The organism is Acinetobacter tianfuensis, from assembly GCF_003611465.1.
GTDB classification, from domain to species: domain Bacteria; phylum Pseudomonadota; class Gammaproteobacteria; order Pseudomonadales; family Moraxellaceae; genus Acinetobacter; species Acinetobacter tianfuensis.
Map to the genome: position 1 here is coordinate 1 of NZ_RAXV01000027.1, position 54834 is coordinate 54834.

The 54834-nt window shown below is 42.0% G+C and carries 47 protein-coding genes, 1 other RNA gene and 1 pseudogene; 31 read left to right on the forward strand and 18 right to left on the reverse strand.

Annotation, left to right across the window (positions count from 1 at the left end; translation table 11 throughout):
* The first annotated feature begins 233 nt into the window (after nucleotides 1-233).
* Nucleotides 234-1115, forward strand: coding sequence for a metal-dependent hydrolase (locus D7V32_RS12005; protein WP_120403097.1), 882 nt, complete (start codon nucleotides 234-236; stop codon nucleotides 1113-1115).
* A gap of 113 nt (nucleotides 1116-1228) precedes the next feature.
* Nucleotides 1229-1687, forward strand: coding sequence for a ribosomal protein S18-alanine N-acetyltransferase (gene rimI / locus D7V32_RS12010; protein ID WP_120403098.1), 459 nt, complete (start codon nucleotides 1229-1231; stop codon nucleotides 1685-1687).
* Between the two features lie 13 nt (nucleotides 1688-1700).
* Here the strand turns inward: rimI and D7V32_RS12015 are convergent, their stop codons facing one another.
* The 3 genes from D7V32_RS12015 to trxB form a co-directional block, all read right to left on the reverse strand.
* Nucleotides 1701-2516, reverse strand: coding sequence for an arginyltransferase (locus D7V32_RS12015; RefSeq protein ID WP_120403099.1), 816 nt, complete (start codon nucleotides 2514-2516; stop codon nucleotides 1701-1703).
* Nucleotides 2517-2548: 32 nt separating this feature from the next.
* Nucleotides 2549-3286, reverse strand: a complete 738-nt coding sequence (gene aat, locus D7V32_RS12020; RefSeq protein WP_120403100.1) for a leucyl/phenylalanyl-tRNA--protein transferase — start codon at nucleotides 3284-3286, stop codon at nucleotides 2549-2551.
* A 123-nt stretch (nucleotides 3287-3409) separates the two neighbouring features.
* Nucleotides 3410-4360 carry a thioredoxin-disulfide reductase gene (gene trxB, locus D7V32_RS12025; protein ID WP_120403101.1) on the reverse strand — a complete coding sequence of 317 codons (951 nt, stop codon included), beginning with the start codon at nucleotides 4358-4360 and terminating at the stop codon, nucleotides 3410-3412.
* 252 nt (nucleotides 4361-4612) lie between these two features.
* Between trxB and D7V32_RS12030 the strand changes: the two genes are divergently transcribed.
* Both D7V32_RS12030 and D7V32_RS12035 read left to right on the forward strand, forming a co-directional pair.
* Nucleotides 4613-7783 (forward strand): DNA translocase FtsK, encoded by a 3171-nt coding sequence (locus D7V32_RS12030; protein ID WP_120403142.1) that lies wholly within the window; start codon nucleotides 4613-4615, stop codon nucleotides 7781-7783.
* Between the two features lie 84 nt (nucleotides 7784-7867).
* Nucleotides 7868-8770 carry an AEC family transporter gene (locus tag D7V32_RS12035; RefSeq protein WP_120403102.1) on the forward strand — a complete coding sequence of 301 codons (903 nt, stop codon included), beginning with the start codon at nucleotides 7868-7870 and terminating at the stop codon, nucleotides 8768-8770.
* A 59-nt stretch (nucleotides 8771-8829) separates the two neighbouring features.
* On the opposite strand, the gene D7V32_RS12040 is transcribed toward D7V32_RS12035, so the two are convergent.
* The 6 genes from D7V32_RS12040 to D7V32_RS12065 form a co-directional block, all read right to left on the reverse strand.
* Entirely contained in the window at nucleotides 8830-9117 is a 288-nt protein-coding gene (locus D7V32_RS12040) for a PA4642 family protein (protein ID WP_120403103.1), read from the reverse strand.
* 344 nt (nucleotides 9118-9461) lie between these two features.
* Entirely contained in the window at nucleotides 9462-9734 is a 273-nt protein-coding gene (minE, locus tag D7V32_RS12045; RefSeq protein ID WP_120403104.1) for a cell division topological specificity factor MinE, read from the reverse strand.
* A 1-nt stretch (nucleotide 9735) separates the two neighbouring features.
* On the reverse strand, nucleotides 9736-10548 hold the full coding sequence (gene minD, locus D7V32_RS12050) for a septum site-determining protein MinD (protein WP_120403105.1): 813 nt from the start codon (nucleotides 10546-10548) through the stop codon (nucleotides 9736-9738).
* Between the two features lie 66 nt (nucleotides 10549-10614).
* On the reverse strand, nucleotides 10615-11340 hold the full coding sequence (gene minC, locus D7V32_RS12055) for a septum site-determining protein MinC (RefSeq protein ID WP_120403106.1): 726 nt from the start codon (nucleotides 11338-11340) through the stop codon (nucleotides 10615-10617).
* A 133-nt stretch (nucleotides 11341-11473) separates the two neighbouring features.
* Nucleotides 11474-12526, reverse strand: coding sequence for a preprotein translocase subunit SecA (locus D7V32_RS12060; RefSeq protein ID WP_120403107.1), 1053 nt, complete (start codon nucleotides 12524-12526; stop codon nucleotides 11474-11476).
* Nucleotides 12527-12540: 14 nt separating this feature from the next.
* Nucleotides 12541-13467: an acyltransferase gene (locus D7V32_RS12065; protein ID WP_120403108.1), complete on the reverse strand. Its 927-nt coding sequence runs from the start codon at nucleotides 13465-13467 to the stop codon at nucleotides 12541-12543.
* A 247-nt stretch (nucleotides 13468-13714) separates the two neighbouring features.
* On the opposite strand from D7V32_RS12065, the gene D7V32_RS12070 reads away from it, so the two are divergent.
* From D7V32_RS12070 to D7V32_RS12120, 10 genes are all read left to right on the forward strand, one after another.
* Nucleotides 13715-14347 carry an OmpA family protein gene (locus D7V32_RS12070; RefSeq protein ID WP_120403109.1) on the forward strand — a complete coding sequence of 211 codons (633 nt, stop codon included), beginning with the start codon at nucleotides 13715-13717 and terminating at the stop codon, nucleotides 14345-14347.
* 128 nt (nucleotides 14348-14475) lie between these two features.
* A complete protein-coding gene (locus tag D7V32_RS12075) occupies nucleotides 14476-16515 on the forward strand; it encodes a UvrD-helicase domain-containing protein (RefSeq protein WP_120403110.1) in 2040 nt (679 codons plus the stop codon).
* 41 nt (nucleotides 16516-16556) lie between these two features.
* Nucleotides 16557-17009 (forward strand): dUTP diphosphatase, encoded by a 453-nt coding sequence (gene dut / locus D7V32_RS12080; RefSeq protein WP_120403111.1) that lies wholly within the window; start codon nucleotides 16557-16559, stop codon nucleotides 17007-17009.
* Nucleotides 17010-17723: 714 nt separating this feature from the next.
* Entirely contained in the window at nucleotides 17724-19145 is a 1422-nt protein-coding gene (locus D7V32_RS12085) for a phosphomannomutase/phosphoglucomutase (protein WP_120403112.1), read from the forward strand.
* A gap of 10 nt (nucleotides 19146-19155) precedes the next feature.
* Nucleotides 19156-20064, forward strand: coding sequence for an acetylglutamate kinase (argB, locus tag D7V32_RS12090; protein ID WP_120403113.1), 909 nt, complete (start codon nucleotides 19156-19158; stop codon nucleotides 20062-20064).
* A gap of 157 nt (nucleotides 20065-20221) precedes the next feature.
* The gene (locus D7V32_RS12095) at nucleotides 20222-21007 is read left to right on the forward strand and encodes a GNAT family N-acetyltransferase (RefSeq protein WP_120403114.1); all 786 of its coding nucleotides are present in this window, start codon (nucleotides 20222-20224) and stop codon (nucleotides 21005-21007) included.
* 94 nt (nucleotides 21008-21101) lie between these two features.
* Nucleotides 21102-21950 (forward strand): class II glutamine amidotransferase, encoded by an 849-nt coding sequence (locus D7V32_RS12100; RefSeq protein WP_120403143.1) that lies wholly within the window; start codon nucleotides 21102-21104, stop codon nucleotides 21948-21950.
* Nucleotides 21951-22228: 278 nt separating this feature from the next.
* On the forward strand, nucleotides 22229-22684 hold the full coding sequence (locus tag D7V32_RS12105) for a bacteriohemerythrin (RefSeq protein ID WP_120403115.1): 456 nt from the start codon (nucleotides 22229-22231) through the stop codon (nucleotides 22682-22684).
* Between the two features lie 139 nt (nucleotides 22685-22823).
* Complete coding sequence (locus D7V32_RS17330) at nucleotides 22824-23906, forward strand: hypothetical protein (protein WP_171407653.1); 1083 nt, start codon at nucleotides 22824-22826, stop codon at nucleotides 23904-23906.
* Complete coding sequence (locus D7V32_RS12120) at nucleotides 23906-24229, forward strand: RnfH family protein (protein WP_120403116.1); 324 nt, start codon at nucleotides 23906-23908, stop codon at nucleotides 24227-24229. The genes D7V32_RS17330 and D7V32_RS12120 overlap by 1 nt, the downstream gene beginning before the upstream one ends.
* A gap of 42 nt (nucleotides 24230-24271) precedes the next feature.
* On the opposite strand, the gene D7V32_RS12125 is transcribed toward D7V32_RS12120, so the two are convergent.
* Nucleotides 24272-24670 (reverse strand): outer membrane protein assembly factor BamE, encoded by a 399-nt coding sequence (locus D7V32_RS12125; protein WP_120403117.1) that lies wholly within the window; start codon nucleotides 24668-24670, stop codon nucleotides 24272-24274.
* 112 nt (nucleotides 24671-24782) lie between these two features.
* Between D7V32_RS12125 and fur the strand changes: the two genes are divergently transcribed.
* Complete coding sequence (gene fur, locus D7V32_RS12130; RefSeq protein ID WP_120403118.1) at nucleotides 24783-25220, forward strand: ferric iron uptake transcriptional regulator; 438 nt, start codon at nucleotides 24783-24785, stop codon at nucleotides 25218-25220.
* 129 nt (nucleotides 25221-25349) lie between these two features.
* Here the strand turns inward: fur and D7V32_RS12135 are convergent, their stop codons facing one another.
* Together D7V32_RS12135 and D7V32_RS12140 are read right to left on the reverse strand one after the other, a co-directional pair.
* A complete protein-coding gene (locus D7V32_RS12135; RefSeq protein WP_120403119.1) occupies nucleotides 25350-26471 on the reverse strand; it encodes a PilT/PilU family type 4a pilus ATPase in 1122 nt (373 codons plus the stop codon).
* A 31-nt stretch (nucleotides 26472-26502) separates the two neighbouring features.
* The gene (locus D7V32_RS12140; RefSeq protein WP_120403120.1) at nucleotides 26503-27540 is read right to left on the reverse strand and encodes a type IV pilus twitching motility protein PilT; all 1038 of its coding nucleotides are present in this window, start codon (nucleotides 27538-27540) and stop codon (nucleotides 26503-26505) included.
* 123 nt (nucleotides 27541-27663) lie between these two features.
* Here D7V32_RS12140 and D7V32_RS12145 point away from each other — a divergent pair, with 123 nt between their 5' ends.
* On the forward strand, nucleotides 27664-28350 hold the full coding sequence (locus D7V32_RS12145; RefSeq protein ID WP_120403121.1) for a YggS family pyridoxal phosphate-dependent enzyme: 687 nt from the start codon (nucleotides 27664-27666) through the stop codon (nucleotides 28348-28350).
* Between the two features lie 194 nt (nucleotides 28351-28544).
* Nucleotides 28545-29345, forward strand: coding sequence for a thioesterase family protein (locus tag D7V32_RS12150; RefSeq protein WP_120403122.1), 801 nt, complete (start codon nucleotides 28545-28547; stop codon nucleotides 29343-29345).
* A 52-nt stretch (nucleotides 29346-29397) separates the two neighbouring features.
* Here the strand turns inward: D7V32_RS12150 and D7V32_RS12155 are convergent, their stop codons facing one another.
* The 3 genes from D7V32_RS12155 to D7V32_RS12165 all read right to left on the reverse strand — a co-directional run bounded on the left by D7V32_RS12155 (nucleotide 29398) and on the right by D7V32_RS12165 (nucleotide 34771).
* Nucleotides 29398-32994 (reverse strand): AAA family ATPase, encoded by a 3597-nt coding sequence (locus D7V32_RS12155; RefSeq protein WP_120403123.1) that lies wholly within the window; start codon nucleotides 32992-32994, stop codon nucleotides 29398-29400.
* 9 nt (nucleotides 32995-33003) lie between these two features.
* A complete protein-coding gene (locus D7V32_RS12160) occupies nucleotides 33004-34257 on the reverse strand; it encodes an exonuclease SbcCD subunit D C-terminal domain-containing protein (RefSeq protein ID WP_120403124.1) in 1254 nt (417 codons plus the stop codon).
* 136 nt (nucleotides 34258-34393) lie between these two features.
* Nucleotides 34394-34771 (reverse strand): VOC family protein, encoded by a 378-nt coding sequence (locus D7V32_RS12165; RefSeq protein WP_120403125.1) that lies wholly within the window; start codon nucleotides 34769-34771, stop codon nucleotides 34394-34396.
* Nucleotides 34772-35216: 445 nt separating this feature from the next.
* Here D7V32_RS12165 and D7V32_RS12170 point away from each other — a divergent pair, with 445 nt between their 5' ends.
* Complete coding sequence (locus D7V32_RS12170; RefSeq protein ID WP_120403126.1) at nucleotides 35217-35666, forward strand: ABZJ_00895 family protein; 450 nt, start codon at nucleotides 35217-35219, stop codon at nucleotides 35664-35666.
* A 64-nt stretch (nucleotides 35667-35730) separates the two neighbouring features.
* A complete protein-coding gene (locus tag D7V32_RS12175) occupies nucleotides 35731-36630 on the forward strand; it encodes a TIGR01777 family oxidoreductase (RefSeq protein WP_120403127.1) in 900 nt (299 codons plus the stop codon).
* A gap of 111 nt (nucleotides 36631-36741) precedes the next feature.
* Here the strand turns inward: D7V32_RS12175 and D7V32_RS12180 are convergent, their stop codons facing one another.
* Together D7V32_RS12180 and hemB are read right to left on the reverse strand one after the other, a co-directional pair.
* Complete coding sequence (locus tag D7V32_RS12180) at nucleotides 36742-37863, reverse strand: NAD(P)/FAD-dependent oxidoreductase (RefSeq protein WP_120403128.1); 1122 nt, start codon at nucleotides 37861-37863, stop codon at nucleotides 36742-36744.
* A gap of 89 nt (nucleotides 37864-37952) precedes the next feature.
* Nucleotides 37953-38966 (reverse strand): porphobilinogen synthase, encoded by a 1014-nt coding sequence (gene hemB / locus D7V32_RS12185; RefSeq protein ID WP_120403129.1) that lies wholly within the window; start codon nucleotides 38964-38966, stop codon nucleotides 37953-37955.
* A 100-nt stretch (nucleotides 38967-39066) separates the two neighbouring features.
* On the opposite strand from hemB, the gene D7V32_RS12190 reads away from it, so the two are divergent.
* The 3 genes from D7V32_RS12190 (at nucleotide 39067) to D7V32_RS12200 (ending at nucleotide 42493) form a co-directional block, all read left to right on the forward strand.
* On the forward strand, nucleotides 39067-39567 hold the full coding sequence (locus tag D7V32_RS12190) for a thioesterase family protein (RefSeq protein WP_120403130.1): 501 nt from the start codon (nucleotides 39067-39069) through the stop codon (nucleotides 39565-39567).
* 244 nt (nucleotides 39568-39811) lie between these two features.
* On the forward strand, nucleotides 39812-40960 hold the full coding sequence (locus tag D7V32_RS12195) for an HlyD family secretion protein (protein ID WP_120403131.1): 1149 nt from the start codon (nucleotides 39812-39814) through the stop codon (nucleotides 40958-40960).
* A gap of 6 nt (nucleotides 40961-40966) precedes the next feature.
* The gene (locus D7V32_RS12200; RefSeq protein WP_120403132.1) at nucleotides 40967-42493 is read left to right on the forward strand and encodes a DHA2 family efflux MFS transporter permease subunit; all 1527 of its coding nucleotides are present in this window, start codon (nucleotides 40967-40969) and stop codon (nucleotides 42491-42493) included.
* A 60-nt stretch (nucleotides 42494-42553) separates the two neighbouring features.
* On the opposite strand, the gene glpK is transcribed toward D7V32_RS12200, so the two are convergent.
* Entirely contained in the window at nucleotides 42554-44038 is a 1485-nt protein-coding gene (gene glpK, locus D7V32_RS12205; RefSeq protein ID WP_120403133.1) for a glycerol kinase GlpK, read from the reverse strand.
* 130 nt (nucleotides 44039-44168) lie between these two features.
* Between glpK and ssrA the strand changes: the two genes are divergently transcribed.
* The 9 genes and pseudogenes from ssrA to D7V32_RS17800 form a co-directional block, all read left to right on the forward strand.
* Nucleotides 44169-44527, forward strand: a transfer-messenger RNA (tmRNA) gene (ssrA, locus tag D7V32_RS12210).
* A 175-nt stretch (nucleotides 44528-44702) separates the two neighbouring features.
* Nucleotides 44703-45932: a tyrosine-type recombinase/integrase gene (locus D7V32_RS12215; protein WP_120403134.1), complete on the forward strand. Its 1230-nt coding sequence runs from the start codon at nucleotides 44703-44705 to the stop codon at nucleotides 45930-45932.
* 2 nt (nucleotides 45933-45934) lie between these two features.
* Nucleotides 45935-46726 (forward strand): hypothetical protein, encoded by a 792-nt coding sequence (locus D7V32_RS12220; RefSeq protein WP_147394224.1) that lies wholly within the window; start codon nucleotides 45935-45937, stop codon nucleotides 46724-46726.
* Between the two features lie 298 nt (nucleotides 46727-47024).
* A complete protein-coding gene (locus tag D7V32_RS12230; protein ID WP_120403137.1) occupies nucleotides 47025-47243 on the forward strand; it encodes a hypothetical protein in 219 nt (72 codons plus the stop codon).
* Between the two features lie 14 nt (nucleotides 47244-47257).
* Nucleotides 47258-47578, forward strand: coding sequence for a hypothetical protein (locus D7V32_RS12235; RefSeq protein WP_120403138.1), 321 nt, complete (start codon nucleotides 47258-47260; stop codon nucleotides 47576-47578).
* 63 nt (nucleotides 47579-47641) lie between these two features.
* Entirely contained in the window at nucleotides 47642-48799 is a 1158-nt protein-coding gene (locus tag D7V32_RS12240; protein WP_120403139.1) for a hypothetical protein, read from the forward strand.
* A gap of 451 nt (nucleotides 48800-49250) precedes the next feature.
* On the forward strand, nucleotides 49251-51026 hold the full coding sequence (locus D7V32_RS12245) for a site-specific DNA-methyltransferase (RefSeq protein WP_120403140.1): 1776 nt from the start codon (nucleotides 49251-49253) through the stop codon (nucleotides 51024-51026).
* A gap of 22 nt (nucleotides 51027-51048) precedes the next feature.
* Entirely contained in the window at nucleotides 51049-53736 is a 2688-nt protein-coding gene (locus tag D7V32_RS12250; protein WP_120403141.1) for a DEAD/DEAH box helicase, read from the forward strand.
* Between the two features lie 315 nt (nucleotides 53737-54051).
* A pseudogene (locus tag D7V32_RS17800) lies at nucleotides 54052-54781 on the forward strand (restriction endonuclease subunit S); the annotation flags it as partial.
* Nucleotides 54782-54834: the final 53 nt, after the last annotated feature.

Below are 54834 nucleotides of genomic sequence, written 5' to 3' on the forward strand. Positions count from 1 at the left end.
CATCTGATTGTGTAAAAAAGCGCTCCATTGGAGCGCTTTTTTTATGTGTAACTTTTTGGAACATTAAATTCATAACAAGAAATTGTCTGACAATATTTTAAAAAGCTGTCCTTAACTGATAATCGCTTGACCTTAACTGCGCTTAACGGATCTGACTAAATCTTTAATATAAAACTATGAAAATATAAAGATAAGGATTGATTAGCCCTTGGCTGATCGGAAGGAGAGTTACCATGAACGCTAAAGTAAATATCACCAACCGTGCAGGCGCAAGTTTTCCAGTTCGCCGTATGAACTTTGATTTTAATACCGTTCCAGAGTATTGGATGAGCGGCTCGGCTGGATTAACGCATTTTATGACAGCATTATCTGCATTATTTCCGGCGGGTGAAATGTTCTTTATTGATAGCGTGCGTGCTGTGCGTCAGCATCCAGCGATCAAGGATAATGCTGAACTGCAAAAAGAGATCTCGGCATTTATTGGTCAAGAAGCAATGCATACACAAGAGCATGTTGGTTTTAATGCCTCTGCTCAAAAATATGGCCATGATATAGACACATTAGACCGCTATACAGGAAAGGTATTAAAATTTTCGAGTAAGTTTTTAGCAGCAGTGGGTAAACCATTTGGCTTCAATAAAGAAATGGTCGATTTGACGATAACAACAGCGCTTGAACACTTTACTGCAACAATCGCAACTCAATTGCTCAGTAATCCGTATTTACAAGAGTTAATGACAGATGAAACCATGAAAACGATGTGGCTGTGGCATGCGATTGAAGAAAATGAACATAAAGCAGTTGCTTATGATGTATATGAAGGTGTTTTTGGTAAAGGCGTAAAATCTTATACGGTGCGTACTGCAGCTTTAGTTGCAGCGATGGTGACTTTATTTTGTGTACAAAGTTATTTTTTACTCAGATTGCTTAAGCAAGACAATAAGCTGAGTCTAAATGAATTAAAGATCGTTTATGAATATGGATATAGTTTGGAAAAAGGGGTAATTACAGGCATGAGTAAAGAAATGCTGGAATATTTTAAACCAGGCTTTCACCCAAATGATTTGGATACGCATAGTCTGCTGGCAAAATGGAAAGAAAAACTGGGCTTTTAATGCTTTGTTAAACTAAAACAGAAAGAGCGGTATAAACCGTTCTTTTTTTGATTCGATTTTTTGTATAAAGCTCTATAATCCAATTTCCTGTTTTTAGAAAAGATAGAACGAAGATGATTCGTTTGATGCAAAAAGCGGATGCGCAAGATGTATTCCGTATTGAGCAAATGGTGCAAAGCCACCCGTGGTCATTGAAGCAGTTTGAAGAGGCTGCTGAAAGTTATGTCAGTACTGTCATTGAATATGCAGGCAAAGCAGCGGGCTTTTGTATTTTGCAGCCCGTTTTAGATGAGGCAAATTTATTGCTGATGGCAATCGATCCCGCATATCAAGGGCAAGGTTTGGGCTATCAGCTTTTAGAGGCATCTATTGCGATGCTGCCGAATAATCCAGTGCAAATCTTTTTAGAAGTGCGCGAGAGCAATATAGCCGCTATTCGTTTATATGAAAAAGCTGAGTTTCATCAAATAGATTTGCGTAAAAACTATTATCCTGCCGCCGATGGCGGCCGAGAACATGCAGTGATTATGGTGCGTACATGCAGTGATGACTTTGCATCGTTATTTAAATAACCCATGCATCTGTTTATTTAATAATTGAATTGTTCCAGCCAGATGGCAGTGTCGTCATCAGCGAGCTGCCCAGCTGTTCTATTTCATCTGCAGTCAGCGGGCGGTTCAGGCGGCGCCATTGACCATCCAGCAGCAGCTCTAGCGGGATGTATTCAGACTTGTAATTCATCTTGCCTGAATGCGGTACCCAATAGCCTAAATAGATAAACTGCAGTCCCAGTGTTTTGGCATATTCAATTTGTTTTAAAATTGCAAATACCCCTAGTGAGCGGCGGCTTTGCTCTGGGTCAAAAAACGTATATACCGCAGAAAGTCCGTCATCTAATGAGTCACAGGTTGAAACACTGATCAGCTGATTATCTTTCCATAATTCGAGGAAAAAGCTGTCTGTGCAGCTGTGAATCAGAAATTTTTCAAATTGGTCACGGCTTGGCGGGTACATATCGCCGTCAGCATGACGCTCAATGATGTAGCGCTCATACAGCGCATAATGAATATCGCCTGCATCTTCAGGGCGAGTGATTTTCAGCTTTAAGTCCTGATTGCGGTTCCATGCCTTTTTCTGTTTGCTGTTCATGATAAATTCATGTATCGGCACACGTGAAGACAGGCATTGGCGGCAAAGATGGCATTCGGGGCGGTATACAAAGTCGCCGCTGCGGCGGAAACCCATGCGTGACAGTTCAGATAGCGTCACGACATCAATGCGGTGTACAGGGTCTAAAAATACCATACGTGCAGATTTGTTATCTAAATAGCTGCAGTCGTGAGGCGGCGTAATGTAATACTGCAATTCATTGAGCAGGGATTTTGGCTGATAAGAGTTCATTGCAAATATCCCTCTATTTTATGCGCATGTACTCATGCTGATTTAATTAATTGCGCATTTAGCGCTATTGTTTTACTTGAAAATACACCCTCTTGATACTTTTTCCAATCAATAGAGGGCTGTTTTATCACATCTTGTAACGAATTTAGGTACGCTTGGCGAGAAAGTGTACAAGCGCCAAGGCTAAGCAAATGATCATTCACCAGCTGGCAGTCTATCCACGGCAGCTGATTTTCCAGTCCAATCAGCATAAGGGTGTAAAAAGCCATTTTTGAACCATCTGTTCGGGTGCTGAACATAGACTCGCCAAAGCAGCCTTGACCAATATTGATCCCATAGAGGCCGCCTACAACTTGATTTTGCTCCCAAACTTCAATGCTGTAGCCATAGCCTGCTTCAAACATGCCGATATAGGCTTGAATAATATCTTCGCTGATCCATGTTTCATTTGCATAGCTGCGCGGCAAAGAGCAGGAGCGGATGACCTGTTCGAAAGCGTGATTGACCGTAATTTTATAGTCCATTTTTTTCATGCTGCGCACTAAGCTTTTGCTTGGGCGGTAATTTTGCGGATGAATAATGCAGCGCGGTTCTGGACTCCACCAGCAAATGGGGTCACCTTCGGAAAACCATGGAAATAGCCCATGTGAGTAAGCTTCGAATAACGTAGAAGGGGAGAGGTCTGCGCCAATGCAAATTAAGCCTTGGCCATCTGGGTCAGCTTCAATGGGGTTTGGGAAAATAAATTCGGAAGCTGGCAAGCGCTGCATAATGGTGATTCAAATCAAGAGAACTGTTTTGATCATAGCGAAATTCAGCGAAATGCCCAATGAGATCAATAAAAATAAAAAACCGCCATGACGGCGGTTTTTTATACTGAAATGGCTTTGGAATTAAAGCGCATCTAGATACTTTTCTGCATCTAAAGCAGCCATACAGCCTGAACCGGCAGATGTAATAGCTTGACGGTAAATGCTGTCTGCAATGTCGCCCGCAGCGAATACGCCCGGTACAGAAGTTTGTGTTGCATTGCCAGAAGTGCCGCTTTGAACTTGCACATAGCCGTCACGAAGCGTTAACTGGCCTTCAAACATTGCACTGTTTGGCTTGTGGCCAATGGCAACAAACATGCCTGTTACATCTACATTTTGAGTCGAGTCATCTTGAGTCGACTTTAAGCGCACAGATGTTACGCCAGATTGTGCGTCACCTAAAACCTCATCTACTTGATGATTCCAGATAATGCTGATTTTACCTTCTTTTTCTTTAGCAAAAAGGTGATCTTGCAGAATTTTTTCAGAACGCAATGAGTCGCGGCGGTGAACTAAAGTGACGTGTGATGCAATATTAGACAGGTAAAGCGCTTCTTCAACTGCAGTATTGCCGCCGCCGACAACCATCACTTTTTGGTTTTTATAGAAGAAGCCGTCACATGTCGCGCATGCGCTTACGCCTTGGCCCATAAATGCCGCTTCAGACTCTAAACCTAAATATTGTGCTGTTGCGCCTGTACAGATAATCAGTGCATCACAGGTAAACTCATCCATATCGCCTTTTAATACAAATGGGCGAACGCTGAGATCAACTTCATTAATATGGTCATAAATGATTTCTGTGCCAAAACGTTCAGCATGTTCTTGCATGCGTTCCATCAGTGCAGGGCCAGTCAAGCCATGCGCATCGCCAGGCCAGTTATCAACTTCAGTTGTTGTTGTTAATTGACCGCCTAATTGCAAGCCTGCAATAAGTGTAGGTTTTAAGTTTGCGCGGGCAGCATATACAGCAGCGCTGTAACCTGCCGGGCCAGAACCTAAAATAATTAAACGTGAGTGGCGAGCGCTCATTCGCGGCATCCTTTTTTTATATAGAAATTTATGGAATTATACGTGAAAGTGGCTGACTGATGTGTCAGATTAAAGTCGATATTATTGATCACTGAAATCGATTTGGGCTATATAGAATTAAGTTAACAACATACATAAATAATCATGCATCTTTTTTGAATGAAGAAGTGCATAATATCAAGTTTATTGCGCAGCTTTGATCAAGCCAGCCAGCAAAAAGAACATTTAAATAAATTGGTTACAGGACAGTATATGACAGCGGTGTCGGGTGCTTATGCACAGCGCTTAATAATGACATTATTCTTGGTTTCATTTGGAATCTATTTGTTCCTTGCAACAGTGACATATACGCCATTTGATCCGGGCTGGATGCATGTTTCCAGTGATACCATGCATGTGTCTAATGCCAGCGGCGTGGCGGGCGCATGGATATCAGATCTGCTGTTCGGCTTTTTAGGCTGGGCCAGCTTGCTGATACCCGTTTATTTATTTGCTGAAGCTGCCCAAGTTTGGTGGCCGCATAGTTTTTTAAACCGTCCATTCCGTATAGCGGCGCAATTTTTTATTTTACTGGCAACAGCCAGCTTACTGTTCCTGTTCTGGGAAGTGCCTGCCGATACCCTGGAAAATTCATCGGGCGGCATTATTGGCTATGAATTAGGGAAAAGCCTGAGTAATCTTTTAACCGTATATGGGGCTGCGGTATTTCTGATTGCATTTTGGATATTATTATTCACGCTCGCATTTGGTGTGAAATGGAACCGTACTTGGGCAACGCTGCGGGCAGCGCCAGCTTATCTACAGGATTTGTTTTACCGCAATGTGCCAGAAAGTGAATCTGCCTATGATTTAACGGCAGCGCCTGTGAAAACAGAAGCCGTGCATAAGCCCGCGCCTGCAGCAGAGCCAGCTGCGGTGCCTGAACAGAAAGCTGCGGCGGTCGACCCAGCCGTTCGGGATGCTTACGCTGAGCGTTTATTTGCAGATATCGCAGATAAAGAAAGGGAAGCGGAACGCCGTTTTGAGGCAGGCGATGATCAGCTGCCGGAAGACCCTGAATTTGAGGCAACCTTAGAAAAAGCGCATCGTTTGACTCAAGATCCTGACCGTGTGGTTGCAACAGGGGAGGTGTGGCGTGCGCTGAGTTCAGATGATGATAACCGCCATAAACAAGATATTGATGCCTTGCTGAAAGCTGCTGAAGAGAAACAGCCTCAGTCTGCAGTGCATTTTCAAGATGTAGCGCAGGTTAAAGCGGATATACAGCCTATCCAAGAGCAGAAAAAGCCGTCTGTCGATTGGGATGATGATGAAATCTTTGATGAGCTGCTGGCTGCCGTGCCAAACGGCAAAACAGCAACAGATGCGCATGTGCCATTTCATCAGCCTGCTCAGCAGCCAATCGTGCCAGAACAGGTAAAAAGTGCGCCTGCTGCCGATATTGAATTGGATGATTTTGATCTGTATGAACCTGAGCCGGCAAGGGCACGGGATGAAATACAGCACTCATCTGCGCCTATGCCTTCTGCAGCCGCGGCTGTATCTGGTTTAAGTGCAGCTGCGCCTGCTGCCCCGCTGCATGCTGTGCAAAATACGGTGCGAGAAACCGACTTTGATGATTTAGATGATCTGCTGGTCGATGATCTGGATGAAACGTCTGCGCCGCGCACCGCAAGCAGCTATGCACAGTCATCAAAATTGGTAAATGCTAATATTCAAACCAATTTTGAAGCGCCAAAACCGTTGGTATCTGAAGAAGAAAAAGCGCTGATCAGCTCGAATAAAGATGCTTTTCGTGAGGTTTGGCAGGATACTGCTGGCCGTCCAGCAGAGTCGGAAGATGATTTTGAGGAAGATGATTTTGACTTTGATGCGCCATTAACAGATGCTGCAGGCCGTCCGCTTTCACGCGCCATGCAAGTGGCGAAAAAGCGCTTAGACTTGCCGCCTTTGCCCGGTTTAGATTTGCTGGATGACGTGGATCCAAATAAAAAGGTTAACTTTACAGAAGAACAATTGGCGCGTCTGTCTGAGCTGCTGGAAATCAAGCTGCAGGAATTTAACGTTAAATCTAAAGTCATTGAAGCGCAGCCGGGACCTGTTGTCACCCGTTTTGAGCTGGATTTGGCGCCGGGCGTTAAAGCTTCAAAAGTGACTAATATTTCCCGAGATTTAGCGCGTTCGATGTCGATGGCTTCGGTACGTGTGGTCGAAGTTATTCCAGGCAAGCCCTATATTGGGATTGAAGTGCCAAACAGCTCGCGAGAAATGGTGCGTTTGATTGAATTGCTGGAAACACCTGCATACCGTGATCCAAATGCTTTGCTTAGCATGGCGATGGGTAAGGATATTTCAGGTAATCCAGTGTTAGCTGACTTGGCTAAGGCACCGCATATGCTGGTAGCAGGCACAACGGGTTCGGGTAAGTCTGTTGCTGTGAACTCAATGCTGCTTTCAATGCTATTGAAATATACACCTGAACAGCTGCGTTTAATCATGATTGATCCTAAGCAGCTGGAACTTGCCAACTATAACGATATTCCGCATTTGTTAACTCCAGTCGTGACTGACATGAAAGATGCAGTCAGTGCTTTAAACTGGTGTGTTAATGAAATGGAACGCCGTTACAAGCTGATGTCGATGATGAAAGTGCGTAAAGTCATGGACTATAACCGTAAGGTACAAGAGGCGTTGGCAAATGGTGAGGATTTGTTTGATCCAACATGGAAAGCCAGTGAGTCTGTGGCGGGCGAGCGTGCACCTCGTTTACAAGAAATGCCATTGATTGTGATTGTGGCGGATGAATTTGCTGACATGATCATGCAGGTGGGTAAAAAAGCTGAAGAAATGATTACTCGCTTGGCGCAAAAATCACGTGCGGCTGGCATTCACTTATTACTAGCAACACAGCGTCCAACGGTGGATGTTGTGACAGGTTTGATTAAAGCGAATATTCCAACCCGTGCAGCCTTGCGTGTGAACAGTAAGTTAGACTCGCGTACAATTTTAGACGCAGGCGGTGCAGAAGACCTATTGGGTCATGGTGACATGCTGTTTTTAGGGCCTGGTAAAATTGAGCCTGAGCGTGTGCATGGCGCATTTATCAGTGATGATGAAGTGAACCGTATTTGTGATGCTTGGCGTGAACGCGGTGAGCCTAATTATGTGGATGAAATTTTAACGCCATATGATGAAGAGCCGACCTCTCGCGGTTTTGAAGATGGCGATGGCGGCTCAGACCGTGATGCGCTGTATGATCAGTGTGTATCTTTCGTACTTGAAACACGTAAAGCATCGACATCATCACTGCAGCGTAAATTCAGCCTTGGCTATAACCGTGCAGCCCGTATTATCGACCAGATGGAAGAAAACGGGATTGTCAGCGCCATGGGTGCAAACGGCAAACGTGATATCTTGATCTAACCCGATGTTTCTTAAAAGCAGTCTTCGGACTGCTTTTTTATGCAAATGCAGTTTGGACCCGTCATGCATTATTGAGCAGTACTCATGAACTTATTTACCGCCTTATTTCCTCTGATTGTACTCATTGCGATGGGGTATCTGCTAAAGCGCAAACAATTCGTGCAGGACGCATTCTGGGCGAATTCTGAAAAGCTGAATTACTATCTATTATTTCCAGCGCTGCTGTTTACAAATTTGGCAGACGTTGAGCTGAATTTAAATACGATACTCAAGCTGCTGTATGCATTTTTTAGCGTTGTACTGCTTGCCAGCACTGTACTTTGGGGGCTAAAAAAAATATATGGCATACCGCCATTCCGCTTTGGCGTATATGTGCAAAGCCATATACGGTTTAACACATATATAGGGTTGGCATTAATGGGAACGCTGTATGGCAAGCCAGGCATGCAAATGTTTGCCATGCTGATCGTTGTCGCGATACCTGTGGTGAATGTGCTGTCTGTGATGTCTTTCTCGCGGGGGCAAAGCGGGCAGTGGCTTAGCATGTTTACAGCTATAGCCAAGAACCCGCTGATTTTAGGCTGTGCAGCAGGGGTGCTGTTTAATCTTTCGAATTTGCCATTATTTCAGGGGCTAGATGCATTATTTAAAATTTTAGCCAGTATGAGTTTGCCCTTGGGTTTGCTTTCAGTTGGTGCAGCCTTACAGTTTAGTCAGCTGAAACAGGATTTGCCGCGATTGTCGCTGAATACACTAGGCCGCTTAATGCTGATGCCTTGCTTGGCTTTTGCCGCGGCAAGCTGGTTTAATTTGGATGCGCTGCAAAGCATTATTATTGTGACTTTCTTTGCTTTACCGACTGCATCCGCATCTTATATTTTAACGCGGTACTTTCAAGGGGATAGCCAGCTCATGGCTGGCGTGATTAGCCTTCAGACCCTGTGCTTTATCGGAAGCTTTCCCTTACTCATGTGGTTTTTATATTGAGTTTAAAATGCGGCCATAAAAAAAGCCTGTATACACAGGCTTTTTTTATTCGAAATTGCTTATGCAAATTTTGCTAATACAGCTAAGAAGCCTTCACTTTGACGCGGATATTGAGCAATCACGTCATGAATGCGCTGGCCTTCTGGATTTGTTGCGTTAACATCGCGGCCGTCTGCAGTGAATTGAGTCAGCAGGCGCTCATAATCTGCTGGGCGCATGTGCTTGAATGCATGGTACAGGACATGGAAGTCACCGTTCACACCTTCAGGAGGCAGCTGAGTCAGGTAGGCAAATACACGCTCATCAGACCATTCTTCGTTAAACGTTGCAGGCTGAGACAATGCCATCGCAATCTCCTAAATATTGTTTTGAAAATAAAAAAGGCAAAAGGTAAGTACGCAAGTGAAGCGGTATTTCATTCACCATCTCTACGTGAAGCTAGGCCGCTCATGTTATGGCTGGTATTCAGTCCACTTGAAGCAAAGCTTCTCGTCTTGCATCAGAACAAAGCAGAGCCTAATGATTAGGCTACTTCGAAGCAAAGCTTCTCGTCTTGCATCAGAACAAAGCAGAACTTAATGATTAGGCCACTTCGAAGCAAAGCTTCTCGTCTTGCGCCTGAACAAAGCCGCGCTTTGTTCAGGCTCATATTTTGCCTTGATTCAATTTGCTTGACTAATCAGAAATCAGATTATCGCTCTTCAGGCAAATTGATATTCATTTCAAGCATTTCAATATTTGCTTCTGAGCGTACAGACATTTGAATGTGCTGTTCATCTACACCGCGCACATAGCGGTTGACCACTTGCATGATTTCTTTTTTCATTTGGTCAATCTTGTCTTGACTCAAACGTTTGCCTAAGCCATTTTCAGAGGCAACAATGACTTTCAGACGGTCTTTTGCTGTTTGTGCGCTAGAAGGTTTGTCGTCGCCGCTGAATAATTTACTCCAAAATCCTGCCATCTTATCCTCCGAATAGTCGAGCTAACCAGCCTTTTGGTTTGGCTGTAATGTGACGATATGGGCGCTCTTCACCAAGGAAGCGTGCAACGAGATCATCATAAGCTTCACCAGCTTCTGTTTCAGTGAACAGAATTACAGGTTTACCTTCGTTTGATGCTTGCAGTACTGTTTTGCACTCTGGAATTACGCCCAGCGTAGGCACGCGCAAGATGTCTTTAGAAATGTCATCAATCGTCAGCATTTCTTGCTTATCTGCGCGTTCAGGGTTGTAACGCGTAATACATAGGTGTTTACGGATACGGCCTTCGTTGTTTTCCACTTTTTTGGTTTTGCTGTCCAGCATGCCAATGATGCGGTCAGAGTCACGCACAGATGAGATTTCAGGGTTAGTGACGATGATTGCTTCATCGGCATGGTACATGGCAAGGATTGCGCCGCGTTCAATACCGGCTGGCGAGTCGCAAATAATATAGTCAAACTCTTGAGAAAGCTCATCCATGACACGCGCTACGCCTTCATCGGTCAGCGCATCTTTATCGCGTGTTTGTGAAGCTGGCAAAATATAAAGATTTTCAATGTCTTTATCACGAATAAGCGCTTGCTGTAATCGTGCTTCGTTATTTAATACATTGACAAAATCATACACAACGCGGCGTTCGCAGCCCATAATCAAATCTAGATTACGCAAACCCACGTCAAAATCGATCACAACAGTTTTGTGACCGCGTAGGGCTAAACCTGTTGCAAAAGATGCGCTTGTTGTAGTTTTACCTACACCGCCTTTGCCTGACGTTACGACAACAATTTTCGCCACCGAATCCACTCCTGTTATGGTTTAAATCCCCTAATTCTTATGGGGCTTTTGGTGTTTATTTATACATTAAAATTGCAGAGCTTCAAATACCAGCTCTTGCTGATCATTTAAATAAATATGCACAGATTTTTTCACGACATGCGGCGGGATATCATCTGCTACACAGTACGTGCCAGCAATGGAAACCAGTTCGGCTTCAAGAGAGTGACAGAAAATACGTGCGGCGATATTGCCTCCAGCACCGGCGATGACTCTACCACGCGCAATGCCATAAATATGTATATTTCCTGAAGCAATCACTTCAGATCCGCTGTTAATGCCGGCATTTAAAATAATATCGCCAGAATTTTGCACAATGCATTGGCCTGTCCGCAAAATTTCATCATGATAAGACGTCACATGGCGTACAGCTGGCGCTTCAGGTGCAGGCGCTGTGCTGACGGCTGCAGCAGACGTTTCGGGTGCAGCCGGTGTTTCAGCAGACTGCTCTTTCGTTGGCTTAATCTGTTCCAGCTTGCGGTCTGGCGGAATAACAGGGAACTGAATTGAACGCGCCTGATCTGCCAATAAGCCTTCAGTCACGGCCATCGGCTGCAGGTCTAGGCTGATGAGCAATTGAATCAGTTCAATCAGCTCTTGTTCTACGCTGCTTTCAATGACGGCAAGCGTACCGGCAGGAAAGCTCTTTTGAAGCATAGGGGAGAGTTGCTGGCGGATCGCATCATGATCATTGGTATCTAGGGTAATGCGGATCGCATTGACCATTCTGCCTTTTATCCGTATGTCAGCCATAATTATTCCTTAAACTTCTCACTATTTGGTTTTGTGCGGAAGTGATTTTGTAAATAGAGCAAATCCTAGAGCAAAACGGCACAATTCACTAGCGTGAAGCGCAAATATTTTTGCACCGCTGCTTATTCTTTATCTAGTCTGGCTGCTGCTCTTTCAAAGCTTCCTGCCATTGTTTTACTTTTACCTGCTTGCGTACTGCTTCTAAGCTTTCAAATACGGCAGAACGCACCAGTTCATCTAAGTGCGCATTGTTTTCAATTTCAATACGGCTGATACGCTGTGCAATATCTGCATATAAATTTGGCTGTGAAGAGCTGCTTTGCGCAGGCTCAGCCATTGGATCAATTAAGCCATGTGTAATGTTCTCGCCTAAACGCTGGCCAATACTTTGAATCTGCTGTTCAATACGCCCCCCGACCAAAGGAATCAGGCGCAGCAGCTGAGTCAGCTCAGGGGTATCTTCAATCGCTTGATTGACGATTACACCGACATTTTTAGCAATCCGTTCACGGTCAGCGCGCAATTCACGGCTGAGATTTTCCTGCAGTATTTCTGCCAGCACTTGAGAGAACATTTCTCTATGGTGCTGCACGATGTTGCTGATCAGGTCCTTGTGCGTGGTGCTGGTATTCAGTTCGTGCTTTAAGCCATCTAACACTGTAATCACGACACGGTCTGAAAGCTCTTCCATGACAACACGGTAATAAAATAGCCCCTTGTCTTGCCATGACTTCGGAAAGATTTGGTAACCCATTTCATACAAGCGGTATGCGATCACACCTGCGCGGAATAAACGTAAAAAACGCAAATGCGGAATGATGGCTAAAATTTCATACCAATGAATAAAAGGAAAGAAGAACCAGCGCTGATGATGGCGCTGCGCAATAGCAATGCCCCAGCGCACCAGCAGCTCGAAAATTAAGAAAACAATAAACCAGGCTTCAGTCGTGATGACCCATGGATGCAAATGTTCGCGGTAGAAATCCAGTACAGCAGGCAGATGAATGGTATGAAAAAACCAGCTGCCGATGCTGCTCATCAGAAAGAAGTTCATACCAAGACAGAACAGGTTAAAAATAATGATAAACACCATGAAAATGTCATAGGCCAAAAACAGCTTAAAAGACAAACTGGTCGGGTCAACTAAATGGTATTTAGATTTTTTAACAGGTTCTTTTTGCGTCATGTCAGTCCACTTGCTTATTTATCAGCTGAAGCATATTGCGCTTTCATTTGCGTAATCAGCTGATCTTTTTCAGTCCACAGTTCATCGACCCAAGTCTGGAATTTTTCACGGTACTTAGGATCATCCTCATAGTTTCCGCCTAAAACCCAGTCTGGGATATTGATTTTACGTAAATTTACAGCAATACGCGGCACTTCTCCCAGCCAAAACTCACCATAACCGGGAGCGCCGTCTGGATAAACAATGGTCATATCCACTAATGCATCAATTTTGTCACCTAAAATGCTCAATGCCAAAGCAAGACCGCCTGCTTTCGGTTTAAGCAAATTGGTATAAGGGGATTTCTGCTGCTGGTGTTTTTCTGGGGTAAAACGTGTGCCTTCTAAATAATTCAGCAGAGTGAAAGGCTGGCTCAGAAGCTGTTCGCAGGATTTGCGCGCTTCTTCCATATCTCGGTATTTCAGTTCAGGATTTTTTGCAATCTGTTCCTTGCTGTGGCGCTTCATCATTGGAAAGCCTAAGATTTTAAAAGCTTGACCGACAAATGGAATGAAGATCAGCTCCCACTTGGTGAAAAAGCGGGTTAGGGGCATTCGTGTTAAGCCAAAGTATTGATTAACAGTTGTATCTACCCAGCTTTGATGGTTACAGGCCATTAAATAGCGGCCATTCATACTCAGCTCTAAGTCAGCATCTACCGTAATATCCCACTTTGTATTAGGCAGCACATGATCAATCAGCCAGTTATTGACGGTGAGCCAGCTGTTGGTAATTTTAATATTGGTTTCATCTACTTTTTTAGATTTTTTAAATAGCTTGGTCAGACCGAGAGCAAGTACAGGAGGACCATGAAAAAAAGTACTGCCTGTAATGACAGAACCTACAGTCAGACCGCGTGTGATTTTTTTTAATGCTGGTTGCTTCTTGTTTTCAGATGACATATAAAACCCTAAGATCAAATTTTCAAATTTGTCGAATTGAACAAATATAGAGCCTGTTATAAAAATAAAAAAGTCTATAAATATAACTGTGGAGAAAATTTGATGAAGTTTGCACTTTTTCCCTTTTTATTTATTACAAAATGTAAATAAACGTTTTATTATTAACAAAAATTCAATGTTCTCAGCATTGGCTTTCATTCATTATCATTCTGTATCAAATATACAAAACACAAAAAGGAGTCATGCGATGCGTGCACTAGTAATTACAGCGGTTGTTGGGGCAATGGCGCTTACAGGCTGCCAAAACATGGAATATGACAAAGCGGCAATCGGTACAGGTCTTGGCGCTTTATTGGGTGCTGGTATTGCTTACTCAAATGCTGACAAGGATAAAATGGGTCAAGCAGCTGCAATTGGCGCTGTTGTAGGCGCAGGCGCAGGTCTTCTTTTAGACAAAAAAGAACAGCGTCTTAAACAAGAATTGGCTGGTACAGGTGTAGATGTAGGCCGTAATCCAGACGGTTCGATCAACCTTGTGATGCCTTCAGTAACTTTCGCAACGAATTCATCTACAATTCAAGCTCAATTCCAGTCAGCTTTGAATGATGTTGCTAAAGTATTGCGTGAAGACGGTACTGCGAACAAATTGGCAATTGTTGTACATGGTCACACAGACAACACAGGTTCTGATGCGATCAACAATCCATTGTCTCAAAACCGTGCGAACTCAGTGAAAAACTACCTTGCGTCTCAAGGTATCTCTGCAGCTCGCATTACTGCGAAAGGTTATGGTTCAACTTCACCTGTTGCTGACAACTCAACAGCTGCTGGCCGTGAACAAAACCGCCGTGTGGAAATTTCTGTTTACGAAACTAAATAATATTTAGTGACTTAAACAAAAAAGCCGCCGTGAGGCGGTTTTTTTTATGCGCTGAAAATGACTTTTGGGGTTATGAAACTGCGCATGACATGACTATAATCGACACCGAATCAGGAAGAGGAAAATCTATGTCACTCGCAAGTCAATTGAACGACAAGCAACTTGAAGCCATGAAATATACTCAAGGACCCTTGTTAGTGCTTGCAGGGGCTGGTTCAGGCAAGACATCGGTCATTACCCGAAAAATTGCCTATTTGGTCAAGCATTGCGGCATACCTGCGCACCGTATTACGGCGATGACCTTTACCAACAAAGCTGCGCGTGAAATGAAAGAACGTGTAACAAAGCTGTTGACACGTGAAGAGGCAAAAGGTCTTTCGGTTTCGACTTTCCATACTTTTGGTTTGAATTTACTGCGTCTTGAGCTTAAAAATACGCCGCTTAAAAATAACTTTTCTATTTTAGATGCTGACGACTGCAAACGAATATTGATGGACTTGATGCACCGTGACAATTTGTCCGGCGCAGAGAGTAAAGAGCTGATCGCGAAAGCCATGAAAATGATTTCGGATTGGAAAAATGACTTGATTCCGCCAGAGCAGGCGCACACGACCTGTGAAACTGCTGAAGATGTGCAGATGGCGCATTTATATCAGCTCTATGAGCGCAATTTACGCGCCTATAATGCGGTTGATTTTGATGACCTGATTGTGATGCCGACACGTCTGCTGCAAGAAAATGCAGAAGTGCGTGACCGCTGGCAAAACCGTATCCGCTATTTATTGGTCGACGAATATCAGGATACCAATACCGCGCAGTATATTTTAGTCAAACTGCTGGTTGGTGTGATGGGGCAGTTCACTGCGGTAGGGGATGACGACCAATCGATTTATGCATGGCGCGGCGCGAAACCTGAAAATATGGCGCTGCTGAATGAAGACTTCCGCAATTTAAAAGTGATTAAGCTGGAACAGAACTACCGTTCGACGAGCCGTATTTTAAAAGCGGCCAATACCGTCATTGGCAACAATCCGCATATTTTTGATAAAAAATTATGGTCAGATAAGGGGCATGGTGAAGTCATCCGCGTGATTACTTGCCGCAATGATGATGATGAGTCAGAACGCGTCGTTAAAGATTTGATTACGCACAAGCTGATGAACGGTAAAAGCTGGAAAGACTATGCCATTTTATACCGCGGCAATTTCCAAGCGCGTGCACTTGAAACACAGCTGCGCCAAATGCAAATTCCATACAAATTATCGGGCGGACAGTCATTCTTTGCGCGCGCTGAAATTAAAGACCTCATGAGTTATTTGCGCCTGATTATCAATCCAGAAGATGACAGTGCATTCCTGCGGATTATCAATACGCCTAAACGGGCGATTGGTCCGGTTACATTGGAAAAATTGGGTTTGTTTGCGCAGGAAAATCATTTATCGCTGCTGGCGGCTGCAGGCGATCAGCGCTTAACTATGGCAATTCCGAAAAAAGCCACCACGCAGCTGGCAGAGTTTCATGATTTTATTGAGAGCTACACCCGCAATTTGCTGGAAGATGATGAGCCTGTGCCGATCATCCGCCAGATGATGGTGGAAGCTGGCTATATTGATTATGTCAAAGAAACAGCCGCGACTCCCGCTCAGGAAAAAACCAAGCTGGATAATATTGAAGTGCTGTACAGCAGTATTCAGAGCTTGATTAACCGCGCTGAAGATGTAGATGAAAAGAACATTGAAAGCGTCATCCGTAAAATGGTGCTTCTGGATATGCTGGAACAGCAGCAGGAAGACGAAGACACTGACAAAGTGAACTTGCTGACGCTGCATGCTTCTAAGGGCTTGGAATTTCCATATGTGTATTTGATTGGTCTCGAAGAAGAACTGCTGCCGCATAAAAACTCGATTGCTGCAGAGACGGTAGAGGAAGAGCGCCGTCTGATGTATGTGGGTATTACCCGTGCACGTCAAGGTTTGACCATTACATTGGCAGAGCAACGCAAAGCAGGCGGTCAAATGAAACAAATGACCCCAAGCCGGTTCTTGGATGAACTGCCGCAGGATGAGCTGGAATGGCTTGGCCGCAAGAAAAAACTTGCGGGCAATATCGATCCGAAACAGCAGGCGCAGCATTATTTGGACAATTTACGGGCGCTGATTAAGCGCTAACAATCATTTTAAAATGAGCAATATTGAAATAGGAATGAACCATGAAAGTTCAAGTAAAAGTACTCGATGCACGTTTAGGCAATGAATGGCCAATGCCAAGCTACGCAACGGCAGGTTCAGCTGGATTAGACTTGCGCGCATGCGTTGCTGAAACTACTGTTATTGAGCCAGGACAAACCGTTTTAGTGAAAACGGGCTTAGCCATTTATATTGAAGATACAAACTTTGCCGGTTTAATTTTACCGCGTTCAGGCCTAGGCCATAAACACGGTATCGTACTTGGTAATTTGGTGGGTTTAATTGATTCTGACTACCAAGGCGAACTGATGGTTTCTGTATGGAACCGCAGCCAGACAGCATTTAGTTTAGAGCCGGGCGAACGCTTAGCGCAGTATGTATTGGTTCCAGTTGTACAAGCGCAATTTGATTTAGTTGAAGAATTTGAAGCAACTGAACGCGGTGCAGGCGGTTTTGGCCATACAGGCAAAAATTAATTGCTGAACTGTATAAAAAGGTGCATATTTGCGCCTTTTTATCATTTAAGTCTGGACTAAAAGCTGTGTTTTCTTGAAGAAAATGAGTGTATTTTTGTCTAAAAAACAATCTATAATGTAAATATCAAAATCAGATAATCATCAGATAAAATTAAAAAACAGTTTTGCAATTATATTTATCTATTGATTTAAAAAAGAGTTTTTATCTGCTATTTAAGTTAAATAATGTGCTGAAATTAAATGCTTTGCTATTGATTGACCTAAAAAATGCAGAATCCCCATTTCTGGTGATTGCTGTTATATAGAGGCATGGCATATGCTGAGCGGGTTTGCAGTTTAGTCCGTGGGGGTAAAGGGTTGCTATTTACCGTGATTGTTCACGCAAAAACAACAGCGTTTCATTTTTGTGTATGGCAAGTTTGAGCCGTATACGTTTTTAAAATTTATTTATTGGGGCTTTTTTAGCGTATTTTTTATTTAAATCATAAATTTGTAAAACCTGCAGCATCATTTGATCTTGGTGAAGAAAATGGAAAAGGTCTTAACTTAAATGTTTTAGGCTTCAGGTGTTTAATTTTTATGAATTGATAAATCAATTAAAATGCGCTAAAAGAAGGATGTTTTCGAACTAGATATTTAATTGTTTTATCAATGCAACAGCAGACTTATTGAACTGGCCTATATTGATCATGACAATTAAAAGAAGAATAGGTTATGGGTTCACTGCTTAATAATTTCCCGACACAAATTTTTCGTGCGTATGATATCCGCGGAAAATCTTCACTGCTGACCAGCGATATGGTGCGCGCCATTGCACATGGCTTAGCGCAGCAGTATGCGCGCGCAGGGCAAAAACAGCTGGCAATCGGTTATGACGCGCGTTTAAGCAGTCCGCAATATGCGGCAATCATTCATTCTGTCTGTGCAGAATATGACATTGAGTCTGTGATTATTGGCTGCTGTTCCAGCCCGATGCTGTATTATGTCGCGCGTGATTTTGGCGGCAACGGCATTATGGTGACTGCAAGCCATAATCCAAAATCTGATAATGGCATTAAATGGATATTGCAGGCAGAGCCGCCTGCGCCTGAAATGATTCAGCAAGTCGCTGCAGATGCAAAAAGCCATTTTGTACCTGTCAGCACGATGCAGCATAAAGATACGCAGCATCAAATATTTCCTATATATTGCCTGCAATATCAGCATGCATTATTAGCCGATATACAGTTAAATAAACGTTTTAAAGTTGTGCTGGACGGTATGCATGGTTCAGCAGGGCGCTGTGCAAATTTAGTATTAAATAAACTGGGCTGCGAGGTGAAGGCTTTACGCTGTACAGCCAATGGAGAATTTCCAGATCATGCGCCAGATCCGTCACAAGAAGCGCATTTAACGCAAATCCGCAAGTTTGTGCTGGAACAGCAGGCTGACTTAGGCATCGCGCTGGATGGTGACGGTGACCGTCTTGTGATGATTGATGAACAGGGCAAAATAATTACTGCAGACCGCTTATTGTGCCTATTTGCAGAAATGTGCCTGAGTGAGCATCCGCAGCGTGAAGTTGTTTATGATGTGAAATGTTCAACCATGCTGCGTAAAACCGTAGAGGCGCTTAATGGTCGGGCCACAATGCTCCGTACGGGCAGCACCTTCTTACGTAAGTATTTAGCGCACTCACAGGGCAAAGCGGTATTTGGCGGTGAATATGCAGGCCATTATGTCTTTAATGATGGACGCGGCTGGGGTTATGATGACGGCTTATATGCGGCGCTTCGCATCATGGAATATTTACAGCAAAAAAATATGACCCTGTCACAAGCCTTAGAAGCTTATCCTGAACGCTTAGGCACAGAAGATATTTATATCAGCACGCATCACACCGACCCAAAAACGGTTTTAGCTGAAGTTGAACGCCAGTCAGCATATTTAAATGCAGAAATCAGTAAAATCGACGGCATACGTCTTGATTTTGATGATGGATTTGGCATCATTCGAGCATCGAATACAGGTGAGTACTTCACATTGCGTTTTGATGCAGACACAGCATCACGTTTAGCTGAGATACACAGCCTGTTTGTTAATATGATAGCTGAGCAATTTCCACTGATTGCTCAAGACATATCAGATGCTTATTAAGGAGAGGCGAATGCCGCATCAACAGACTGGCATCGGCAAAGCACAAATTTTGACCGAAGCTTTGCCGTATATTCAACGTTTTTCAGGCAAAACGCTGGTTGTGAAGTATGGCGGCAACGCGATGACTGATCCAGAGTTGGAAAGTTCATTTGCGCGCGATATCGTGTTGTTGAAAACAGTTGGCTTAAATCCGATTGTTGTGCATGGCGGCGGTCCGCAAGTTGACTCATTCCTTAAACAGTTAGGCCGTGAGTCTGACCGTATTGACGGCATGCGTGTAACAGATCCTGCAACGATGGAAGTTGTGGAAATGGTACTGGGCGGCAGCGTAAACAAGTCGATTGTGAACCTGATTAATAAACATGGCGGCCGTGCGATTGGTTTGACTGGTAAAGACGGTAACTTGCTTCGCGCACAAAAACTTTTAATGCAGAAAACTGCTGAAGACGGTTCAATTCAAGAAATTGATCTTGGTTTAGTGGGTGAAGTTGTTGGTGTTAAAACTGATGTGCTTGAAATGTTTACGCAAGGTGATTTCATTCCAGTGATTGCGCCGCTTGGTGTAGATGAAGAAGGCAATACCTATAACATCAATGCAGACTTAGTTGCAGGCAAGGTTGCAGAAGCGTTAGGTGCTGAGAAGCTGATTTTACTGACGAACATTAGCGGTGTATTGGATGAAAATAAAAACTTGCTGACGGGCTTAAGCACGCAGGAAGTAGATCGTCTGATTGAAACTGGTGTGATTTATGGCGGTATGATTCCAAAAGTCGGCTGTGCATTAGATGCCGTAAAAGGCGGTGTAGTGAGCGCGCATATTGTGGATGGCCGCGTACCGCATGCAACTTTACTCGAGATCTTCACAGATCATGGCGTGGGTACTTTAATTACCAACCGTCAGCCAGCGAAAAAAGCATAATGCTGCGTTTTAAAACTTTATTTTAAGTGTTCAAAGAAAAGCTCCATTACATGGGGCTTTTTTTATGGACTGAACTTTTACAGCAAGTTTTATTGCCGTCATGAAAATGTCATTGGGAGTGCCTAATGTAGATCAAAAAGCATGAAGGAAATACTTGATGTTGGATAAGCTGAACCAGTACCGCCAAAGCTTTATTTTCCCTTTTCAAAAGAAAAATTCAAAAAACGCTGCATATAAATTTGAATGGGTCAGTGATCTGAACGGATTGCGTGAAATACAGCAATTTCGCGCCGCGCAATTTTCCAAACAATTTGGCATACGTTTTGATCAAAATTTGGATCAGGACTTTTATGATTTTAACTGTGAACATGCTGTGCTGCGGGATAAATGGACACGGGAAATTGCAGCATATACCCGTATTAAACTGCTGCAAGGCCATGAGCTGAAAGAAAAAAGCTACAGTCAGCAGGAGTTTAATATCTCTGAGCCACTGGGGCATCTGGAAAATATCGTTGAGATTGGCCGTACTTGCGTACACCCCAAGTACCGCTCTGGTAAAGCGCTTTCTATTTTATGGCTGCATTTGATGTCCAAAGTGCTTTGGGAAATGAAAGCCAAACATGTGATCGGCTGTGTCAGTATCCGTATGCAGGGCAACGAAGCGCGGGCATATCATACACATCAGCTTGTGCAGCGTTTGCATGAACAAAGCAATACGGTTCAGGCGCATCAAGCATTTACACCGCCGTACCCGGCTTATAGCTTTTCGCAGGATGAACGCATGCCTAAGCTGTTTGATATCTATTTAAAAATGCAGGCCACGCTTTCGCGTGAGGCATATTATGATGAAGCTTTTAATTGTTTGGATTATTTTGTTCATCTGGAAGTGAGTCAAATGGCTAAAAATTTCATTCTGCAAAAGAAAATTATGCAGAATTCTTAATATTTTATAAAGATCGTATTCTTTGCTGTTTGTAATAGCCAGATGACTGATGCAAAATAGTTTCATCATTGACCTTATTATGATGATGAAGATTATGTGCCAGCTCTTAGGTATGAATTGTGCGACGCCAACGGATATTACTTTTTCGTTCCGCGGGTTTTCGCAGCGGGCAGGCATTACCTCCGATCATTGTGACGGTTTTGGCATTGCATTTTTTGAAGACAAAGCTTGCCGCTTATTTGTAGATAATCAATCTGCCGTAGAGTCTCCAATTGCAGAATTGGTTCGCAATTATCCGATTAAATCACGCAATGTTATTGCGCATATCCGTAAAGCCACGCAGGGCAAAATCAATTTAGAAAACTCACATCCTTTTAGCCGCGAGCTCTGGGGCCGTCAGTGGATTTTTGCGCATAATGGTGATTTGCATGGATTTGCGCCAGAGCTGGTTGGCCGCTTTACTCCAGTAGGCAATACAGACAGTGAATTGGCTTTTTGTTATTTGCTGGAACAGCTGGTAAAACGATTCGGCTATGAAGAGCCGAGTCTAGATCAGGTTTTTGATTTATTAATTGAGATTTCGCCTCAAATTGCTGAACATGGCACGTTCAATTTTTGTTTATCCAACGGTCAAGCGCTATTCAGCTATGCGATTACTAAACTGCATTGGCTGGTGCGTGAGTATCCTTTTCAGCCGGCGCAGCTGATTGATTTAGATGTTGAAGTGGATTTCAGTGAAGTGACGACGCCAGAAGACCGCGTGGCAGTTATTACAACTGAACCGCTGACGCAGAATGAAGTCTGGACTGCATTTCAGCCGGGCGAAATGATTTTATTTCAGCATGGCCGTCCAATCCGCCATTCAATGAGCCATGTAGAACGTTTGGACCGTGAACGTCTAGACCCATCATTACGCCGTATTACACAGGCAGATATTTACTGACTGTTGCGGAAGTGTGAAATACTATGCCTATTTACCTGATGATTTGTAGTATTTCACGGTAATTTCATTATTTTAGATAATATTTAAAATGATAGATTGATCATTTAATATCTGACTCTTATGGTCGAGATTCCAATTAATAACAATTAAAAACAAAAGCTTACCTGATTTTGATGTGAAAAAGCCTAAACCCGAGTAATTCACTTCATTTTTATTTAATTTATTTCTCTATATCATTCATTTATGTGATAAGTCCTTAGATTTGATAGGTGGTCGTAATGAAAATGAAATGGGTTCCAGAATACAATACTGGTATCGATGTGATTGACGATCAGCATAAACGCATTCTTGACTATATCAATGAAATTGATGGGGTTAACGCTAATACTGATCGTGAACGTATTAAAGAAGTACTCGATAATATTATTGATTATACACAGTCGCATTTTACATTCGAAGAATCGCTTCAAGAAGAAGCGGGCTATAAATACCGTGTACCGCATAAGCGCGTTCATGATCTATTTATTAAAAAAATTGAAAGCTACCGTGAACGTTTTTTAGCAGGCGATTCAATCGAATCTGAATTGAATGAAGTACTGGCAAAATGGCTGATTAACCATATTCAGCATGATGATGCAGATTATGTCGGTGCAGTAAAAGAAAACATGATGGGCATCATTAAAGAGAAAGAACAGAAAAAAGGGAAGAACTGGTTCGCTCGTTTCTTCTCATAATAAAGATGAACGAGATAACAAGAATTAAAATTTAATAAAACTTCGCGCAGCAAATCATCGAAAGATGGTTTGCTTTTTGTTTTTGATTTTCCATGAAGAGCAGGGCAAAATAGCGCTAGAATTTTTTAAGGACCGCATCATGCAGGATCATGCTATGTCAAAATGGTTATCGCCTCTGATGGCTTTTTGCTTATCTTTTATTATTATTGCAGCACTTGCGCCGATAACAGGGATTCAAATTGACCGTCAGCTAGACTTTTGGCTGCTTTGGTTAGCGACTATGCTGATTTTGGCATTGCCGCTTTGCTATTTAGAAATTGCGCTGGCAAAGCGTTCTAAGACCACTGCTTTACAGGCATTATCCAGTTTGACGCGTGATGCAGATGCTTCTGCAAAGTGGCGTGCAGCAGGCTGGTTAGGCGCAGTATTTATTCCATTTCTTGCAGGCGGCATGCTGTCGCAATCAAGCTTGACGTTATCTCAATTTGCATTGCAAGACATTGCGCCAAATATTGTTGCGGCAGTATTGATTATTGCAGCAATTGCGCTTTCATTTGTGCCGCGTCAGATTACGGTATTGCTGACAGCAGCCGGTGTTTTGGCATCTTTGGTGTTGGCTAATGTTATGGGCGCACAGCTGCCAGCTTGGCAGGTCACACCTGTTGAATTTAGTGAATGGGGCAGTGCAACGGTCTTAGCATTGGTTGCCAGCGGTCTAGGTCTTGGCTTGTATTGGCAGAGCAGTTTAGTTGCCGTCAGTCAGCAAAATGCGGCGACATCAACGGTATTGCCCATTTGGATAGCGCAGCTATTGGCTGTGATTGCGTTTGGTTTCTTTGCCATTCAAGCGGCTGTTCCTGCTTATGCAATTGTATTTGCCGCGGTCATGGCGGCAGGCATGCTGCTGAATATGGCGCGTGAACAGCTGCAGCAGCGTCAGCTGGCTGTTATCGTGCAATGGGCAGTTTTAGTGATTCCAGCTGTACTTTGGGTTGTACCTGGCATTCATACCGTATTAAATTCGGTACTTATGTTATGGGGACTGGTGATTTGTCTGGTATATGCATTATTTGCAGGCTGGATTATGAAAATCAGCCATTTGCGTAAATCAATGAATTTCAGCAATGAAGTGTCGTATAACCTTTGGCGTATCGCGGTACGTATTGTGCTGCCGCTGTCTATTCTGCTTGCGATAGCAGCGGTCATTGGAAAACTGTTCTAATGGCTATACAGCAAGTTTGGGTCGCTTATGCGGCTCCTGAGCAGCAATTTCATATTGCAGTGCCATTTCAGGAAGGCATGACGGCATTAGATGCTATAGAACATAGCGGCATCCGCCAGCAGGCTGATCTGCCTGAGCCGCTGCAGCTGGGTATCTTTGGCATACGTTTGCCAGATGCTGAACAGGTGCTGCAAGCGGGTGACCGTGTGGAAATTTATCGCGCATTAACGATTAATCCAAAAGACATACGGCGAAATAGGGCGGCGAAGAATCCTGTAAGCCGTTATTGCCGCGGGAATCGCTTTAAACAATTGCAGTCATAAAAAAAACCCCTCAGTGAGGGGTTTCTTTTTATTTTAAACTGACTATAGTGGCGGTGCAGTAAGAATGGCTTCTTTCGAACCCGGCAGGCCAGGTTGAGATTCAGGAATCGTTTCTAGACCTTCAACCTTTTCTACAATGCCGTTTTGTGAGAAGTACACTTTCAGGTGCTGGCCATGCGCTGCCGGAATCTTTGCTTTTTTAGCATAGGTTCCTGGGGTATACTGGTAGATATAGTCCCAGCGTAAAGGATTCATTGGATCTGTAACTGTTGGGCTGCCAAGTAAAAAACGCACTTGTTGGAAAGTCATGCCAACTTGGATTTTTGAAGCTTGTGCTTGAGTTAGAGGCGTTCCTTGAGGAATATCAACTTTATAAACGCCCAAGGTTGAACAGCCTACGAGCAATGAAGTGACGAACAACGTCAGCATGATTTTTTGCATTTTGCTACACTATCCCAAATTAATTATGATGCATTTGATCCAAGGATAGATCATACTGCATCTAAAGTTTGTTGCATATTCCAACTTTAATTTTGTTGAGAGACCTTTTTTCATGCCTATATCAAACCAAGATTTGCGCAAAGCTGGACTAAAAGTTACGCTTCCACGTATTAAAATATTGGAATTATTGGAAAATTCAAAGCAACATCATTTAAGTGCGGAAGACATTTATAAAACTTTACTTGAACAAGGTGAAGATGTTGGTTTAGCAACTGTGTATCGTGTGTTAACACAGTTTGAAGCAGCAGGAATTATCCAGCGCCACCATTTTGAAAATAATCATTCTGTATTTGAGATTATGCAGGAAGATCATCATGATCATATTGTATGTCAAAACTGCAACAAAGTAGTTGAATTTACAAATGACGTGATTGAGCATGAACAGCACGAAGTTGCGAAGAAATTCGGTTTCGAGCTGACTGGCCACTCATTAAACTTATATGGCTACTGTGATGCGCCTGAATGTCAGGACGCTTACCGTAAAAAGTAAGTTTTGCGCTGATGCCGAAAACATATAAAAAGGGAGTTCTAATGAACTCCCTTTTTATATGTGAAAAAATGCAGAAATAAAAAACCGAGTTAAAGATTAAACTCGGTTTTTCTGCTTGATGGCTGCAGTTTAAACTTGGCCGTCAAAGGTAATGTTTTTACTGGCATTCATTAAGCGGTCACCGCCTTCTTCTGACAATTTGATTTGCAGACGCAAGTCGTTTGGTGAGTCAGCATGTTTTAAGGCATCTTTATAGGTAATCTGCTTCGCTTTGTACAAGTCAAACAGCGCTTGGTCAAAGGTCTGCATGCCCAGTTCACGTGAACGCTTCATTAAGTCTTTAATTTCATGCACATCACCTTTACGGATCATGTCAGAAATTAACGGCGAGTTAATGAGGATCTCAATTGCAGCGCGGCGTGAGTTGCCGTCTACCGTTGGAATCAGCTGCTGCGCAACAATCGCTTTTAAGTTAAGTGACAAGTCCATGAACAGCTGGCTATGACGGTCAGCTTCAAAGAAGTGAATAATACGGTCTAAAGCTTGGTTGGCGTTGTTGGCATGCAGGGTTGCAAAAACCAAGTGGCCCGTTTCGGCAAAGGCAATCGCATAATCCATGGTTTCACGCGAACGGATTTCACCAATCAGGATGACATCAGGCGCTTGACGCAGGGTATTTTTCAGCGCAATTTCAAATGAATCTGTATCAATGCCAACCTCACGCTGGGTGATAATACAGCCTTGGTGCTCGTGTACAAATTCAATCGGGTCTTCAATGGTAATGATATGGCCTTTTGAATTTTGATTGCGGTAACCCACGAGAGATGCAAGCGACGTTGATTTACCTGTACCCGTTGCGCCGACAAAGATAATAATGCCGCGCTTGGTCATTGCCAGCTCTTTAAGAATTGGCGGCAGCTTGAGATCTTCCATGGTTGGAATGATGGTTTCAATGCGGCGCAGCACCATGCCGGGCTCATCACGCTGCTGGAATGCGCTGACACGGAAACGGGCCGATTTAGATGGATTGCTGATGGCAAAGTTGCATTCGCGTGTCTCTGCAAATTCTTTGCGCTGTTTATCCGTCATGATTGCATTTAATAGCTGGCCAACGGTTGATCCTGGCAGTTTAGTCGAACCGATAGGTACAATCTGGCCGTTAATTTTCATGGACGGCTCGACATCGGCAGTAATGAAAAGGTCTGATGCCTTTTTTTCCACCATAAAGTCGAGTAAGCCGTTAAAATCCATAAAATGTCCCCAAAATAATTAAAGCTGATTTTTATAAGAAAGATTCTGGCTGTTTTGCTGCTGTACGTGCAGTCTGCGGACTGATAATGCCTTTAGAAACCAGTGTTTTTAAGCTTTGATCCAGTGTGGTCATACCGTAGTTAGCACCGGTTTGAATTGCAGAATACATTTGTGCAACTTTGTTTTCACGGATTAAGTTACGGATGGCTGGAATACCGATCATGATTTCATGCGCTGCTACACGTCCGCCGCCATTTTTCTTCAGCAGGGTTTGTGAAATCACGGCTTGCAATGATTCAGACAGCATGGCGCGAACCATGTCTTTTTCTTCAGCAGGGAATACGTCAATGACACGGTCAATGGTTTTAGCCGCAGAAGTGGTATGCAGTGTGCCGAACACCAAGTGACCCGTTTCCGCAGCGGTTAATGCCAAACGGATGGTTTCAAGGTCACGCATCTCGCCGACCAAGATAATGTCAGGGTCTTCACGCAGCGCCGAGCGGAGCGCTTCGTTAAAGCCGTGTGTATCGCGGTGGACTTCACGCTGGTTAATCAGGCATTTTTTAGACTGATGTACAAATTCGATCGGATCTTCGACCGTTAAAATATGGTCATAACGGTTGTCATTGATGTAATCCATCATGGCAGCCAGCGTGGTTGATTTACCAGAACCTGTTGGGCCAGTGACCAGTACGATGCCGCGAGGGTATTCGCAAATTTCTTTAAAGATTTGGCCCATGCCCAAGTCTTCCATAGAAAGCACTTTAGAGGGAATGGTACGGAATACAGCGCCGGCACCGCGGTTTTGGTTGAATGCGTTGACACGGAAGCGGGCGACGCCAGGCACTTCAAATGAAAAGTCCGTTTCAAGTTTTTCTTCAAAATCACGGCGCTGTTTATCATTCATAATGTCATACACCAGTTTGTGTACTTCTTTATGTTCAAGCGCTGGCAGGTTAATGCGGCGGACTTCGCCGTCAACACGGATTAGAGGCGGCATGCCAGCCGATAAGTGTAAATCTGAAGCGCCATTTTTTGCAGAAAAGGCAAGTAATTCTGTGATATCCATAAAATCCCCGAGTGCGTCTAAATCTTAATTATTTTGATAGAATAATAAGGCTTTCCCTCAGCTTAACCAACTGTTAGTTAAAGGGCAAAGAAAAAAAAGATGAATGAAATGAGAACCTCGTCAATGAATACACTTCAACAAGCCCGCGCACAGGTATTGCAGCAAATTCAGCAGGCAAGTACAGCAGCTGGCCGTACGGCTGAATCCGTGCAATTACTGGCGGTATCCAAGACGCATCCCAGTGAAATGCTGCGTGAAATGTATGCTGCAGGTCAGCGTGCCTTTGGCGAAAATTATTTGCAGGAATCTTTAGATAAAATAGAAGCACTCAAAGATTTAGAGATTGAATGGCATTTTATTGGCCATGTACAGCGTAATAAAACCAAGCATTTGGCTTCAAGCTTTGCTTGGGTGCATGGGGTAGACCGTTTAATTATTGCAGAGCGTTTATCGAGTCAGCGGGAAGAAACTCAAGCGCCATTAAATATTTGCCTGCAGGTCAATATTGATGCGCAAGATACCAAAGATGGCTGCCAGCCCAATGAGGTTGCAGATTTGGTCGCACAAATTTCTGCATTGCCAAATCTTCGGCTGCGCGGACTTATGGTGATCCCTGCGCCAAATCATCCGCAAGCCTTTACAGATGCGAAAACATTGTTTGAGCAAGTCAAAGAGCTGCATGCAAAACCTGAAGACTGGGATACCTTAAGTATGGGCATGTCCAGTGACATGACGGATGCGATCGCGGCTGGTTCTACTATGGTGCGCGTTGGTACGGCATTATTTGGTGCGCGTGATTATTCAAAATAAGGCAGCAAGTCCAGCCAGCCTTTGAAAAATGAGACTTAAAAGTGCAAGCACAGCAGATCAATTTTAACAATGCATGAAACCTTAGGGTTCAAAGTGAGCTTTAAAATTTGAACTTTACATGAAAGTTGAGTACAAAATAATCAAGATGTTTTTGATATTAAAGTAATTCAACATTTGGACAAATAGGGACGTTCATGACTGCATATTATCAGCTGATTCAGCGTGACATAGACGCGCAAGGCCGTGTCACGGCACATTACCGTTCGACAGATTTAGCTCAGGGCGCATGGAATGCGCATGAGCAGCACATGGCGCCAGCTGCAGGCATCATTTGTGAGGAATTAAATCAATTTTCGCCGCGTGAAGGGATGCGGATTGGGCGCATCAGCCTCGATATCTTAGGTTTAATTCCTGCTGGCGAGTTTCAAATCATCACGCAAGTGATCCGTCCTGGCAAAACGATTGAGCTGATTGAATCTGAAATGCGGGTACAGGGTAAAAGCTGCATTTCGGCACGGACATGGCGAATGATGACGCAAAACTCAGCAGAGATAAGCGGCGTTGAAGATCATCAAGTTTTGGGGCCTGAAAATGCGCCAATTTGGGAAGGTATCTATCAATGGCCAGGCAAGTTTATTCAGTCGATTGAAGCGCGAAGCCATGAACGGCGGGCTGGCAAAGGTATTGTTTGGCTAACGACTGCATATGATATGGTTGAAGGGAAAGCAACAGCAGATTTTGTCCGTCTCATGGGGTTAGTTGACACTGCGAATGGTGTTGTGTCACGGCAAGGGTTCCCCATGAAATGGGGCTTTCCAAACTTAGATTTGCAGATTCATTTGCACCGTGCGCCGGCAGGAAAATGGCTTGGATTGGAAACGGTTCAGCAATATGGAACAGATGGAATTGGATTAAGCAGTGCGATTTTGCATGATTTACAAGGCCCGTTTGGACGCAGTGAACAGATATTAACGCTGCGCCCATTGGCTAAGTAAATTTTAGATGATCAAAGAAGTATAAAAAGCCTGCTTGAAGCAGGCTTTTTATTTAAGATGCGATTTGGATAGTACTTGCGCCAGCGCCCACAGGATTCACCTGTATTTGTACAGGAATGCGCTCATGCATTTCTTGAATATGGGAGATCAGCACCACTTTACGCCCTTGGTTTTGCAGCTGATCCAGCGCATTCATCACCATATGCAGGCTTGATGCATCGAGCGTACCGAAGCCTTCATCAATAAACAGGCTTTCAATTTTTGTTGTACCTGATGCCATGCTGGCAATGGCTAAGGATAAAGCGAGCGCGGTTAAGAACGACTCACCGCCTGAAAGCGAAGAGACAGAGCGGGTTTCACCATCCATATCATGATCGACAATGGCTAGGCTTAAAGAGTTTTCAAGGCGTTTTAAGGTATAGCGCTGAGATAGCATCGCCAATTGCTGATTTGCATATTCGATTAAAATATCGAGGTTATATTGCTGCGCCAAATCACGGAATTTTTTGCCCGTTGCGTCACCCATTAAGCTCGAAATTTTATTCCAACGGTGCTCTTCAGATTGGATCTGTTGAATCTGTTCGGCAAATTGCTGCTGTTTTGCGATGTTGCGCTGATGTACTTCAAGTTTGAGTTTCACCTCATCACGCTGTTCCATCACTTGGGTCATTTGTTCAACCAAGCTTTGTAATTGTGCAAGCAGGGCTTCAAATGTGATTTCAGGCTGCAGTGTTAAGTGCTGCTGTAATTGCTCATCCAATGTTTTTTTGGCAGATTGTGCATCGCTATATGCACGTTCAGCCGCGATAATTTGCTGTTTCAGTTGCAGCTCTTGCTCATGTGTAATTTCACCGAACTGCTGTAACAGGGTGTCATTAAAATCGTTATGCAGTGCTAACCACTGTTGAATACTTTGAGCAGCAGCTTCTTGTTGATTTTGCAATTGTAGTTGCTGGGCTTGATATTTTTGCAGTGCTGCTTGTGCCGTTTCAAAGGCTTGGCGCAGCTGCTCAAAGTGTTGACGGACCATATTAAACTGAGTCTGCAGCTGTTGTCGGTTTTGCTCAAACTGTGATAACCATTCATGCGGTTTTTCAACAGTCACTTGGGTCATGGTAAAAATAGCTTGGATTGCAAGATCGCTATTTTGTTTACCTTCTGCTAAGAGCGCCGCAATTCGTTTTTCAGTTGCTGCAATATTCTCTTGACTGAATTTTGTGCGCTGTATCGCCTGTTCCAGCTGCTGTGTTTTTTGATTCAGTTGCGTGTTTAATTCATTACGCTGTTTTAACGTGTTAAGTCTTTGCTGTAATTGATTATAAATTTGTTCAGCAGCGGTGCTGGTCAACTGCTGCCATGCGAGTTTTTCAGTGTCATTGAATAAAGACAAAATAGGCTGAATATTTTGTTCAGCATGCTGTACATCGGTCAGCTGCTGTGTAGTGTGCTGAATGTCTTGAGACAAAGTATGGCTGTTTTGCTGCGCCTGTTCATGGATTTTTAAATCAGCTTCTGTTTGCTGCAAAGACTGCTGTGTTTGTGCAATATGATGCGTTATAGCCGTTTCAAGCAAGCTTAAATCTGAATTTAAATCGTATGGAATATTCAGTGCATGAAGTGATTGCTCAAGCTGGCTCTGGGCATTGCTCTGTTGCGTGCTGATAGCGGTGAGTTGCTGTGCATTGGTTTCAAATGCAGTGGACTGCTGTGTGCATTTTTTTTGCAGTTGCTGCCACACATCAAAGGCTGCTTTTTCTTGCGCTAGCGCTTGCTGTTCCTGTTGTTCGTGCAGCTTTAAAAGTTCATGGGAAAGCACATCTTGGTTATGTGTATATGGGTGTTCGGTGCTGCCGCAGACCAAACATGCTTCACCCGCAACCAGATTAGCTCTGAGCTGTTCGATATTTTCTGCATGCAGTAATCGCTGCTGCTGCAATACAGTTTGCAAACTCTCTCGAGCCGCTTTTTGTGCATGAAACTCAGTTTCAGCTGTGCTGAGTTGCTGCTGATGCTGAGCGAGATCACTTTGCAGTTGGTGCTGGTCTTGCAACTTTTGTTGATGTTCAACATAAATAGCATGGTAACGCAGCCAATGACTCTTGGTCACATCCAACTGATTGAGACGATGTAATAAGTCTTCACGCGCTGTGCGCAAGCCTGTAATTTTAGCGTTAAGCGCTTGGTCTTGCCCAAATTGCTGAATGAGCTGTTCGAGCTGCTGCTGCTTTTGAGCGACTTGCTGCGTGGCTTGAGCGACATCACCATATTGCTGCTCAAATTGCACATAACTTTGAATAAAGCGCTGTAATGGGCTGAGATGTGCAGATAGTGCTTCATCTAAAACTTGGAAATGTGCTGTTTGCAGCAGTAGGGTATTTTGCTGTGCTAAATTTTGTTCTAACTGCTGCTGTACTTGTAGTAATTGCTGTTCGGATTCAAGCAGCGGGGCATGCTGATCTTGCAGTCTTTTGAGTTCATCTTTCACAGCAATGAGCTGATCGCCTAGCACTCGGCGGTCGGCAATCCGCGCACGTACTAAATCAATTTGATCTTGATGATCCACTTCAAATTGATGCTGCTGTTTTTGCTGCAGATCAATTTGTTCAAATTGCGATTTTTCATGATTAAACTGAATTTCAATAGCGATGAATTGCTGCTGTGCTTGAGCCAATTGAGGCTGCAGCGCCACCATTTCAGTATTTAAATTCTTGCGTTGAATGATGCTTGGACGGATTGAGGCGAATTTTTCCAGTTGCTGCAATTGCAGCTTCTGCGGCTGCAGAGCATCCAGTTGCTGCTGCTGAACAGCCAAATATTGCTCACGCTGCTGAATATCCGCAATCAGTTTGTCTTTGTGTTGAAACCATTGCTGCTGTTTGAGCAATAGCTGCTTTTCACTGTCAAGTTTTTGGTAAGTATCAGCATGACTTTGAAATTGCGCCGTGTATAAGGCCAGATCCTCATCCGATAAAATCTCAATATGCCCTAAAACATTTTCCAGCTCTTTACGCTGATTGGCAATTTGCTTGGTTTTTTCAAAGGCCAATTGACCAATTTTCCCAAAAATACTGGAATTGGTCAGATATTCCAACAGCTCGCCGCGCTCGTTATCACGCGCTTTTAAAAAAGCGGTCACTTCTGACTGAGCCAATAAAACGGCACGGGTGAACTGCTCAAAACTGAGCTGAGTAATGCGTAAAATTTGGCTCTCAACCGCTTTAGTTTTATCAGCAACGACACTGCCATCCGTTAAGCATTTTAGTGAACGCTGTACACTTTGCAATTTGCCATTTGGGTTTTCACGGGCACGTTTAATTTCCCAACGCGCAGCATAGATTTTTTGGTCTTGAGCAATAAAGCTGAGCTCGGCAAAGCCTTGGCCTGTACCGCGGCGCAATACGGTTTGCGGTGAGTTGGTTGGCAGCTCTGAACCATCGACATCGATCAGTTTACCATCGCTGTCTTTTAAACGCGGCACACGGTTAAACAGTGCCAAACACATGGCATCTAAAATGGTCGATTTACCAGCACCAGTTTTGCCGATGATCGCCACTAAACCTGCACTGGCTAAAGGTTCAGATTCAAAATCAATAAAATGCTCACCCGCTAAAGATGCTAAGTTTTTAATGCGTATAGATAAAATTTTCATGGCAATTCCTTAAGCGTTCGCATCATCTTCAAGTGATTTTTGTGCTTCATCGACCAAACTTAAAAAATCTTTCATTACGGTGTCATCCGCACCGTAGCCTTGTTTTTCCCAAAGATTTTGAAATAATTTTTCAGGCGTGGGCGGATCAAGGTTAATTGCGGCTTGCCGCTGATTATTTTGATCTGAATTTAAATAACGGCGGCTGATGCGCACCAAACGATAACGGTTCGGGGCTAAAGCTTCTTCAAACTGCTGTCTTAAATTAGGTGCTGGCGGAGTGTCGGTATGATATTCAATTTCGACATATTCACGCTGATCAATATCTTCAATTTCACCGCTCGCCAAAGCAGATAGTTGTGCCAAAACTTCTGGAATTGTGCCTTTGATTCGATGCAATTGCACACTGCGCGGAATCGCTAAGGACTCCATTTGAAAGCGTGATTCATCTGTTTGAGTCGGGTCAATACTGATCTCAAGCACTTGGTGTTTATAATTAATTTCACTAAACGACAGGGGAATCGGTGAGCCGCTATAACGGATATGGGTCTGTCCGACCTTCTGCGGTTTATGCAAATGCCCGAGTGCCACATAGTCAATCACATCATCAAATAGTGCAGTCGAAAGCGCTTCTTCATTGCCAATAATAATCGGGCGTTCTGAGTCCGACGTTTCACCGCCTTGCATGTGTGCATGGGACATTAAAATTAAGGCTTGATCTGCGCTTTTACGTGCTTTGGCTTCCGCAATTAATTGCTGATGCACATAGGCAATGGCGTTTTGGCTATTGGTCGTTTCATCATTTAAACCGGTGATCTCGGCAGCCCGTAAAAAAGGCAGAGTCAGACACCATGCCACTATATTTTTTTGTTCATCATAAATAGGCATGAGCAGGCGGTCTAAATCGAGCTGACCTTTGTTATTTTTATGTACCACACCTACAGCTTTGGCATGGTATTTTTCTAATAATGGCTCAACTTGTTCAATACGGTAACCTGAGTCATGGTTGCCTGCGATCATCAGGGTTTGCATATGCGGAGCACGCTCATGTGCATCAGCTAAAAACTGATACAGCTGTTTTTGCGCTCTGGAAGCTGGGTTGATGACATCAAAAATATCGCCTGCAATAAGCAGGGCATGCGGCTGCTTTTGTTCTATTTGTTCGAGTAACCAATGAAGAAACTGTTCGTGTTCGTAGTCACGCGAGTGGTTATAGAAAAATTGTCCTAAATGCCAATCTGAAGTATGAAAAAAACGAACAGTCATGCAAGCCCTAAAATCAAAAGATTTGATTGGGCTCTAAAGTATCACAAAAGTTCAATATTCTGCTGGCTGTTCACTAACTATGCATAAAACAAAGCCGTGAATGACATGATCCAATGAATAGAGGCATTGATGCATTTTATTGCGCTTGTTCGTCAACTTGCACAAGGCCAAAAGTATTATGGTCAGGATCTAAGAAATAGCCTTGCCAGCATTTCCCTGAGATGGCGAATTTTTCCATAGCCACTTGACCGCCGTTCGCTAAAATTTTAGCCGCTGTTTCATCAAAGTTTTCAACTTCAATGGAACACGTAAAAGCGTTGGTGCCGCAGTGGACAGGCGGTATTTGAGCCGGGCGCTCGAGTAAACCGCCATTGATGCCGGATGTTTGAATTTGAAAATACTGAATAGGCAGCCCTTCAGCAAGGGTAAACGTCCAGCCAAAAACAGTTGAATAAAATTGAACATCGCGTGCTGGATCAGAGCTTTGGATTTCAAAATAAATGACAGCGTTCATGAGGAAGAGCTCCTGCTGAAGGATGAAACTAGATTGATCTTAGCGTGATTTTTTTCAGACGTAAGGCTGTTTTCTGTAAAGGCTGTGATTCTATTTAGATTTTAAATTATGAGATTTGGGTCATGCGGCAGTAGGAAAGAAGAGAAAAGTTAAATACCGCAGAAAATAAAAGACCGGCGATTCGAGTGATGGTGAAATCGCCGGTCAAAAAAATGATTTCAGGTATTGGGTTCGGCTGCTATTCAAACGCACAAACCTGAAATGAAGCTTATTGCTTTAAGTGAAAAGGTCACCGAAACATTGTGGATGCCAGTACAAATCATCGGTTGCTACAGACCTTGTACCCTATATAACGCTGCGAGCTTCAGAAAGGTTGACAATAAAATGAAAAAAAACTTAATTTTTTTTATACTGAATTGAATTTATTGCTTTGGTCATCACTCAGATGTCACTAACTCGTTATTTTGTCACATTTTTTATTATTTGCTTAGTATTAAGCTGGATTTGCGGTGTGCTGGCAGCATTGCTGCCGATGGGTGTGGGCGGTATTTTGACAGCAGTGCCTTATATTGCGGCCATGATTTGGGTGCTCTTTATTTTTTTAAAACGCACTCAGCGGGCGCCGACGCAGCAGGAACGTAAAAAAATGACTTTGGGTTTTACCTTCATCTTTTGGCTGTATAACATTGCTTTTCAGCTGTTAGGTATTGCATGGTTTGCTAGCAAGGATCCAGAAGTTTGGCAAAATTTTGTACTGTATCTTAAGCAGCCTCAGTTTATGAGTTTGGTGCTGATTATGTGTTTGCTGCTGGCAATTCCATTATATTTATTAACCTTTTGGTTTTATGGCCCGCAAGCTAAGCGTATGGCCTCTAAAATGTTTGGCGCTGAATAAAGCTTGAACTGCAGCGGATCTTATTTTATAGATATTGAAGCCGAGCGAAAAAAGAGATCCAAATATGCATAAAGAGCAGGTGTTAATCACAGGTGCGAGCGGGTTTATTGGTTCAAAGCTTGTTCAATATCTTTTAGAAAAAGATTATGCCGTGATTGGTTTAAGCCGTAAAAAAGATCTAGTGTCACCGCATCCTGATATGCAGTGGGTTTCTCAGTTTGACGAATTAAAAACTGACAAAATCGATTATGTCATTAATTTGGCGGGTGAAAGAATTGGCCAAGGGCGCTGGACGGCTGCGCGTAAACAGCAGCTGATTGATAGCCGTGTGCAAACGACAGAAAATCTATACCGCTATTTGCAGCGCCGCAAGATCATTCCTAAATGCATTATTTCGGGTTCTGCGATTGGTTATTATGGTATTGATGCACAAGAGCATTGGCAGGCGGTTTGTACAGAGCAGAACCCGCCGCAGCAAATTTTCCAGTCCGAATTATGTCAGCGCTGGGAGCAGGCAGCGCTGCAATATACACAACAAAATACCAAAATCATTCGCTTAGGCATTGTATTGTCTGGCAAAGGCGGAATTTTGCCGCAAATGCTGCTGCCGATTCGTATCCGTATGTTTGGCAAAATTGGGCATGGCCGTCAGCCTGTGGTGTGGGTGCATATACAAGATGTGCTGCAGGCAATTGAATTTTTGATGACTAAAAATCCTTCAGGGCAAATTTTTAATTTGACTGCGCCTGAAAAAGTAAACCAAGCAGGATTTGTAAAAGCAGCCGAACAGCAGCTGGGTATAAAAACATGGTTCAGCCTGCCTGCAAGCCTAATGAAACTGGCCATGGGAGAGCAGTCGCAGCTGGTTTTAAATGGTCAATATGTACAGCCGAAGGCTTTGACGGATGCAGGATATCAATTTAAATACAGCACATTAAAGGAGGCTTTTAAGTCTCTGTTCTAATCATGATTTTTTGCAAAAACAGCGTGTAAGGTTCTGCCTGATCACCCCAATCAAAAAGCCTTGCTGTCAAGCAAGGCTTTTTGATGTCAGGCAAATTGCCCAAAATGAACACTATGCGCTGACAGCTTGCGGCAGCAGCTGTAGAGCAGGCGCATAAACAGCAGGATCTGTCAAAGTCGGCTGCTGCAGCATCAGCTGACGCAGCAGCTGTGCTGAAGCTGGCCCCATGCATAAGCCATTACGGTAATGGCCAAAATTAGCCCATAAATTATCTAGGTTTGGCATTTGGCCAATATAAGGAATACCGCTTGGCGAGCTTGGCCTTAACCCTGCCCACTGCTTCACAACTGGAAAGTTGGCAAGCTCAGGCGCCATTGCTAGAGAGGCTTTATAAATATTTTGCTGCGTTTGAATGGAAGGCCGTTTGTCAAAACCTAAATGGCTCATGCTTGAACCGCAGACAATATGACCATCTTTACGTGGAATCAGATACATGACGTCATTCATGCACATGGTGGGCAGCCAGTTTTCAGGCCCTTTAAACAGCAGCATTTGACCTTGTACAGGTTCAACAGGAATAGAGAGATTCAGCTGCTGTGACCAATGTTCAGACCAAGCGCCTGTGGCAATCACAAACTGTTCTGCTTCAAAGCGCTGGCCATTTGAGGCTTGAATGGCGTTTATGCGTTCACTCTGTATTTGAAAGCGGTCAATCCAGATATTTTCATGGAACTGCACTTTTGGATGCAGTTTTAAATAGGTGATGATGGATTTCAGCAGGCGCGGATTACGTACATTAGCGATTTGAGGGAAATAAATGGCTTCTTGCAGCTGAGCCGAAACACGCGGGTTAATTTGCTGTAATTGCTGCTGTTTAAGATGTTCACAATATTGCATGGGTTCATTATGCTTTTCTGCATAGTGCAGCCCGATATCAAAATCATCACGGTCAAAAATCAGCATGCCCGTTTCATGAATTTCAAAGTCAGTGCCTGAAATTGGCAATAGCTTTGTATTCCAAGATTGATACAGCGTTTTGCCATGCTTGGCGAGATCATTGACGGCTTGCGGATAGCGCCATGGATACATGGGGGAGAGAATGCCGCCGCCGGCCCATGAGGCGGCTTTGCCTGCGGATTGCTGATCAAAAATACTGACCGAGCAGCCTTGCTCAAGCAGTTCCAGTGCAGACAGCAAGCCGCTGATTCCTGCACCAATAATGGCAATATGCATCTGTTTGAACCTATTTTTCAGGTTTAAATATGTGAAGTGTTTCTGCAATAAAAAAAGCCTCCCTTATTGGAGGAAGGCTGATTCAGGATTTATTTCATGCCTTTCAGCATAAGCGCAGCATCTTCTGCGAAGTATGTCCAAATACCGTCTGCGCCTGCGCGGCGGCAGCTCATCAGTGATTCAATAATTACGCTTTCAGATAGCCAGCCATTTTGAATAGCGCCAGCCAGCATGGCATATTCACCGCTGACTTGATACACAAAAGTCGGTACGCCAAACGTATCTTTTACTTCGCGCACAATGTCCAAATACGGCATACCCGGTTTGACAATAACCATGTCAGCGCCTTCCTGAATATCCAATGCAATTTCATGCAGCGCTTCTGCACGGTTGCCGACATCCATCTGGTAATTGTATTTGTTGCCGCCTTTGAGGTTGCTTGAAGAGCCCACCGCATCGCGGAAAGGGCCATAAAAGCTTGAAGCATATTTCGCAGAATACGCCATGATATTGGTATATATATGGCCGTTGGCTTCTAAAGCCTGACGGATTGCGCCAATACGGCCATCCATCATATCGCTGGGCGCAACGACATCTGCGCCAGCTTCTGCATGGCTCAATGCTTGCTTAATTAGGCATTCAACCGTTTCATCATTCAGCACGTAGCCCGTGTCATCAATAATGCCGTCTTGACCATGTGTTGTATATGGGTCAAGAGCGCCATCTGTAATAAGCACCATTTCAGGCAATTCTTTTTTCAGCAGGCGAACGGTATTTTGTACTAAACCATCTTCACGCCAAGCCGCTTCCGCGTTCAGACTTTTGTCTTCTTGCGGGGTCACAGGGAATAATGCAAGTTTAGTGACACCTAATTCCATTAATCTTTCTGCTTTTTTTAGCAGTAAATCAGCAGATAAGCGCTGAATGTTTGGCATGCTTGGAATATCTTGAGTCTGATTTTGACCGGGCAATACAAATACCGGATAAATCAAGTGATCAGCCGTCAATTGAGTTTCACGAACCATGGCGCGCAGTTTGTCATTTTTACGAATGCGGCGCATGCGGGTGGCAGGAAATGCTGGACGATTGAACGTATAGGTCATAACAATCTCAATGATCAGTCTTAAACTTTAGGGTATTGTAGCCCTAGAAATGCCTTTTGGGTGAAAAGTAATAGATTTTTGCAGTAAGGAACTCGAGTAAATGACAAGCAGTATGGAAAAAAGTTGGACAGGAGATATTGGTTCGGGTTCAGAGATCGACATCAATAGTATTTTAGAAAAAATCTGCCAAGCTTTTAACAGTTCTCCTTTTTACCAGCATAACGGCATGCAGATGCGGGTGGCGGACGGTCAGGTTGAAGCATATGTAGAAATGGGCGCAAACCTGATTGGCAATGTGGCATTTCAAATTTTGCATGGCGGTGTAGCGGCAACTTTGCTGGACAGTATTGGCGGCATTTCCGCAATGGCTGAACTTTATAAAAAAGCGGCACCGGAAGATTTGCTTGAAACCAGCAAGAAAGTTTCCCGTTTAGCGACCGTGGATATGCGTGTAGATTATTTAGCGCCAGGCCGCGGCCAGTATTTTATTGCCCGTGCTGAAACACTCCGTTTAGGACGTAAAGGCTGCACCATGCGGATGACAATGACCAATGATGAGGGCAAGGCAATTGCAACGGCGATTGCATCATACGCTTATTAAGATTCGCTTAAGCTTCAGCGGAAATAATAAAAAATGGGCAGCATCATGTATAAAATGATTGCTGCCATAAGAAAAAAGACTGAATAGTTACATTTAAATTCTCAGTAGGTGATTATCTCGCTATAAAATGCGTCAAATTTAAAGAAATGACTTTTTCATCGACACCATACAGGACAAAAATGTCCGATTTTGCAAAAGCAAAATGCTGCCGGCTGACCAAGTCTGCAGGATTTAGGAAAAATCAATGACAGATGCTCAAAATACACTGCCAGATACTCAAACAGCGGTTCAGCCGAGTGATGAGGCGATGAAAGCTAAACGTAAAAAGGGCTTAAGCTTTGTTGCGCTGATTTTAATCTTGGCTGTCATGCTTTATGTCATTTGGAAATTGTTTTTTAACAATACCGTTTCTACTGATAATGCTTATGTCGGTGCTGAAACTGCTTCTGTGACTTCAATGGTGACAGGGCAAGTTGCAGAGGTGCTGGTTAGCGATACGCAGCAAGTGAAAAAAGGCGATGTTTTGGTACGGGTTGATGCACGGGATGCCGAAATTGCTTTAGCGCAAGCCAAAGCTGAGCTGCTTAAGGCGCAGCGTCAGTATAAACAGACAGCGGCAAACAGCAGTGCATTAAATTCACAGGTCTTTGTCAGCGATGACGGAATTCACAGTGCCGAAGCGCAAGTTGAAAAAGCGAAAGCCGATTTAGACAAAGCCAAGGATGAGTTGAATCGCCGTCAGCAGCTGAGCGCATCAGGGGCAATTTCCAAAGAGGAATTAAGCACAGCACACAGTGCAGTACAAAATGCCCAAGCTGGATTTAATGTCGCGCAAGCTGGGCTTGCCCAAGCAAAATCTGCGCAAAAAGCAGCGCAAAGTAATTTGGCAGCCAATAATGCGCTTATTCAGGGGGCAAATGAACATTCAGCTCCAGACGTCTTGGTTGCTCAGTCGAAAGTCAAACAGGCTGAATTGGATTTGGAGCGCACAGTCATTCAAGCGCCTTTTGACGGGGTAGTGACTAACCGAAAAATTCAAATTGGTCAGCGTGTTGCACCTGGCACTGTTTTGCTCATGGTAGTCCCAATTGCCCAGCTGTATGTCGATGCTAACTTTAAAGAAAGCCAGCTTGAGCGTGTCCGCGCAGGGCAAAAAGTAACATTGACCTCTGATTTATACGGTGATGCTGTGGAGTATACAGGTACAGTCGTCGGTTTCTCTGGCGGTACTGGTTCTGCTTTTGCCTTGATTCCTGCACAAAATGCGACAGGAAATTGGATTAAAGTGGTTCAGCGCCTGCCAGTAAGAATTAAGTTAGATACAAAAGAATTGGCTGAGCATCCGCTGCGTGTTGGCTTGTCGATGGAAGCGAAAGTTAACGTTGCGAAGTAATCGCTTATGAATAGCTATGTTCCTTATGGTGATTTAAAAGGCAGCAAGCTGATGCTGGCGGCCTTTGTTTTGGCTTTGGCTAACTTTATGGTTGTACTGGATATGACCATTGCCAATGTATCCATTACGCATATTACAGGCAGTTTGGCGGTATCCAGTTCACAAGGGACTTGGGTCATTACATCTTATGCAGTTGCAGAAGCGATTTGTGTGCCGTTAACAGGCTGGCTGGCTGGACGTTTTGGCGGTGTACGTGTTTTTACATTTAGCCTGATCGGTTTTACTGTTTTTTCGGTTTTGTGCGGTTTATCGACCAGTTTAGAAATGCTGGTATTTTGCCGAATTGGCCAAGGTCTATTTGGCGGGCCAATTATGCCTTTAAGCCAAATGCTGCTGCTGCGTATTTTCCCGCCGGAGAAACAATCTCAAGCCATGGGCATGTGGGCAATGACGACCGTGGTTGGGCCAATTCTAGGGCCAATTTTAGGCGGCTCGATCAGTGACAATATGTCATGGCACTGGATCTTTTTTATTAATATTCCTGTGGGAATTGCCTGTGCAATTGCAGCGGCGCACTTACTCAAGCCTGCTGAAACTGAAACGGCCAAACTGAAAATAGACCGAGGCGGTTTAATTCTGCTGGTGCTTTGGATTGGCGCATTGCAGCTGATGCTGGATTTGGGGCATGAGCGGGACTGGTTTAATAGCCCATTTATTGTGGTATTGGCTTTAACTGCGCTGGTCGGATTGGTTGTATTTACGGTTTGGGAGCTGACGGAACGGCATCCTATCGTCAACATCCAAATTTTTCGCTATAAGAGTTTTACCATTTCGGTATTGGCTTTGGCCATGGGTTTTGGCGCTTTTTTTGGCAGTATTGTGCTTATTCCGCAGTGGCTGCAGATCAATTTAGGTTATACCGCAATATGGGCGGGCTATTTAACGGCCACAATGGGTTTTGGCAGCTTGACCATGTCTCCGTTGGTGGCAAAGTTAGCTACAAAATATGACCAGCGCGCTTTGGCCAGTTTTGGTTTGAGTATTTTAGGTGGTGTCACTTTAATGCGGTCTTTTTGGACCACAGATGCAGATTTTTTTGCATTAGCGCTGCCGCAAATTCTGCAGGGTTTTGCTGTACCGTTTTTCTTTATTCCGCTTTCAAATATGGCTTTGGTATCGGTTAAACCTGATGAAATGGCTTCCGCAGCGGGTTTAATGAACTTCTTAAGAACCATGGCAGGCGCAATAGGCGCATCTATTGCTGTGACAATTTGGGATGATCATACAAAAATTGCCCGTGCGGATATGGCAGGGAGCCTGCATACAGAGGATGCGCAAGCGGCTCTGATGCAGCAAGGTATGAGCTCACAGAGCGCTTTGGGCTATATTTCCAGTTTAGTAGATAAAGAAGCACTGACTTTGTCAGCCAACCATGTATTTTTATTGCTGGCGATGGTGTTCATCAGTGCTGCAATCATGATTTGGTTCTGTCCGCGGCCCAAAGTGGTCGAGGCTGGAGGGCATGCACATTAATACAGAGTGTATTAAAAAAACCGCTTTTTAAAAAAGCAGTTTGTTCTTTTTTCAGATATTTTATAAATCTGATTTAGCGCGCTTTAATGCGGCCATCCATTTATGCAAATGCATTTCCCGTTCATCATTTTGCATTTTGGGTTCAAAAGCGCGTTCAAGCTGCCATGATTGCGCAATTTCATCTAAATTGGAAAATACGCCTGATTTTAGTCCCGCCATAGCGGCAGCCCCCCATGCGGTAGATTCAAGTAATTTAGGACGCAGCACAGGAACATTTAAAATGTCCGCTTGGAACTGCATGAGCATATCATTTTGGCTGGCGCCGCCATCGACACGCAGTTCTTTTAAGGGCTGGGAAATGTCTGACTGCATGGCGGTTAAAACATCAGAGACTTGAAAGGCAATAGATTCTAAAGCTGCGCGGGCAATATGTGATTTGTTTGTACCGCGTGACATCCCGCAGAGCAGGGCGCGCGCTTCACTGTCCCAATGCGGCGCTCCCAATCCTGTAAATGCAGGAACGAGTACAACACCATCGGTATGTTCAACTTGACGGGCCAGTTTTTCTACTTCTGCGCTGGAGTGGATAATACCTAAGCCGTCACGCAGCCATTGCACAATTGCGCCTGCCATAAAGACGCTGCCTTCGAGTGCAAAAGTACTTTTATTTTCAACCTTCCAAGCCAGTGTAGAAAGCAGTTTATTGGTGCTGAACTGCACTTCTGGCCCAGTATTAAATAAGGTAAAGCAGCCTGTGCCATAGGTATTTTTTGCTGTACCTGCCTCAAAGCACGACTGTCCAAAGAGCGCAGACTGCTGGTCACCCAAAATACCGGTAATTGGAATAGTTGCGCCAAGCAGTCCTTCTGCAGTATCGGCGACATAACTGTCTGAGCTGATAATTTTAGGCAGTACAGAGGCTGGAATATTAAATAAGTGCAGCAGCTCTTCATCCCAGGTTTGAGTATGTAAATTCATCAGCATAGTGCGTGAGGCATTACTGGCCTCAATGACATGTTCAGCGCCTTGAGTCAGGTTCCAAATGAGCCAGCTGTCAATCGTGCCAAAGGCGGCATGTCCTTGTTCTGCCAGTTCGCGCAGCCCATTTATATTGTTAAGTAGCCAGACCAGTTTGCCAGCACTGAAATAGGGATCTATTCTGAGGCCAGTTTTTTGATGGATACGTTCTAGATACTGCTGCTGAATGAGCTGATTGCACCACTCTGCGGCACGGCGGTCTTGCCAAATAATAGCAGGAGCAAGCGGCTTGCCTGTACGTTTGTCCCAAACGACAGTGGTTTCACGCTGGTTGGTGAGGCCAATGGCTTTAATATCTTTGGCAAGAATTCGCGCCGTGGCTAAGGCTTGCTGCACAACAGCAATCTGTGAGCTCCAAATTTCTTGAGCGTCCTGTTCCACCCAGCCTGAATGCGGCGTCTGGATATGTGTTTCGCGCTGAGCTGTTGCCTGAACTTTTCCTTGTTCATTAAAAATAATCGCACGGCTAGACGTTGTTCCTTGATCGAGTGCAAGTAAATAGCTCATATATTTTTTCTTTTGAAGTCTTGAAAATTAAAATATTAGCGCAATTATGTAATTAAGCGCATTCAAAAGTGTAATTATGCAGAAAATACATCGTATTTTTTAGCAGATATGCTATGATTGCTCTTACTTTGGGGATGTTTCTGGCTTCGACGCTGGTGATGAAACTCATAGATGCATGTCGAGAGCGCATTTTCTCTCGTAAATCAAATTTGCATTTTTTAGTCGCAAACGACGAATCATACGCTCTAGCTGCCTAAGGGCAGCTTGTCCGCATCTCTGAATACTTGTGGTTAGAGATCCCGACTGAAGCGCAAGCACACAAGTCCGTATAAAGCCAAGCCTCGGGGCTTTGTACTAAACTTAGAGGATCGCGATTTGTACCCTGTTCGTCGGGTCACAAAGAGTTAAAACAATAGACGATATCTAAGCATGTAGTATTCTCGAGCGTAGTGCTGGCGGACGCGGGTTCAACTCCCGCCATCTCCACCAAATACCTAACTTGATATAACTGAATATGACGTAATATCAAGTGAAAAGGCTTAAATCTAAAGGGTTTAAGCCTTTTTTCTTGCCTAAACATAACGGAACTTAACCGAGTATATAAGTTTGTATCATGTATCACATCGTGTATCATTGATAAATTATTGAAACCACTGTGATACAAATGAAGCGTTCTGATATTAAAAAGCGCCCTTTATCCGATACTGTGTTGGAAAACCTAAAACCTGAAGATAAAGACTATCGGGAACTAGATGGTAATGGCTTGTATTTTTTCGTTCAAAAGAACGGGAACAAGTCATGGCAATTACGTTATAAAAAACCTGATGGAAAATGGTCATGGGTCGGTTTAGGTGGATACCCTGCGATTAAAGGGAAGTTAGCACGAAAGAAAGCTCAAGAATTATTGAATGACATTGGTAACGGCGAAAATCCAATTGTTAGCAAACAAGAACGCAAGATTAAAGAACTCGAAACGAATAACGCTACCTTTGAAGCATTAGCCCGTGAATGGCTTGACACAAAACAGACGCAATGGGTGGCTGACACAATGACACGTAATAAAGGTGCATTAGAAAAGCATATTTTCCCAATGTTCGGAAAACGGCTGTTTGTTTCAGTTCGACCGATTGAATGGATGGAACATTTAAAGCGTATTCAACTTGAGCAAAAGATTTATGAACAAGTGAAACGTATGTGTGCTATGTGTCGAGACATTTATGATTATGCAAAAGTTACAGGGCGGATTGATTACAACCCTTTAGAGGGTATGCAGAAATACCTGATTCAAGGGAAAAAAGAAAATATGGCTCATGTGTCTGAAAATGAACTACCTGCCTTACTGCGAGCGATCCATAATTATCCCACTTTAGATAGCCGTATCGGTTTACAGCTTCTAACAATGTTGTTTTGCCGTCCGAGTGAATTACGTGAGGCAAAGTGGGAAGAGTTTGATTTAGAACATGCACTTTGGACGATACCTGACTTTCGTATGAAGAAACGCCGTGAGCATACTATTCCATTATCAAAGCAAGCGGTTAAACTACTTTTAGAGCTTAAAAGCATTCATTCCGAATCAGACTTTCTTTTCCCAAGTCGATCAGATAAGAATAAGCCAAAATCGGACACGGTCTTTATTATGGCATTGCGCCGTCTTGGTTATGAAGGGCATCAAACGCCACATGGCTTTAGACATATTGCAAGTACGATATTGAACAATAAAGGTTTTGATGAGCGTCATATTGAATCTGCACTTGCTCACGTAAAAGATGGTGTAGCGGGGGTATATAACAAAGCACAGTATTTAGAAGATCGTTCACGTTTAATGCAGTGGTATGCCGATTATCTTGAAGAGTTGGCGGATATGAAAGTAATTCAGTTTAAGAAGGCAAATTGAAATTGGAATTTTTATCTTTTAATGGGCTTAAATTGAAGCTAAGCGATTTATACAAACGCAATGTTGATAATGTTGAAATTATTGACCTTGTTATAGAGAATAAAATTCCACTTTTTGCTCTTGCTAATGGTTTTTATGTTGGTGAATATGTGAAAAGCGCTGACAAAATAGCTATTAAAAAGATTCATAAAGATATTCGATATGTAGAGCTTTTTGAAAGTAATAAATTGAATAGTTTAATGTCTGGTGATTTAGAAAAGTTATCAATTTGTGCATGTAAATCACTTTATGGTAAAGAAATTGAATGTGATGGATTTATTTTTTTACCAAAGGATATTTATGAAAGGTTAGTCTTCCGACAACCTGAAAAAGAAGCTTTAAGCTTTCCATGTTGGCAAGTAGACATGATGGATTATTATGACCAGTCAGAAATAATATTAGAAATTACATGTAATAGCCTATATATACCTATGAATACTTTAAGTTCGGTTTTAGATGGAACTGAAATTTCAACAAATGAAGACTTTGATGATTGTGCTGTACTTGAAGGGAATCAAAAAAAACAAAGAGATGCCCGAGATAAGAGAGGTATGGCAAGAATTATTGCTAAATATGTAGAGTCACTCCAAACAGGTGAATATAAAGCTGTAGATATTGCTGATAAAGTTATAGCTATTATGAATGAATTCAATGCTAATCAAACAGATAAGGCTGAATACATGAAAAGATGGATTGGTTGCGTTCTTGATGAAAAAGCAAGAAATCCAGGGATTAGAAAGCTTAAAAAGGATTAAAAATAAACAATTAATTGTGTAGACCGATGGTTTACACAATTACATATTTTTCAAAAAGAATATTAATAATCAGTATGACGCCATCGCAACGAGCATGGAGTCATTCAATGCAACCCCTTCAAATTTCCTATCGAAAAGCATGTCAGATGCTAGATGTATCAAGAGATACATTGCGGGTTTTAATCCTAAGAGACCCTACATTTCCCCGCCCAATTAAGTTGGGGAATACTCGCCAGTCCCCTGTATTTTTTTCGCATTCTGATTTAGTTGAATGGCATAACAAAAGAAAGTTGCCATCATGATTGCTGAACCCATATGGCTAACTAGACCTCAAGCTTCCGAATACTTGGCTAATAAATTGCCCTTTAAAACGGTAAAGCAATGGGCGTCATTTTTAGCCAATAACCGAACTTCAAAAGAAGTTTACACCCTCAAATTTAAACAAATTAACGGAAAAATTCTGTATAGCGAAACAACGCTAAAAGCATTTATTCGTTCAATGACACATACCCATTAATAAAGGAATTCACAATGAGTTTTATCGATAAATTAAACGTACGACTTGGCTTGGCTGTTGGTGCGGAAACATTTCAAAAACTGACAACCGAAAATCTATTCAATGATTGGCTCAATATGGTTGATTGGAATCAATTGCAAATTGAATTTCCTAAAGATTTAGTTGAGCAGACTTTAGCTAAAGGAATTGATACTGATACATTAGCTGACTTAGTGAAACAAATTGATAAATATTACTTTGAACAATATAAAAAAGCTGAGGATGCTAATTTTCAAGAAGTTGTTAAATGGCATGAGGCGGAAATGGCAAAAACCTGTTGGGACATTAAAAGTTAATTCCGAGACATTTAAAACAGAAGCGGCTCATTGAGCCGTTTTTTATTATACAAGGTGAAATTCATGCTAAGTAAGCTAAATTCATTAAACATGGAATGCCAAAAATTGATTGAAAGACTTGATCAATTAGATTTTGTAGATCCATTCAGTCAATATTACTTTAATGAAATTAAAAATATAGAAGAGAAAATTGCTGATTTAAATTTTAGATCAACGCAAGCAGTACCAACGAAAGAATATTTGGAGTTAAGTATTTATACTTCAAATGAAGAATTGGATTTAATTATCAAAGATATGCAATTACGGTATGCAGATAATGCTAAAAATGCAGATCGGATGGAAACTAAAATTTTCTCCAATATTCATAGTTATGATTTTAAGGCGATGAATATCAAGCTAAAAGCATGTGTTGATTTTGTTGATATTTACTTTCAAGTTGAAAAGCAATGTTCAAGACATGATATAAAAAAATATTTGACCGAAAAAACAAAAATCCGCCATTACATTAAGGAATGTGGAAAAGGCTATATCATTCGCCTACATGATATGAACTCGAATCATCTTATTAATCAACGGATAGCTTACCTGAATCATTTTGGTTTAATCAAAGAAAGTTTGAAAATCACTGAAGTTGAAGTGGCTTTAGACTTCTACGGTTATAAGCACATAGCTTTGATTACAGCCCTTTTAAAGTCGCTGAAGCTACCGAACAGTGCCAATAATTTACGGCTCTTTAAAGCGCAGACAGGAGTGTTTACGCCTATTCCTTCTGATCCCATTATTCTGCATAGCAAAATTGAAAATGGATACAATATTGGTATCAATCACAAGTTAGCCGATGAGTATTGGCATTTGTATAGAAAACAGACGGATCATAATGGTCGATCTTTGCCTGAATCTGAATGGCGGATTCGAGCGGAAAAGAATGTAAAAGTTAACGTCTTATCGAAGATGGATAATCGACTTGTTAATTTCAAACGGATTTTGCTTGATTGCTTTAAGGGCATTCGCTTTACTCAGTTAAAGAAACATACAAGTTTGGAAGCCAAACAATTATATGCCGAAACTGTTAAAGCCTTTGGAATTGAAAATGAATCTTATCGGGATGCAAGTCGGAATTACAGGGCGCTTCCAAAAGATATTGAGATGAATTCAGACCTAAATAAATTAGCACTGAATGCAATTTGTAATTTAGCAAAAAATTTCAATCACCATTCGTAAAATTGCTGTAAGTGAATTTATGTGTAGATAACGCTAGAATCCCTATACGGTATGGGTTACGGCGTTATCTAGAGAAGTTATCTGCCTAATAACTTATATACCCTATATAGATACAACTCATACAAGGAACTTAATATTTACTTCATCATAATTTAACCAAATTTCAGCAAAAATTTAACTTATTATTTGAGAAAATGAGCGAAGTCCTAGAGAATTTGAAAAATGGTATATGGAGAGCATTCATAAAAATTGGGTATTTTTCAAGGTTCTTATACTTCAGAAGTGATTCTAAGCTGAAAGCAAAGTGTCATTTTTTAGCGATTAAAAATTATTTCTTTTGTACATGCCCTACAACATTTTTCTGTCAGTTATAATCCATATAACTTTAACTTTTTCCTGTCTGTATTCAGATGAATCAGGCGGTTTATGAAATTTTATTTGGATCTGAAAAATGCCTACGTTATCTTGGCTTGGTAAAAAGAAAATTGTGAATCATCATCTTGATGTTCCTTTTCATGTGCTTGATAAAAAATATAATTTTGAGTCTAAGGTTAAAAATACAAATAATTCAGCCGATAACAAAATTATTCATGGCGATAATTTAGCGGTTTTGAAAAGTTTACTTCCTGAATTTGAAGGAAAAGTAGATTGTATCTATATTGACCCTCCTTACAATACGGGTAATGAAAAATGGGTCTATAATGACAATGTAAATGATCCAAGAATTAAAAAATGGCTAAACACAGTTGTTGGAAAAGAAGGAGATGATCTAAGTCGTCATGATAAATGGCTATGTATGATGTATCCACGGTTAAAACTTTTAAAAAAATTACTTGCAAAAGATGGAGTGATTTTTATTAGTATTGATGATAATGAGTTATTAAATTTAAAATTTATTTGCGATGAAATTTTTGGTGCTAAAAACTTTATTGCTAATCTCATTTGGAATACAGAAGGAAATACAGATAATCAATTTGAGATAAAAGTGAACCATGAATACGTTTTAATGTATGTGGCAGATTCTAATTATAAGAGTGATGCAATAGGAAATGTGATTGATCCCAATACCCGAGAGGATAGTAATTTGTGGAAAGGATTTGCCGACAATAACATTAATAAAAATAACCCTGCAAATCCACCTGCAATTTTTTTGATTCCAAAGGGATTTCCTGCCGTTGTTGATACATTGGAATACAAAGCAAAAAAATTAGATGCCACATTTTTTGAAATTACGAGCTTTGAAAAGAAAATTTCAGACTCAGTGAAAATAAAATATGATATTGAAAAATCTTCTGGTCTGCCTGTAAAAATAGATGATCTAATAATAAAAGATGGGAAGGTTGTAAAAGATTGTAGAGTATATGGCGGATTTGCAAATAGAAAAAAACTTGATCTATTTGTGAAAAATGATTTTAAACCAATCATGGATGATTCGGGGGAGCTCATAGAGTTTTATATAAATGCCAATTCAGCTATTAGGTATAGAAAAATAGTTGAACAACCAAGCAATATTTTATCTGTTTTAAGAGGATTTGGAACGACAGAAAGAATGAGAGGAGAGCTTAAAAGAATGGGCTTAGAATTTACATATCCTAAACCTATAGAGTTTATTAGTTATCTTCTTCAAATTGCTACTCAGCATAAAAAAAATGCATTAATTTTGGATAGTTTTGCTGGTAGTGCGACTACTGCTCATGCTGTTTTAAAGTTAAATAATGAGGATAGTGGTAACCGACGTTTTATCCTTAGTGAAATGATGGACTATGCAGAAACTATCACTGCTGAACGTGTACGTCGAGTGATGAACGGTTATGGTGAGGGCAAAACGAAAATTGATGGCTTGGGCGGTTCATTTGAATTTTTTGAGCTTGGCGAACCATTATTTTTAGAAAATGAGTTATTAAATGAGTCTATAGGTATTGAGCGTATTCGGCAGTATGTGTCATACAGTGAAAGAATTCCTTTAGAGCAACAACTTCCAATTGAAAATAATATTTCTCCATCAGCATTGGGAGTAAATGAACAAACTTTATGGTTATTTAACTATGATGAAAATGCGGTAACGAGTTTGGATTTGGGCTTTCTAGGTAGTTTAAATTTACGGGAACTTAAGCAACGCCCAAGCCAATATGTAATTTACGCAGATAAATGCGTATTAGAAACTAAATTTATGCAAGATCATGGTATTACGTTTAAACGTATTCCACGTGACATTTTACGCTTCTAATCGTTGATAAAGGAAATATGTTGTGAATTTAAATAGTTATCAACGAAAAGTTATTCAAGACCTAGAAAACTATCTAGATCACCTTAAACAAAATAATGGCAATATGATTACTGCTTTTAGTAGTTATTGGCGTGAATCGGGCATCACAGGCGTAACATATACCAACCATATTGCCAAATGTCCGCATGTTTGTTTTAAAGTACCTACAGCGGGCGGGAAAACATTTATTGCCGTAAATGCAATCGCACCTCTTTTTGATTTTATGCAAAGCTATATCAGCGACAAATCAAAATTAGTACTGTGGTTAGTACCTTCTCTATCCATCTTGCAACAAACAGCAAAAGCATTAAAAGACCCAAGCCACCCATACCACTTACATCTCAAAAGTCTATTCAATGGACGAATCAATGTATTTGAGCGTGATGAGGTTATTTCAGGTGCGGGATTTAACCGAGATAGCGTACAAGACTCATTAAATATTATTGTAATGAGCTTTGATGCTCTAAAATCAACGAATAAAGATAATCGTCGTGCCTTTAAAGAAAATGGTGCATTAGCTAGTTTTACTGAGTTTCAAGATACCGCAGAAGATTTAAACGAGTTTGATAGTACATCTTTGATCAATACATTACGGCGTATGCGTCCTGTTGTGATTGTCGATGAAAGCCATAATGCGAATACCAAACTTTCAACAGATATGCTGAATAATTTAAATCCAAGTTTTGTTTTGGATTTAACCGCTACACCTAAAGAAAATAGCAATGTTATTAGCTATGTAAACGCTACAGCTTTGGTTAAAGAAGACATGGTGAAGCTCCCTGTTATTGTTTATAACAAGGAGGATGAACAATCTGTTTTTGTAGAAGCTAAAGTTTTGCGTGAACGCTTAGAACAAAGAGCAATTCAACAGCATAAAAATGGTGGTGACTATGTACGCCCAATTGTATTGCTACAGGCGGAATCTAAAACCAATGATGATTCGACAGATTACGAGAAAGTACGTCAAACATTGATTGATTTGGGCATTCCAAAAGAACAAATTAAAATCAAGACAGCAAATATAGATGAACTAAAAGGCATTGATTTACTGAGAGATGATTGTGAAGTTCGGTACATTATTACGATCAATGCTTTAAAAGAAGGATGGGATTGCTCATTTGCGTATATTCTTGCGACCTTTGCAAATAGGAGTTCAGAAACAGACGTAACTCAATTACTAGGGCGAGTATTGCGTAAACCTTTTGCACGTAAGCAAAAAGAAATTCCCTTAGAGTGTAGTTATGTTATTACAGCCTCGAAAAAATTTAATGCTACATTGGAACAGCTATCAAGCAATCTAGAGATGATTGGTTTTGGGCGTAAAGATATTAAAGCGCCTGCTGATGAAGTTGGAGTAGTTGATAATGGAGGTCAAGGTGGCAATTCTACATTTGAATTAGCACCTCAAGAAAATATAGGTACGATTACCCCTGTAAATAACAGTGAATCTAATAATGGCAATATCCAGCCAAATGAAAATAAGGTTAATACGACGACTACCACGGAGAATAATGATGGTTTAAATCAAATCGCTGATGTCGTAACGACTTATCAAAATGAAGCTCAACAACAAGATTTAGAAGATATAAATCGCCAAGAAGTTGAACAGCAAGACGGCGTAAAAAATGGAAAAATAAAAATGAATGATTACAAAATGAAGGATGAGTTTAAGAAAGAAGCATTAAATCTACAACTTCCTCAATTTGTGATCAAAGTTCAAAATAATGGATTCTTTGAGAGTGATGAAGATCACAATGAACTCTTAAAAAGAGCCTTTTTATTGAAGGATTTTAAATTAGCGAATCAAGACTCTAATATCCGTATTGATAATATTGAAAATGATATTTGGCAATTAAATGTTGATGAGGCGGAAAATGGTAATGACAGTACTTTAGTTGTTAGTCGCTTAAAGCAAAAAGACATTCAAGATTTAATTCAACAAGTCGCTCAAATGACTGATACTAGCCAAATCAGCCAAATAGAAAGCTCTATTTTTAATAGTTTCTCTAAAAAAGCCTTCTATCCTGTTGATGATGCTGATTTAAGAATGTATATCAGAAAGATAGCAACAAGTTGGACAAGAGAACAGCGTATTTCTTCGATTAAAAACTTACCTAAAGTTGCCTCTCTATTCAAAGAAAAAATTGATAGTTTGATGAATAACTTTGCTTCGGAACAATTTAAATTTTTCGTGAATAGCTCCCAAGTTAAAGCTCAACCATCATTTAAATTATCATCTAAACTTTCAAATCCTTCTGTTTTACCGCTGACGTATGAGTTTCAGCTTTATGAGAAAGAAGCAGATGCCAATAGTCTTGAAAAAAGCTTTATTACCGAATTAGTAGGGTTAGACAATATTTATTGGTGGCATCGTAATTTAAATAGAGGAAAAGGCTTTGCAATAAATGGTTATTTAAATAATCATTACCCTGACTTTATTATTATGACGAAGAACAAACATATCATCTTATTGGAAACAAAAGGAAATATGCTAGATGGTTCAGATTCAAAATATAAGCTTCATTTAGGAAATACATGGGCAAATCTTGCAAACTCAATGAATCCTTCATCTAATTATCGCTTTAAGTATTTTATGGTATTTGAAAAAGAGACTGATTTAGATAATGCCTATACCTTTAATCAGATATTGACGGTAATTAGAAATCTTTAAACAAGTAGGCTTGAAGGATAGTTGGACTAAACATTGATAATGGTCAGATTAGATAAAACTATTTGTTTTGTATCACTATATGTATCACATGATTTTATTTAAATTAAAAAACTCATATAAAACATGTGATTGTGTGTTTAGTTCAATTGACGCCATCACCATATTCCTAACAAAACATACCCAAATATGTTTTTAAATAGTAGATGAAAGGCTTGAATCTAAAGGGTTCAAGCCTTTTTTCTTGCCTATCTAGGCAGTGCGGGTCGCAATAAAACACTTGGACAGTCCAACTTTGCAGAATTAAAGATTGATTTGCCTAGTTTAGAAGAACAAAACAAAATCGCTTCTTTTCTTTCGCAAGTGGATGAAAAGATTAGCCAACTTAGCCAAAAAAGCAGCCTTTTAAGCCAATATAAACAAGGCATGATGCAAAAGCTGTTCAGTCAGCAGATTCGATTTAAAGTGGATGATGGCAGTGAGTTGGGGGTGTGGGAGGAAACGACTTTAGGTCAAACAGGTAAGTTTATTGGTGGGGTACTCCATCAAAAGAAAATAGTGAGTTTTGGGAAGGTACTATTCCTTGGATTTCAAGTTCTGATTTAATAGATCAACGTATATTCAAAATCAATATCACAAGATTTATTTTAGAAAATGCTTTGAATCAATCCGCAACAAAATTAGTTCCTGCCAATAGTATGCTCATTGTTTCTCGTGTGGGTGTTGGTAAAGTTGCAATGGCACCACATGAAATTTGTACTAGCCAAGATTTTACAAGTTTAGCTTTAACAGATGGAAACTCAATATTTTTGCGTATCTAATTAAGTCTTTAATACCGTATTTATTAGAAATGAACCAAGGTACTTCTATTAAAGGTTTTGTAAAAGAAGATTTATCAAACTTGGAAATACAAGTCCCTTGCCTAGCAGAACAAACCAAAATCGCTAATTTCTTATCTGTGATTGATCAAAAAATTGAAGTGGCGGTACAGCAAATTGAACAAGCGAAACAGTGGAAGAAAGGCTTGTTGCAGCAGATGTTTGTTTAATTTTTTTCCTTGAAAGAGTAAGAATAATATCTGTTACGGTAAGGCGAATGAAA

Excerpts from the sequence above, each read along its gene's own strand:
- D7V32_RS12005 (WP_120403097.1), top strand. The coding sequence starts at position 234 with ATGAACGCTAAAGTAAATATCACCAACCGTGCAGGCGCAAGTTTTCCA.
- rimI (WP_120403098.1), top strand. The coding sequence starts at position 1,229 with ATGATTCGTTTGATGCAAAAAGCGGATGCGCAAGATGTATTCCGTATT.
- D7V32_RS12015 (WP_120403099.1), bottom strand. The coding sequence starts at position 2,516 with ATGAACTCTTATCAGCCAAAATCCCTGCTCAATGAATTGCAGTATTAC.
- aat (WP_120403100.1), bottom strand. The coding sequence starts at position 3,286 with ATGCAGCGCTTGCCAGCTTCCGAATTTATTTTCCCAAACCCCATTGAA.
- trxB (WP_120403101.1), bottom strand. The coding sequence starts at position 4,360 with ATGAGCGCTCGCCACTCACGTTTAATTATTTTAGGTTCTGGCCCGGCA.
- D7V32_RS12030 (WP_120403142.1), top strand. The coding sequence starts at position 4,613 with ATGACAGCGGTGTCGGGTGCTTATGCACAGCGCTTAATAATGACATTA.
- D7V32_RS12035 (WP_120403102.1), top strand. The coding sequence starts at position 7,868 with ATGAACTTATTTACCGCCTTATTTCCTCTGATTGTACTCATTGCGATG.
- D7V32_RS12040 (WP_120403103.1), bottom strand. The coding sequence starts at position 9,117 with ATGGCATTGTCTCAGCCTGCAACGTTTAACGAAGAATGGTCTGATGAG.
- minE (WP_120403104.1), bottom strand. The coding sequence starts at position 9,734 with ATGGCAGGATTTTGGAGTAAATTATTCAGCGGCGACGACAAACCTTCT.
- minC (WP_120403106.1), bottom strand. The coding sequence starts at position 11,340 with ATGGCTGACATACGGATAAAAGGCAGAATGGTCAATGCGATCCGCATT.
- D7V32_RS12060 (WP_120403107.1), bottom strand. The coding sequence starts at position 12,526 with ATGACGCAAAAAGAACCTGTTAAAAAATCTAAATACCATTTAGTTGAC.
- D7V32_RS12065 (WP_120403108.1), bottom strand. The coding sequence starts at position 13,467 with ATGTCATCTGAAAACAAGAAGCAACCAGCATTAAAAAAAATCACACGC.
- D7V32_RS12070 (WP_120403109.1), top strand. The coding sequence starts at position 13,715 with ATGCGTGCACTAGTAATTACAGCGGTTGTTGGGGCAATGGCGCTTACA.
- D7V32_RS12075 (WP_120403110.1), top strand. The coding sequence starts at position 14,476 with ATGTCACTCGCAAGTCAATTGAACGACAAGCAACTTGAAGCCATGAAA.
- dut (WP_120403111.1), top strand. The coding sequence starts at position 16,557 with ATGAAAGTTCAAGTAAAAGTACTCGATGCACGTTTAGGCAATGAATGG.
- D7V32_RS12085 (WP_120403112.1), top strand. The coding sequence starts at position 17,724 with ATGGGTTCACTGCTTAATAATTTCCCGACACAAATTTTTCGTGCGTAT.
- argB (WP_120403113.1), top strand. The coding sequence starts at position 19,156 with ATGCCGCATCAACAGACTGGCATCGGCAAAGCACAAATTTTGACCGAA.
- D7V32_RS12095 (WP_120403114.1), top strand. The coding sequence starts at position 20,222 with ATGTTGGATAAGCTGAACCAGTACCGCCAAAGCTTTATTTTCCCTTTT.
- D7V32_RS12100 (WP_120403143.1), top strand. The coding sequence starts at position 21,102 with ATGTGCCAGCTCTTAGGTATGAATTGTGCGACGCCAACGGATATTACT.
- D7V32_RS12105 (WP_120403115.1), top strand. The coding sequence starts at position 22,229 with ATGAAAATGAAATGGGTTCCAGAATACAATACTGGTATCGATGTGATT.
- D7V32_RS17330 (WP_171407653.1), top strand. The coding sequence starts at position 22,824 with ATGCAGGATCATGCTATGTCAAAATGGTTATCGCCTCTGATGGCTTTT.
- D7V32_RS12120 (WP_120403116.1), top strand. The coding sequence starts at position 23,906 with ATGGCTATACAGCAAGTTTGGGTCGCTTATGCGGCTCCTGAGCAGCAA.
- D7V32_RS12125 (WP_120403117.1), bottom strand. The coding sequence starts at position 24,670 with ATGCAAAAAATCATGCTGACGTTGTTCGTCACTTCATTGCTCGTAGGC.
- fur (WP_120403118.1), top strand. The coding sequence starts at position 24,783 with ATGCCTATATCAAACCAAGATTTGCGCAAAGCTGGACTAAAAGTTACG.
- D7V32_RS12135 (WP_120403119.1), bottom strand. The coding sequence starts at position 26,471 with ATGGATTTTAACGGCTTACTCGACTTTATGGTGGAAAAAAAGGCATCA.
- D7V32_RS12140 (WP_120403120.1), bottom strand. The coding sequence starts at position 27,540 with ATGGATATCACAGAATTACTTGCCTTTTCTGCAAAAAATGGCGCTTCA.
- D7V32_RS12145 (WP_120403121.1), top strand. The coding sequence starts at position 27,664 with ATGAATACACTTCAACAAGCCCGCGCACAGGTATTGCAGCAAATTCAG.
- D7V32_RS12150 (WP_120403122.1), top strand. The coding sequence starts at position 28,545 with ATGACTGCATATTATCAGCTGATTCAGCGTGACATAGACGCGCAAGGC.
- D7V32_RS12155 (WP_120403123.1), bottom strand. The coding sequence starts at position 32,994 with ATGAAAATTTTATCTATACGCATTAAAAACTTAGCATCTTTAGCGGGT.
- D7V32_RS12160 (WP_120403124.1), bottom strand. The coding sequence starts at position 34,257 with ATGACTGTTCGTTTTTTTCATACTTCAGATTGGCATTTAGGACAATTT.
- D7V32_RS12165 (WP_120403125.1), bottom strand. The coding sequence starts at position 34,771 with ATGAACGCTGTCATTTATTTTGAAATCCAAAGCTCTGATCCAGCACGC.
- D7V32_RS12170 (WP_120403126.1), top strand. The coding sequence starts at position 35,217 with ATGTCACTAACTCGTTATTTTGTCACATTTTTTATTATTTGCTTAGTA.
- D7V32_RS12175 (WP_120403127.1), top strand. The coding sequence starts at position 35,731 with ATGCATAAAGAGCAGGTGTTAATCACAGGTGCGAGCGGGTTTATTGGT.
- D7V32_RS12180 (WP_120403128.1), bottom strand. The coding sequence starts at position 37,863 with ATGCATATTGCCATTATTGGTGCAGGAATCAGCGGCTTGCTGTCTGCA.
- hemB (WP_120403129.1), bottom strand. The coding sequence starts at position 38,966 with ATGACCTATACGTTCAATCGTCCAGCATTTCCTGCCACCCGCATGCGC.
- D7V32_RS12190 (WP_120403130.1), top strand. The coding sequence starts at position 39,067 with ATGACAAGCAGTATGGAAAAAAGTTGGACAGGAGATATTGGTTCGGGT.
- D7V32_RS12195 (WP_120403131.1), top strand. The coding sequence starts at position 39,812 with ATGACAGATGCTCAAAATACACTGCCAGATACTCAAACAGCGGTTCAG.
- D7V32_RS12200 (WP_120403132.1), top strand. The coding sequence starts at position 40,967 with ATGAATAGCTATGTTCCTTATGGTGATTTAAAAGGCAGCAAGCTGATG.
- glpK (WP_120403133.1), bottom strand. The coding sequence starts at position 44,038 with ATGAGCTATTTACTTGCACTCGATCAAGGAACAACGTCTAGCCGTGCG.
- D7V32_RS12215 (WP_120403134.1), top strand. The coding sequence starts at position 44,703 with ATGAAGCGTTCTGATATTAAAAAGCGCCCTTTATCCGATACTGTGTTG.
- D7V32_RS12230 (WP_120403137.1), top strand. The coding sequence starts at position 47,025 with ATGATTGCTGAACCCATATGGCTAACTAGACCTCAAGCTTCCGAATAC.
- D7V32_RS12235 (WP_120403138.1), top strand. The coding sequence starts at position 47,258 with ATGAGTTTTATCGATAAATTAAACGTACGACTTGGCTTGGCTGTTGGT.
- D7V32_RS12240 (WP_120403139.1), top strand. The coding sequence starts at position 47,642 with ATGCTAAGTAAGCTAAATTCATTAAACATGGAATGCCAAAAATTGATT.
- D7V32_RS12245 (WP_120403140.1), top strand. The coding sequence starts at position 49,251 with ATGCCTACGTTATCTTGGCTTGGTAAAAAGAAAATTGTGAATCATCAT.